The following is a 50,386-nucleotide window of genomic DNA, read 5'->3' on the forward strand; positions in this document are numbered from 1 at the left end:
GGTCTCGATGGTTTCCGGCCCCACGAAACGGTGGTTGGCCTCCATGCCGGTACACGCGTCCGGCGACAACGCCGTGCGGCCCTCGACGACGATGCGGATCTCGTCGTCCCAGTCGATGTCGTCGAGCACATCGGTGACGAGACCGAGCTCCTTCGCCTCGGCCGGCCCGAGCACCCGGTCGAGTTCCTTGTCCCGCAACCATTCCAGGTGTTCGGTCGCCCCGTAAAAGCGGGACTCCAGGCGGGACAGACCGTTGCCCATGGGGAACGAACCGAAGTTGGCCTCGGTCAGCATGACCGTGCCCGCCTCACCGGCCTCCTGGTCGTCGAGCAGGTACTGCCGGTCACACGCGAACGCCAACTCGGCCAGCATCCCGGCGAAGCACGAACCCGGCTCGATGAGCGCGATCAGACTGCGGCTGGTCACGTCCAGCCGCTTCAGTGTGCGCTTGTAGTAGTGCGTGATCTCGTTGGCCAACCAGTGGTCCTCGCGCAGCAGGCGCTCGTAGGCGACCACGGCCTCGGGGCTGCCTTCGGTCCGGATGAGCCACGTGCCCAGCTCGGTCTCGTTGGTACGCAGGCGGAGGATCAGGTCGTCCAGCTCACGGGTCATGGCCAGCGGCCAGAACTCCGCGCCCTCGTCAAGGCTCCCCACCGTGTCGGGCACGTGGACCGTGATGGTGACCGTGCCGGCGTCCCGGTCGATGGCCGTGGTGACGTACCGGTCGCGACGCAGCGGGGTCAGCTCGACCCCCTCGACGTTCCCCGGCCGGTGCGACCGCTTCGCCAGCTCGTTCGCGCGCTCGGTGACCGTTTCCTCGAACCGCCGCGGGGGCGCCAGCTCGTCGACCAGCCGCCACTCGACCGCGGTGCGACCCTTCACCCCGTCGGACCGCGTGGCGAAGACGTCCGCCAGATCCTTGCGCACGCGCCGCTTGTCGACCACACGGGTGAGCCCACCGGTGCCGGGCAGCACCCCGAGCAGCGGCACCTCGGGCAGCGACACGGCCGACGAGTTGTCGTCCACCAGGACGATGTGGTCACAGGCCAGCGCCAGCTCGTACCCACCACCCGCGCAGGAGCCGTTCACCGCCGCGAGGTAGGTCTGGCCGGAGTGGACGGTGGCGTCCTCCATGCCGTTGCGGGTCTCGTTGGTGAACTTGCAGAAGTTCACCTTCCACTCGTGCGCCGAGGCGGCCAGCATGCGAATGTTCGCGCCAGCGCAGAACACCCGCTCCTTGCCGCTGGTCACGACCACCGCGCGAACGCCGGGGTGCTCGAAGCGCAGCCGCTGCGTGGCGTCGTACAGCTCGATGTCGACACCGAGGTCGTACGAGTTCAGCTTCAGCTCGTACCCCGGGACCAGCCCACCGTCCTCGGCGACATCCAGCACGAGCCACGCGATCTCGCCGTCGACCCGCAACCGCCAGTGCCGATAGGTGTCCGGATGCGCGTCGAAGGACACCGCCGCGCTCACCTCAGGCCCGACGTCCATCGTGACGGCCATGAGTCCTCCTCGGTGGTGGGTGAGCCGTGCTCCTCCAATTGTCTACACGAAAGAGGAGGATCGTCAATATGTTGTGGAGTGTCAGATGAGCCGAACAGACGACCGCGGGCCGGGCGTGCTGCGCCCGGCCCGCGGAAGTTCAACCATCAGAAGGGGAACGCGTGTGCCTGCTCCCGGTAGGTGACCCACTGCCACTGGGTGAACTCGTCCCAGCTGCTCTGTGAGCCGAAGCGGCTGCCGTTGCCGGAGGCGCCCGTGCCGCCGAACGGCGCGTACGCGTCGTTGTTCAGCGTCTGGTCGTTCACGTGCACGATGCCCGTGCGTAGCCGGCGTGCGAGGTCGCGGCCCCGCTCCACCGAACCCGTCTGCACGGCGGCGACCAGGCCGTACTCCGTCTCGTTGGCGACGGCGACCGCCTCGTCCGCGTCCCGGACGACGACCACGGGGGCGACCGGGCCGAAGATCTCCTCCCGGAACGCGGGCATCGAGGAGGTGACGCCGGCGAGCACGGTCGGCTGGTAGAACAGCCGCTCGTAGGTCCCACCGGCGCGTACCTCGGCACCGGCCGCGACGGTCTCGGTCACAATGCGGTCCACGTTGGACAGCTGGCGTTCGTTGATCAGCGGCCCGAGCGCGACCTGCTCGGTGTTCGGGTCGCCGACCGGGAGCATGGACGCCCGTTTGGCGAGCCGGTCGAGGTACTCGTCGGCGACGCTCTCGAGCACGATGTGCCGCCCGGCGGTCATGCACACCTGCCCCTGGTGCAGGAACGCGCCCCACGCGCCTGCCGAGCTGGCGACCTCCAGGTCGGCGTCGTCAAGGACGATCAGCGCGTTGTTGCCGCCCAGTTCCAGCGACACACGCTTGAGCGTGCGACCGGCCGTGGCCCCGACCTCGCGGCCCACCGCGGTCGAACCGGTGAACGAGATCATGGACACGTGAGGATCCCGAACCAGGGCCTCGCCGGGCGAGGCGTCGCCGGGCAGCACGTGCAGCAGCCCCTCTGGCAGGCCGGCCTCCTCGAACAGCCGGGCAACCAGCACGCCGCCGGACACCGCGGTCTGCACGTCCGGCTTGAGCACGACCGCGTTGCCGAGCGCGAGCGCCGGAGCGACGGCTCGCATCGAGAGGATCAGCGGGAAGTTCCACGGGCTGATCACGCCGACCACCCCGAGCGGAACCCGCCTGGCCACGCTCTCCCGGCCGGGCTCGCTCACCGGCAGCAGGTGCCCGTACGGCTGCGTGGGCAACGCCGCCGCCTCCCACAGCTCGCCGAGCGCGAGGTCGACCTCGAACGCGGCCTTGCCGGGCACCGCGCCGCCCTCCCGGATGAGCCACCGCTCGAACTCCGCGCGGTTGTCGGACAGCACGGCCGCCGCCTTGCGGATCACCGCGGCACGGGTCGGGCCGATCGTCTCGGCCCACACCGGCTGTGCCGCGGCGGCGCGTGCGGTCGCGGCGGCGACGTCCTCTGCGTCGGCCAGGCCGACCTGGGCGAGCACCGCGCCGGTCGCCGGCTCGACGCTGTCGATCACCCCGCCGCGCGCGCCGATCCAGCCTCCACTGTAGACGCGGCCGGTCCACTCGCCGCCGGCCAGAAGCTCTGCCATGTTCCTCCCTTTCCTTCGTCGACTACTGGCGGATCAGGTCGGCGGCCTTCTCGCCGATCATGATGGTGGCGGCGTTGGTGTTGACGCACACGATCCTGGGCATGACCGAGGCGTCCGCCACGCGTAGGCCGGTCAGGCCGTGCACCTTCAGGTCGGGGTCGACGACCGCGTCCGGACCGGTGCCCATCGCGCAGCTGCCGACCGGGTGGTAGTAGGTGCCGGTGCCCCGGGCCAGGAACGCCCGCAGTGCGGCCTCGTCGGTGGCGTCCGGCCCTGGCAGCACCTCGCGGGCGAGCCACGGCGCGAACGGCTCGGTCCCCGCGATGTCCCTGGCGACCTCGATGCCGTGCACCATCCGCCGGATGTCGGACTCCGTGCCGAGGTAGTTCGGGTCGATCAGCGGCGGGGCGCTCGGGTCGGCGCTGGCGAGGCGGATCGAGCCGCGTGCCTGCGGCACCGTGGCCACGCCGATCGTGAAGCTGTTCTCCGGCGCCACGAGGTGCGGCGGGTGGAACGGCACGTGGATGAACATCAGCTGCATGTCCGGCCCGGCCAACGCGCTGTCGCTGCGCCACAGCATCGACGTCTCGGCCAGGTTGTTGACCCCCGGCGGGATCGGCTGGCTCGCCTCGAACACCACCCCGCACAGCGGGTGGTCGTGCAGGTTGCGCCCAACGCCGGGCAGGTCGTGCACGACTCCGACGCCCACCTGCGCCAGTTCGGCGGCCGGGCCGACGCCGGACAGCAGCAACAGCCGCGGCGAGTCCACGGCACCCGCGCTCACGATCACCTCGGCGTCGGCGTACGCGGTGACGAGCGTGCCGGCCTGATCGAACTCCACACCCGTGCAGCGGTCGCCGTCGAACAGCAGCCGGAGGGCCCGTGAGTTCGTCGCGATCGTCAGGTTCTGCCGGCTGTCACGGACCGGCCGCAGGTAGGCGGCGGCCGTGCTCTGCCGCTGTCCACCGGAGATCGACAGGTCGTGCCAGCCGGCGCCCTCCGCGTCGGCGCCGTTGAAGTCGTCGGTCAGCGGATAGCCCGCCGCCGCGGCCGCGTCGAGGAACACCTGGGACAGCGGGTTCGGCGCGGCGGCCTGCGCGGGGAACATCGGTCCGCCGGTGCCTCTGTAGTGCGGGTCCTTTCCGCTGACCGTCTCCATGCGACGGAAGTACGGCAGGACGGACTCGTACTCCCAGCCGGGGGCACCGGTTTTCGCCCAGTGGTCGAAGTCGTCCCGGTGTCCACGCAGGTACACCATCGCGTTGATGCTGCTCGACCCGCCGAGCGTGTGCCCGCGCGGCCAGTTGTGGACGAGGTCGCCGGTGCCCGCCTGCGGGACCGTGTCGTACGAGTAGTCGACCTCGGTCCCCCACAGTCCCGGCCAGGCTGGCGGCACCGCGATCTCCGGCCGCTCGTCGGGCGGACCGGACTCGAGCAGCAGGACCTGGACATCGGGGTCCTCGGACAGCCGGGCCGCGACCACGCAGCCGGCCGAACCGGCGCCGATGACCACATAGTCGTAGTGAGTGGACATGTCAACCTCCCGTCACGTGCTACATACTCTTGCCTGACCGGCAGAGATGTTGTTGACTTTCCGTGCCACGGTTCTTGCCAGACGGCGCCTGGAGGGGCAATGACGCCTCAACTGTTGGAGCGCACGGAACGCTGGCGCGTCGAGTTGGCCGACGCGTTCAGCCAGCTCATCCCGGAACCACTCGACGAGCACCAGCCCGACGGGGCCCTCTCCGGCCTACGACTCGGCCAGCTCGTGACGTTCCAAGTGGACGGTACGCCGCAGGTCGTGCGGCGCACCAGAGCCGCGGTGCGCGCCGCGCCGGGCGACCCGTACAAGATCTGCGTGCAGGTCCGCGGCCGGGCGACGGTCCACCAGGACGGCCGCGAGGTCGTGCTGGAACCCGGACAGATGGCCATCTACGACACGGGTCGCCCGTACGACCTACGCCTGGAGCGGCAGTGGAGCTGCGCGGTCCTGGCCTTCCCACGCAACGCGCTCGGGCTGCCCGAACACCTCATCACCGCGTCGATGGCGCACGCCTACCAACTGGCGGACGGACCGGGCGCGGTACTGGCCGACTTCGTCCGGTCGGCGGTGCGCCGGCAGGGATCGATACCCGCCACCGCCGCGAGCCGACTCGGCGAGGCGGGACTGCACCTGATCGCCGGCACGCTGAGCGAGACCTCGGCGACTTCCTGTGCCGACGAGGCCGCCGACGCACTCAGGCTGCAGATCCTCGCCTATGTCCGCACACACCTGGCCGACCCGGACCTGTCCCACGCGCGGGTCGCCGCCGCACATCACATGGCGGGCCGAACGCTGCACCGGCTCTTCGAGCACGAGCCGTGCACCGTCACCGACTACATCCGCACCCAGCGGCTCGAGGCGGTCCACCGCGACCTGACCGACCCTCTACTGAGGAACCGAAGCATCGCCACTCTGGCGTCGCGTTGGGGATTCACCGACCAGGCACACTTCACCAGAGCCTTCCGCGCCCGCTACGGCACGGCCCCGTCACACGCCCGCCGCGGCTACTGAGCCCGGCGCGACCGTGACGGTGACGAACATCGGGCGACTGCCCGCCGAGCGGGTCGTGGTGACCTGCGGGCCGGACCCCTTCGGCAACGACAACATGATCACCACCGCCCTCGCCGGACTCGACGACCAACGTCGGCGTCGCGGCGGTGCTCTGCGAGGCACGCACCCCCAGCGCGAAGTACGCGGTGGTGGCCCCGACATCACCACCGTGACCGGCGCGACCAACGTGGCGAGCGAACGGTTCACGGTCTGTGGGAACGGCAGGTTCGATCGCCCCGCGACAGCACTCACCCTCGAGCCGGGCCCGAAACCACTCCGGTCAGGTTCCACTGTTGACGGTCACCGACGCTGACGGACGCTTCTCGTTCCCCGCCGTGCCCGCCGGTCTGTGCGACCCGTCCTACTCGCCAACGGCCGGCCACACCAAACGTCCTGCCCGGCGCGGAAATGTCGCCCTGCTCGTGACCGGCGACGAGGTCGTCTGCCAGGACCACCAACTGACGGTGACGACCAAGGATCCGGCGACCGCGTGCGCCTGGAGGTCGGCCTCGATTGTCACGGGCGCAGGCTGTCCTCGGCGCGCACGGCCGCGGCGATCACGGCTCGGCGTTCGTCTCGGGTGAAGCGGCCGGCTTCATGCCAATCCCCCGCCACATCCCGGACGCGGCGGACGAAACGGGCGTGGTTGGCGAACGGGGCCGCCTCCCAGACGCGGTCGAGGAACGAGAGCCCCTCGTCGTCCGCCGTCTCGTTCGACACACCGGAGTCGACCGCGCCGAACACCACGGTGGGCTCCACCCGCTTGAAGTACACGTGGTGCGCGTCGTTGATGCCGATGTAGAGCGGCCGCAGCGTGTGGTCGTGTGTGCTGAAGAAGTTCGGCTCTGCCAAGGGGGTGACCGCCGCGCCGAGATCGCCGTCGAGCTTGAGGTGTTGGTAGAACGAGAAGGTGCGCCAGGTCCGGGATGGGTTCAACGCCGGGAGCACCAGTGGGCCGTAGAACAGGCTCTGGGCCGCCGGATCGTCGGGCGCGCGTTCGACCCGCAGGCTGAACGGCATCGCGATCTCGATACGGTCGCCCGGCTGCCACTTCCTGCGCAGGCTGAAGTACGTGCCCGGCACTGCCTGCCCGGCCACCGGGAGGCCGTTGACCTTGATCTGGAAGGCTTCCCCGGCCCAGGACGGCACGCGGATCCTGATCTCTCGCCGGCCGTGCCCGTCGACCGTCAGCGTGCTCTTCTGCTCGCGCGGGAAGTCCGTCTCCTGCGTGACCGTGAAACCGTCCCAGCGCAGCGTCGAGGCGATGTAGAGGTTGACGTACAGCGCCGTGCCGTCCGAGGAACGGAAGTAGATCGAGTCCTGGTACTTGGTGTGGTTCTCCAGACCCGTGCCACCGCAACAGGTGCCGAGGTTGCCGAACCCTCTCGTGGCGCCCGGGTGCGCCGGCAGGAAGTAGGTCACCATCGGCTCGGTCGCGCTGTCCGCGTCACGCCGGGAACCGAGGATGTGGTTCAGGAGACCGCGTTCGTAGTAGTCCATGTACGCCGGGTCGGGGTCATGGAAGAACAGGTTCCTGGTCAGCTTGAGGAGGTTGTAGGTGGAGCAGGTCTCGCCGCCGCCGCTGCCGGAGTCGGTCTCCGGCCGCATCTGGTAGGTCAGCGAGCCTGCGATGTCGTCGCGCGGCTGGAACAGCTCGGCGTTGGTGTTCTGGGGGTAGCCGTCGCCCGCCGCGTACTGGCCGCCGGCCGAGCCGTGGCTGAACATGCGGTGCGGCACGACCATGTGCCAGAAGTTCTCCGCGGCGGTGAAATGCTCGCGGCTGGCCGGGTTCTGCTCGTAGACACGCAGGTAGCCGAGGAACTGCGGCACGTGCTGGTTGACGTGTATCCCGCGCAGCACGTCGCGGTTCTCCACGGCGGCCGGGAACACGGTGCGGCGGTTGTCGAAGCACAGGGCGGTCGCGAGGTAGTTCGCCTTGCGGGCCGGATCGTCCTCGATGGCCGCGAGGTGGGCCATGACCTCGTTCATCCCGCCGTACTCGCCGGCGATGTGCAGCGACCACATCCGGTTCAACCGGTCCCGCTCCACTGTGGACAAACGGCTGTGCACCCAGTCACCGATCCTGCGCGCGATCTCCAGTGCGCGTGCGCTGCCGGCCAGGTGGTACGCGTCGAGCAGTCCGCGCGTGATCTTGTGCAGGGTGTAGTACGGCGCCCAGATACCGGCGGCGCTGTAGTTCGTGAACTCCTCCAGCCTGATGAACTGGGCCTCGGTGTACGCCGAGAGAAACCCCGGGTGTCGCCGACCGTCGGTGGCGCCGAAGAACTCGGCGTCGTTGCCACGACCTGACGAGTCCACGATGGACTTCCCGGGTGCTTCGTCGAACCGGTACCACGCGACGAGATCCGCGGTGCCCGCGGCGTCGGGGCTCTGTGCGACGGCCGCCACCTCGGCGCCGGTGAGTGCGCGGTCGAAGACCTGGAACTCGTCGATCGTCGCGTTCAGGAACTTGATGTTGGTCTGCGGGAACTGGGCCCGGCCGATCCAGTTGGCGGTGGCGCCGAGGTCCGCCGGGCCGAGATCGATCGTGCCGGTGCCGGCGGCCACCCCGTCGATGTAGAGAGTGCCGGCGTTGCCTGCCTTGGTGATGGCGACGTGCGCCCATGTGCCGGCGACCAACTGGGTAGCGGCGTCGATCCGCTGTTCGCCACCGCCGTTGTTGATCGCGAACCGTGGGCCGCCGGTCGATGTGTGCGCGGACAGGTACATCCGGACCTGCGGGTCGGCGGCGCTGTCACCCGGCAGGGCGAAGTCGAAGATTCGCGCGTCCGCGTCCCGGACCGCCAGGTTGACCCACGTGGCGACGGTGAAGTCGGTCAACCCGTCCGTCACGCCAGCGGGCACGGCGATGCGGTCCGCGTCGCCGGTGATGTGTCCGTTCGGGGTGCCGGTCAGTCGTATCGCGGTACCCGACCTGCCGGGCACCCGGGGTGTCGGCCGGCTCGCCGCGGCGGCCAGCGCGTCCTGGCATTCACCAAGGGCGGTGACCATGTAGTCCAGTTTGTCCTTGAAGATCTGCTCGCCGGTCGACGCGTAGGACTGTGCCAGCAGCGTCAGGAAGTGGCCGGTGTAGTGGCCACGCAGGTTCCCGTCCGGCGTCTCCCAGCTGCCGATCGGGCTGACGCCCTTGTGGTCGAGCCCTGCGTTGACCCGGAAGCTGCGCAGCATTCGGTCTGGGCCACGCCGGTCGTCACGAACGCCGCCCACGACGCTCGGCCCGTACTCGCGGGCGAAGTGGAGCAGGCGGTCCCGCTTCTCCCGGAACACGCTGTCGCCGAGCGTCACCTGAGTCAGGTCGAACGGCCGCACACGCCAACTACGCGGGCTGGGGAGGCCGTTCGACACAGCCGGACCCGGCTGCGTGACCGCGTGAGCCCGGCCGGGCATCAACGGCAGAGCTGCCGGAGCCGCGGCGGCCAGCGCACCCATCTGCAGGACTTGGCGCCGGGAGAGATCCTTGTTCATCCAGTGCTCCCCCATCGTGGGTGCCAGATGACATGTAAGGTGTGCAATATTACTGATCCCCGAAATCAGGCGTCAAGGATCGTGCTCGGAGTGGATCACTCCGTGGGGCGGCCCGCCCACTCGCGGCGCGTGTGGCCGAGATGGGTGCTCATCAGCTTCTTCAGCTTCTTCGCGTCGCCCGAGGCGATCAGGTCGCACATCTCGACGTGTTCCTGGGCGCTGTCGGCGAGACGGCCGGAGGCGACGAGGGCGGACAGTCCGTAGAGGCGGGTCTGCGCACGGAGATCGTCGACGATCCGCACCAGACGGGTGTTCCCGGCCGCCGAGAGCAACCGGAGGTGGAACTCGTGGTCGGCGCCGATGTAGCTGACGAGGTCTCCCTCGGCGGCGGCGTCGACGATGGCCGCGGCCAACTCGCGCAGGGTGGCCAGCTCGTCGGCGGCGATGCGGGGTAGCGCGTCGGCGGCGGCGGTCGGCTCGAGCAGCTGGCGGATCTGGGTGATCTGGTCGAGGTCGGCCTCGGAGATCTCGGTGACCTTGAAGCCCCTGTTGCGGACCGCCTCGACCAGCCCTTGCTTGGCCAGGTCGAGCATCGCCTCGCGCACGGGGGTGGCGGAGACACCGAACCGCTCGGCCAGGCTCGATGCCGAGTACAGCTCGCCGGGCCTCATCTCGCCGGAGATGATGGCGCCACGCAACGCGTTGGCGACCTCTTCCCGCACGCTCGTCCAACGAGCGAACGACGGTAGCGCCAAATGCCGCGGTTCAGCCATCGAGGGGTCCTACGTCTTTCGTGGCAAGTCCAACGTGGACCATCCTAGCCGTTCCGCTGCCCATGGACCGAAACAGTGCCATGTCGTATTTTACATGTGACCGACCATCGGCGAGCCCCGAAGGAGCGTGCGTGCGATGAGGCTGACCGGGAAGGGTGCTCCGAGGCGGTTACCAGGCGTTCTCGCCGTGGTCGCCGTGTCCGCGCTCGTCGTCGGACCGACGGCCCATGCGAGCCCGAATGCCTTCGAGGTCAGTCCGATCGATCCCCAGCGCTGGCAGAACCAGTACGACATGACGTGGGCGGACTGGACCGACATCCCGGGTACGAGGTGGAACGACCCGAACGCCGCGCCGAGCGAGCGGGGACTGCGGATCGCCCTGGTCGCCGTCGACTTCCCCGACCAGCCCTTCGTGATCACGCAGCCGAAGGAAAGTGACCTGTTCGGGAACCCGCAGATCGACCCGATCCCTCGGGCGGGCGTGCCGCGGTTCTACCACGACTACTACATGATCCCGAACGAGTACAACCACGGCCGCACCATCCACGAGTACTGGATGGAGCAGAGCCGCGGCCAGCTCGGCGTCGGGCAGATGGACGTCTTCGGCGCCTACCAGCTTCCCCGCAACCTGTTCGAGTACGGCCTGAACGAATGGGGCCAGACCGCGGTCTGCCCGAAAGGCTTCACCTGCAACGGAAACCTCGACCGCGACGCCGACACGGCGTGGAAGGCCGATCTCGCCGAGCAGGGCGTGCCGTGCCCGGACAGCCGCTGCGGCTACGACGTGATCCTGCGTGTCTACGCGGGTTACGACGAGACCAGCATCTGGCAGGAGTTCGGCGAGATGATGTTCACCAACAAGGAGGACATCCCCGACGAGTGGGGTCCGCCCGCGTCGGTGGACCCGAACAACGAGCTGCCGAACTGGGCACCGACCCGGTACGTCGAGTGGACGTCCTGGCGTGCCGCCGCCCAGCAGTGGGGCCTGTCGTCCATCCGCCAGGCCGAGAGCTCGGGGACCATCACCCACGAGATGGGCCACTACTTCTTCAGTATCGGCGACAACAACAACAATCCGTTCTCCGATCGCCAGAACCCGCCAAGCCCGTTCCACCGGGTGGGCTCCGCGCCGTGGGACATGATGGACCGCGGCTCGTTCAACGGTCCTGGCGGCCACCACATGCGCTGGGTCATCCCACCGAACATGGGTGGCTGGTCACCGGCGGGCCTGATGCTGCGCAACCGGCTCCACGCCGGCATCCTGCCGGCGGACAACGTGCTCGACATCAGCCGCGAAGCCCTTGCCACCACCGGCATCGTCGTCGACACCGTCACCGCACGCGCCGTCGATCCCGGCATGGGCGGGACATCCGGCATCAAGGTCCGCCTCGACGGCCCGGGACGACCGGACCGCACACCGAACTGCGACATCAACACCAACCCGTTCTGCCACGGCACACCGGTTGGGACCACTACACGGTCGAGGTCGTCGACCGGATGGGGTTCGACTCCTTCACCCCGGACAGCGGCGTCATCATCGCCAAGAACAAGACCACCGAGAGCAACACCTGTGGCTACAACTGCTTCAACTGGGTCATCGACGCCAACCCGGGAGACATCGGGCTGGTCGACTTCTACCGGCCGGACGGTACTCCGGTCATGGCCTCCATCGCCGACCACCGCCAGCTCAACGACGCGGCCTTCCACGCCGGCCTGAACTCCGGCTCGGCGTACGAATGGGTCGACGAGGCGAACCGCCTGCACTTCTACGTCATCGGCATCCAGCGTGACGGTGACGGCGTCCTGTCCTACACCGTCGCGGTGCGTTCACTCGACGGCTCCGGCCCGCAGCGACGCGGCGTCCGGTTGGGTCGGCCGGAGGTCAGCGGTCTCCAGCCGGGCCAGGCCGCGAAGTGCTCCTTCCCGCTCACCAACACCGGTCAGGCCAACGCCTCCGAGGAACTGAACAACGACGTCTACCGGCTCTCGGTATCCTCGCGCGGCAGGGGTTGGACCGCCCAACTGGACAACGCACTGACCACGGCCAGGGCCGGGGGCACCGTCGCCGTCCCGGTCTATGTCTCGCGTGCGGCTGGTTCCGCGCGGAGCACCACCGTCACGCTGACCGCCAAGTCCGAAAGCGACCCCCGCGTGACCCGCTCTCTCACGTGCACCGTCGACATCCGTGACACGACCCGCCGATGAGGGCAGCCGGGTTCCTGGCACTCGCGCTCCTTCTCGCCGGCTGCGCGGGTGACGCCTCCGACAGCAGCACGTTGCGGCTGCTCGTACTGGACGGAAACCTGCGCCGACTCGGGGATCCGTGCAACGGCGCGGGTCCGTTCCGGTACGCGCACGCCGACGCCGGTTACGTCGTCCAGGACCGGGACGGTGTCGAGGTGTTCCGTGGCGAACTGCCGAACGGGACCGCGGAGAAGATGATGGACGTGGAGTTCCGGGAGGGTCTGCGCCAGCCGACGATGTGCGTGATGACGTTGCACGTCGACGGGCTCACGAAACCGGACGGCCACGAGCTCGTCATCGACCGCCACGATGGCGTTCCGATCGAGCCCAACGGTGAGGTGACGGTCTCGTGAGGCATGCGCTTCTCGCTCTGTTGCTTGCCCTGGCCGGATGTTCGGCCGACACGACGTACGTCACCCCACCGTCGACCGCTCCACCGGCGCCCGCATTCGAACTGGAACTGCTGGACGGCTCCACACTGGACCTCGCCGAGCAGTGGAAGACCCGTCCCGTGGTGCTCGTGTTCTTCGAGTCATGGTGCGAGCTGTGCGCACGTCAGCAGGACGACATCACGGCCCTGTCGGAGGAGTACCGCGACACGGTGCTGTTCGTCGGTGTCGGCCAGGAGTCCGGCAGCGCGGACGCCGCCGAGTACGGGCGCGAGCACGACATCGACTATCCCGTCGGCCTCGACCCCACGGGTGAGGTCTGGCGGCGTTACCGCGTCGACGAACCCCCGCTCGTCGCGCTGATCAGCAAGGGCGGCCGGCTGGTGCGTGGCTGGCCGGGCGGGACGACCGAACTGGACGAACAGATCCGGCAGTTCCTGGTGGCCTGAAGACAGGAGATCGACGTGAGGAACGTCGTGTGGTGCGCGGCCCTGTCCCTTGTCGCGACCATCGGCATCGGCGGGACCGCCGATGCCGAGGCGCCCGGCATCGTGGTCTCGAACGGTGTGACACAGCCGGTCTTCGGTTACGACGACGCGATCAGGGAGCGCGTCTTCGTCGGCTCGCCGTACGACTCCGATGTGGACGGCACGCTGGACGTCATCGCCGTGGACATCATGCGGCCGGCCGCGAGCGACCACGGCCTCGATGTCCCGGTCATCATGGACCCGAGCCCCTACTTCTCCACCCTGGGCCGCGGCAACGAGGCCGAGCTCAAGACCGATGTGGACGGTGACGGCCTGCTGGACCGGTGGCCGCTGTTCTACGACAACTACTTCGTCCCCCGCGGCTACGCGGTTCTGCTCATGGACATGATTGGGACGAACAGGTCGTCCGGCTGCCCCACGATCCACGAGGAGTCGGACAACCTGTCCCCCAAGGTCGTGATCGACTGGCTCAACGGCCGCGCCACCGCACGGGACGCGACCGGCGCCGAGGTGGTGGCCGACTGGCACAACGGCAGGACCGGGCTGATCGGCAAGTCCTACGACGGCACCCTCGCCAACGGCACCGCGGTGTCCGGTGTGGACGGGCTGACGACCATCGTCCCGATCACCGCGATCTCCAGCTACTACGACTACACCAGAAGCAACGGGGTGGTCCAGCGCGGCAACAACTATCTCGCCTCGCTGGCCAACACCGTCACCGACCCTGACCGCAGGGACCACTGCGCGCCGGTCCGCGACCGATTGTCGGCCAACGACGGCGACGAGTCCGGGGACTACACCGAGTTCTGGCACGTCCGCGACTACAACCGCGACGTGGACCGGGTCAGGGCGAGCGTCTTCGTCGTCCACGGCCTGAACGACGAGAACGTCCGCCCGGACCACTTCAGTAAGTGGTGGTCCGGGCTGGCCGAGAACGACGTGCCGCGCAAGCTGTGGCTGGCCCAGACCGGCCACGTGGACCCGTTCGACTTCCGGCGCGGGGCGTGGGTCGAGGAGATTCACAGGTGGTTCGACTTCTGGCTCCACGGCGTCGCCAACGGCATCATGCGCGAGCCGCTGGTCGACGTCGAGCGGGCGCCGGACGTCTGGGAAACCGCCACGAACTGGCCGGTTCGCGGCTCGCGCCCGGTGGACGTGTGGCTCGCCCCCTCGGGAACACTGTCGGTGAAGCCCAACCCGCCCGCCCCCGCACTGAGTTTCCAGGACGACCCGCTTCAGCGGGAAACCACGATGATCGGCAACGAGCTGGTGGTCCAGCCGAACCGGTTGGCCTACGTCTCCGCGCCACTGACCGCTCCCCTGCACATTTCCGGCACCCCGACCGTCCACCTGCGGGCGTCGGTCAACGACGTCGACACGAACTTCGGTGCGATCCTCGTCGACTACGGGCAGGCGGAACGGATCCAGCGCACCGGTGACGGCGTGGGCACCGGCACGCAGGAAACCTGTTGGGGCTCAACGGCCGTGTGGGGCGGCTTCGCCGAGGACGCCTGCTACCGCGAGGTGTTCAAGCGCGTCGCCGTCACCGACCGCGAAGTGGTGACGAAGGGCATCGTCGACGGCCTGAACATCAGCGACTACAACCGCCCGACTCCCCTGGTGCCGGGGAGGCAGTACCAGGTCGGTTTCCCGTTGCTGCCCGAGGACTACGTCTTTCCCGCCGGTCACCGCATCGGCGTGATCATCGTCGGCAGCTACCGCGACTACGGCAGCCAGGCCGACCAGAACCGCGCCACGATCACCGTCGCACCCCGGCGGTCCCTGATCGAACTACCCATCGTGGGCGGCCACGCGGCGGCGGTGCGAGCCGGCCTGACGTAGGTCAGGCGACCTGGAACGAGTGGTAGTTCGACTCACTCTGCGAGCCGTCCGGTCCCACCGCGAAGACCTGGAGATAGGTGCCGCCACTCACGTCGGGTGCCCAGGAGATCGTGGCGCGGCCGTCAGGACCCGGCGCGACGAACGTCGGTTCGCCGAAGAAGTCGAAGGAGTACTGGTAGCCGCTCACCTCGGTCCAGCCGGCCGGCGGGGAGAAGGTGAAGGTGCCGGTCACGCCGACGCCGCCGACCGGCTGGCCGTTGTCCACATAGATGTCAGACTGCACGCCGGGCCCCCGGTCGAAGTGCACCGACCAGGACGCCTCGGGCGAAACCCAGCCGTTGGCCGACAGGCTGCGGACCCTGACGCTGGCCCCGTCGACGTCGCTCGCCACGAACGTGATGGTCGCGGTGCCGTCCGCTTCGGCGAGGATGGTCCGCTGCTCGTCACCGAACCAGTAGGTGTAGTCCACCGTGCCGGTGATGCCCGGATAGGGGGCGAAGCGCAGAGTGACCGGCTGGTTCCACTCCGGCGCCGGGCCGACCACGGTCACGGACGGGTGGCCGCCGAACGCCGGGGCGATCTCGTAGGTGGTCGTGGCCGAGCGCAGGCCCGCCTGGTCGATCGACCGGACCAGCAAACGGTTCCGCCACTCCCGAGGCGCGTTCAGGGTCACCGTGGCCGTGCCACCCGGAGCGTCGGCGCGCACCGTGTTCGGCTTGGTGAACGGGTCAGCACAGATCAGCTGCCCACCCGAGCCGTAGTCACAGGTCGGCGAAGGGAGCGACTCCCACGCGTACTCGAAGCCGATCGTGTCCAGGTCGGTGGCGGTGAAGGTGAACACGCCGGGTTCGCCGAGCGGTCCCTGGCCCACATTGGCCGGCGGGTAGTTCGTCGACGACACCAGGGCAGCCTGCGGGTCGGTCTGGTCGACGACGAATGAGCAGGCACCGGACCACGACGAGGCGCCCACCCCGTCGCTCACGCGGACCTGCCAGGAGAGAGTGCGCCCGTCCACCAGCACGCCGGCCGGCACCCGCACCCTGCTGAACGATTCCGTGTTGCCGTTGGTCGTCAGCACAGTCCGGGTCGCCGGGTCCTCCGCCGGCCACACGGCGAACTCGTACCGCATGCGCCATCTGTCGTCCGGGTCGGCGTCAGTGGCTCGCGCCTGCAGCAGGTCGACAAAGGAACCGAGGGCCGGGTAGGGCGCGGACTCCGCGCACGGAAAGCCGCCGTTGGTCCGGCTGGCCGGGTCGATCGCCGGCGGTGAGTTGTCCGGCGCGGCCAGCGCGGACGGGGAGACGGTCACACCGAACGCGACCGACACCAGGGCCAACCCGACAAGGACGCGTGCTCTCCACACTGAACCCACAGTGGCCCCCAGCCAACGTGCCAGCACCGATGCGTGGAACTCTACCCAACATCACCCGTTTCCCGACATGAATCTTTATGGCACCAATGGTGGTGCCATACCGACACACGCGTGGTTTCCGCACTTCACAGCGTTGAGCGGCGCCGCTCAAGCGCCTGTTGACGCCATCCACGCTTGCCATGGCACCACTCTTGTGCCAACATGGCGTCATGGATTTGACACCATTCGTGGACAACGTTCGCCGGGAGCTGGCTGTCGCGGCTGAGGCTGGTGGCGAGGAGGCGCGGGCGCTCGCCGAACGCCTGACCGCTCCCCTGGTGTCGGCCATTCGCCTCACGTTGTTGGACGCCCTGGCGGCCGCGACGGAGGAGATCACGCGAGACCTCGCGCCCGGGTCGGTCGAGGTTCGCCTGCGCACTGGCGAGGCGACCTTCGCCGTCACGCCGCCCGTCGTCGAGGCGCCGGCCGTGATCGAGTCCAGGCCCAGCACGCCGGAGCCCGAGCCGGTGCAGGACGACGACGGCACCATGGTCCGCATCAACCTCCGGCTGTCCGAGCACCTCAAGGCACGCATCGAGGAAGCCGCCACCGAGGAGGGACGGTCGGTCAACGCCTGGCTCGTGCGTGCCGCGTCCACCGCGCTGCGGCCCGCGGCGCGGTCTGGCCCGTCCTCGGCGGCGGGTGACGGGCGCAGGGCCTCGCAGCGCTACACCGGCTGGGTCAGCTAACCAGCGCAAACCCGAAACACACCACATTCGAGGGGACAGCCATGCCTTCTTTCGACACGCCCGAACCGATCGTGGCGAACATCGAACCCGTCGTCGGCAACGTCCGCGTCATCGCGAGCGAACGCACCGACACGGTCGTGGACGTCCGGCCGACCGACGAGTCCGACGCCTCCGACGTCAAGGCCGCGCGGCAGACCGTCGTCGAGTACTCCGCCGGCACCCTGACGGTCAAGGCGCCGAGGGCCAACCCGTTCGACATCACCAACAAGTCGCGGTCGATCGACGTGACCGTCGAGTTGCCCTCGGGCTCGCGGGTGCACGGCAGCACCCACATGGGTGACCTCCGCAGTGACGGCAGGCTCGGTGAATGCCGGTACAAGTGCGGCGTCGGGCACGTCCAGCTCGACCACACCGGCGAGCTTCACCTGACCACCGGAGCGGGCAACATCGCCGTCGACCGGGTCGAGGGCAACGTCGAGATCACCACCGGCTCGGGGCGGATACAGGTCGGCGAGATCGCGGGCACGGGGGTCGTCAAGAACTCCAACGGCTCCACCACGATCGGCTCGGTGGGCGGCTCACTGCGTACCCGCGCGGCCAACGGCGACATCACCGTCGAGCACGCCGAGGACGAGGTCGACGCCAAGACCGCGAACGGTTCGGTTCGCGTCCTCGACGCCGTCCGCGGCGCGCTCACCCTCGAGACCGCCATGGGCGACCTCGAGATCGGCATCCGCCAGGGCACCGCGGCCTGGCTCGACGTGAACACGAAGTTCGGCCGGGTCCGCAACGACATGGACGAAGCCGTGGCGCCCGATGCCGCGACGAACACGATCAAGGCCCGCGCCCACACCTCCTTCGGCGACATCGCCATCCACCGTTCCTGACAACCACAAGGAAAAACCACATGATCCTCCCGGCCATCTCGGCGAGGGGCCTGCGCAAGTCCTACGGCGACAAGGTGGTGCTCGACGGCATCGACCTGGACGTCGCACCGGGCACCGTCTTCTCGCTGCTCGGACCCAACGGCGCCGGCAAGACCACCGCCGTCAACATTCTGTCCACTTTGGTCACCCCGGACGGCGGCACAGTGGCCGTCGCCGGGCACGACCTGGCCACCGACCCGGACGGGATCCGCACCGCCATCGGTCTCACCGGCCAGTTCTCCGCCGTCGACAACCTGCTCACCGGCGAGGAGAACCTGTTCCTCATGGCGGACCTGCACCACCTGCCGCGCCGCGTGGGGCGGCGGCGGGCCGCGACGTTGCTCGACCGGTTCGACCTCGTCGAGGCCGCGAAGAAGACGCCGACGACCTACTCCGGGGGCATGCGCCGCAAGCTCGACCTGGCGATGACCCTGGTCGGCGACCCGAAGGTCATCTTCCTCGACGAACCGACCACCGGGCTCGACCCGCGTAGCCGGCGCACTATGTGGGACATCATCCGCGACCTGGTAGCGAACGGGGTCACGATCTTTCTCACCACGCAGTACCTGGACGAGGCCGACCAGCTCGCCGACCGGATCGCGGTGCTCGACGGCGGCCGCCTCGTCGCGCAGGGCACGGCGGACGAACTGAAGCGCCGGGTGCCCGGCGCGCACCTGCGGCTGCGTTTCGTCGACACCGGGGTACTGCGGCGGGCGGCGACCATCCTGCCGGTGTCCACACCGGACGACGAGGCGCTCACACTCCGGGTGCCGACCGACGGCTCCGTCACGGAGCTGCACACCGTGCTCAACAGGCTGGCCGCCGAGGCCGTCCCGGTCGACGACCTCACCGTGCACACCCCCGACCTCGACGACGTGTTCCTCAGTCTCACCGGTCACCGGACCGAGCCGGAGAAGGAGCTGGTCCGATGACCACCCTGTCCTACGCGATGCGCGACTCGACCACCATGCTGCGCCGCAACATGCGGCACATGCAGCGGTATCCGTCCTTGACGGTCATGCTGGTCGGGCAGCCGATCGTGTTGCTGCTGCTGTTCGTCTACGTCTTCGGCGGCACCCTCGGCAACGGGCTCGGCGGCGCGGCCGTCAGCGGCGTCGGCGGCCGCGCGGCGTACGTCGGCTACGTCACGCCGGCCATCCTGCTGATCACCGTCACCAGCGCCGTGCTCGGCACCGCCATCTCCGTCGCCATGGACATGACCGAGGGCATCATCGCCCGGTTCCGCACGATGGCGATCAGCAAGGCGTCCGTCCTCACCGGACACGTGATCGGCACGGTCATCCAGACGGCGATCGGGCTGGCGGTCGTCATCGGTGTCGCGCTGCTCGTCGGTTTCTCGCCAACGGCGGGTGTGGGCGAATGGTTCGCGGTCGCCGGTGTGCTGTTGCTGCTGACCATCGCACTCACCTGGCTGGCGGTGGCGATGGGCCTGGCCGCGAAGAGCGTCGAGACGGCCAGCAACACACCGATGATCTTCACGCTGCTTCCCTTCATGGGCAGCGGTTTCGTACCCACCGACTCACTGCCGGCCTGGCTGCGCTGGTTCGCCGAGTACCAACCGTTCACCCCTGTCATCGAAACGATCCGAGGACTGCTGCTCGGCACCCCGATCGGCAACAGCGCGCTGCTCACGGTCGGCTGGTGCGTGTTGCTCACGGTGCTCGGCTACGCGTGGTCCAAGTCGCTGTTCGCAAAGGAGCGCACCCGATGAACGACCCGATCCCGGCGCTGCCGACGACCCGGCCGGCCGGCTGTCCGTTCGACCCACCGAGCGAACTCGCCGAACTGCGTGGCCGACGCCCGCTCACGCGGATGACCTATCCGGACGGACACGTCGGATGGCTCGCGACGAGCCACGAGGTGGTCCGCGCGATACTCGCCGACAACCGGTTCAGCGCACGGTACGAGATCATGCACATGCCGATCCCGGGTTACCCGGACGAGATGCCATCCGCGCCGCCTGGTGACATGACCGGGATGGACGCACCGGAACACACCCGTTTCCGCCAGCTGCTCGCCGGGCACTTCACCGTCCGCCGGATGCGTCTGCTCACCGAACGCGTCGAGCAGGTGTGCGCGGAACGGCTGGACGACATGGCCGCGCAGGGCTCACCGGCCGACCTGGTCACGGCGTTCGCCCAGCCGGTGCCGGCGTTGGTGATCTGCGAGCTGCTCGGCGTGCCCTTCGCCGACCACGAGTTCTTCCAACGACAGGCACAACTGCTGACCTCGATCAGCGCGTCGATGGAGGACCGCGCCGCCGCGATGACCGCGCTGTACGAGTACCTGCATGATCTCGTGCTGGCCAAAAGGAAGGAGCCGACCGACGATCTGCTGAGCGATCTCACGACCAGCGATCTCGACGATGTCGAACTGTCCGGGCTCGGCTCCTTCCTACTCGGCGCCGGGCTCGACACGACCGCGAACATGATCGCCCTCGGCACGTTCGCGTTGCTGACCAACCCCGACCAACTCGCCGACCTGCGCAACGGATGGTCCACCGTGGACGACGCCGTCGAGGAACTGTTGCGGTACCTGACGATCGCGCACACCGGAATCCGCACGGCGTTGGCCGACGTCGAGTTGGGCGGTGAGGTGGTGCGGGCCGGCGAGTCGGTCACCATCTCGTTGCAGGCGGCCAACCGCGACCCGGCGCGCTTCCCGAACCCGGACATGCTCGACCTGTCCCGGCGGGCGGCAGGTCACGTCGCGCTGGGCTACGGCATTCACCAGTGCCTGGGCCAGCAGCTCGCCAGGGTGGAGATGCGGGTCGCGTTCCCCGCGCTGTTCACCCGGTTCCCCACGCTGCGCCTCGCCGTCGACCCGGCGGAGGTGCCGATGCGCACGGACTCGAACCTCTACGGCGTGCACGAGCTACAAGTCTCCTGGGACTAGCGGGTTGTTCTCGAAGCGGTAGCCCAGGCCCGCTTCGGTGACGAGGTAGCGGGGGCGAGCCGGTTCTGGCTCGAGCTTACGTCGCAACTGGGCGAAGTAGACACGCAGGTAGTGGGTGTGGACCTCGTACTCCGGTCCCACACCTCGCGGAGAAGTTGTTTCCGCGCAACGCATTTGCCGGGGTTGCGGACGAGGATCTCCAGCAGACGCCATTCGGTCGGGGTGAGATGGACCTCGGTGCCGTCGCGGTGGACCTTCTTGGCGGCCAGGTCGACGGTGAACTGTTCCGCCTCCCCGGAATTCGATGTGTTGGTCGCGGCGGGGGACAGATGGTGCTGTTTGGTCACGTACTTGTGGCTGGCTTGCATCACGTTCCCCTGAGGTGCCGGTTGCGAGCCGCGAGGTCGACGCAGGAGTGTCATGGGGCCTCATAGAGGTTCGTACTGCTCACGGCGGTGCTGAAGGAGATCACGACGGTGAGACCGCCGCCCGGGGTGTCCTCGGCGCGGATGGTGCCGCCCATCGCCTCGGTGAAGCCCTTGGCGACGGACAGCCCGAGACCGAGACCGTTGGTCGTGTCCCGGTCACCGCGCCGCTGGAAAGGAGTGAAGATCGAGTCGGCGGCATGCTTGGGCAGGCCAGCGCCGTGGTCGACGACGCGAAGTTCGACGCGGTCGGCGTAGGTGCTGGCACGGATGGCGATGGCGGGTTCGTCAGGTGTGATCTCGCCATCGCCGTCCACGTCCACCTGTCGTGGGATGGCCAGGACTCCGTGCCGCAGGGCGTTGTCCACGACGTTCGCGACCACGCGTTCGAGCAGGCCGGCGTCGGCGGTCACGGCGGGCAGGTGCTCGGCCACGTCGACCGTGACGGTCGCGGTCGGCCGGGTCCGGGTGTCGAGGTTGGCCAGCGCACGGCCCACGATCTCGTCATAGGTGACGGGCCGCAGCTGGGGTTCGACGGCTCCGGTGGCGAGGCGGGAGGAGTCCAGCAGGTTGTCGACCAGGTCCGTGAGCCGGTCGGCGGACTCCTCCACTGTGGCCAGCAGCTCCTGCTCGTCCTCTGTGGACAGGGCGAGGTCCGGCGACCGGAGGCTGCCGATCGCGGCCTTGATGGACGTCAGGGGCGTGCGTAGGTCGTGGCCTACGGCGGAGAGCAACGCGGTGCGCAGCTGGGTGGTCTCTGCCCGCCGCCGCGCCTCGACGGCCTCGGCGGCCGTGCGTTGCTGACGCAGGGCGAGCAGAGCCTGCCGGGCAGCCGCTTCCAGGACCGTGCGGTCGGCGGCGGGCAGGGTGCGGCCGCGCAGCGCGAGGTGAACGTCGGGCGTGACCGGCACGTCCACATCGGCCTCGTCGGGTTCCGTGCAGCCGCCCCCGCCTGCGCATGCGATCTGCCGCCACGCGCCGTCCTGTTTCTCCAGCAGCGCCACCGAGGTCAGGCTGAAGTTCTCCCTCACCTTCGCCAGCAGGCGGTTCAGCGGGTCGTCGTGGGTGAGGACGGTGCGGGCGTAGGAGGCGAGCAGCGCCGCCTCGGTCCTCGCGTGCGCGGCCTGCTCGGCGCGGCTCGCGGCCCGGCCGACCACGACGGCCACGATCACCGCGACGGTCACCATGGCCACCAACGTGATGATGTTCTCGGGATCGGCGACGAGCAGCGTGTAGTACGGCTCGGTGAAGAAGTAGTTGAGCAGCCCGGCGCTCAGGAACGCGGTGAGCAGGGCCGGGCCGAGACCGAACAGCCCGACGAGCACGGTGACCAGGAAGTAGCCGACCACATCGGTGGACAGGCTGAGCCTGTCCCGCAGCACCATCCCCAGCACGGTCATCGCGGCGGGCAGGAGAGCCGCGAACATCCATCCCCGCAGAGGGGTCGTCACGGCGGACGGCACGAACCGGCGTCGCCAGCCGGGGTTGGCCTCGTCATGGGTGACCATGTGCACGTCGATGGCACCGGACGCCTGCACGACCGCCGCGCCGATGCCCTCGTCGAACAGCCGGGCGAGGCGGGTCCGGCGAGACGTGCCGACCACGAGCTGGGTGGCGTTGGCGCCGCGGGCGAAGTCGAGCAACGCGGTGGGCACGTCGTCGCCGACGACGGTGTGGAAGGTGGCGCCGACGTCGTCGGCGAGTGTGCGTAGGCGCCCGATGCCCTGCGGCGCTATGCCTTCCAGGCCGTCGCCGCGGAGCACGGTGAGCACCATCAGCTCGGCGGCCGCGCGGGTGGCGATCCTGGTGGCGCGGCGGATCAGGGCCTCGCTCTCGGGGCCGCCGGTGATCGCGACGACGACACGTTCGCGGGCCTCCCACGTGTCGGTGATGTCCTGTTCCGAGCGGTATCGCCGCAGCGCGACGTCGACCTGGTCGGCCACCCACAGCAGGGCCAGCTCCCGCAGCGCGGTGAGGTTGCCTGGGCGGAAGTAGTTGGCGAGCGCGGCGTCGACGCGGTGCGCGGGGTAGACGTTGCCGTGCGCCAACCGTCTGCGCAGGGCTTCCGGGGTGATGTCGACGATCTCCAGCTGCTCGGCGCGGCGCACGATGTCGTCGGGCACGGTCTCGTGCTGGTGGGCGCCGGTGATGCGCTCGACGACGTCGTTGAGGCTCTCCAGGTGCTGGATGTTCACGGTGGACAGCACGTCGATGCCGGCGTCGAGCAGTTCCTCGATGTCCGCCCAGCGTTTGGTGTTGCGGGAGCCGGGGATGTTGGTGTGGGCGAGCTCGTCGACGACGGCGACCTCGGGTCGCCTGGCCAGCAGCGCGTCGAGGTCCATCTCGGCGAACTCGTGCCCACGGTGGGTGATCCGCTTGCGCGGCACGACTTCGAGGCCCGCGACCAGACGTGCTGTCTTCTCCCGGCCGTGGGTTTCGACGAGGCCGATCACGACGTCGGTGCCCCGTTCGGCACGCCGGTGCGCCTCGCCGAGCATGGCGTAGGTCTTGCCGACGCCCGGCGCGGCGCCGAGGTAGATCCGCAGCTCGCCCCGCTTCCTCGGAGCGCCCGGCGAGGTCACCCTTTGGTGGCCTGGACGGCCAGGTTGAGCTTCAGGACGTTGACGCCCGGCTCGCCAAGGAAGCCAAGGCCGCGCCCGTCGGTGTTCTGCGCGACGAGCGCCCGTACCTCCTCTTCGGACAGTCCGTTCTCACGGGCGACCCTGGGCACCTGCAGCTCGGCGTAGGCCGGGCTGATCTGCGGGTCGAGGCCGGACGCGGACGCGGTGACGGCGTCGGCCGGGATCTGCGACTCCGCGACGCCTTCACGTTCGGCGATGGCAACCTTGCGCTCCTTGATGGCCGCGACCAGGTCCTCGTCGAAACCACCCTTGTTCGAGCCGCCGGACGTCGACGGGTCCGTGACCGCGGAGGGTCGGGTGTGGAACCACGGGTCGTGGTTCGGGTCCTTCGCCACCGGGTCGACACCGATGAGGTCGGAGCCGACGGCGTGCCCGTCGACCTCGACCACCGAGCCCTCGGCGTTGGCCCGCAGACCGGGAACCCGGCTGACGACCCACACGCCGAGCGGGTACAGGACGCCGGTCAGCACGGTCAGCACGAGCAGGACCCGCAAGCCGGCGAGGCTCTGCCTGACGAGTGTGTTCATTGGTTATCCGATTCCAGGAATGAGACGGACAAGCAGGTCGATCAACCAGATGCCGACAAACGGGGTGACGATCCCGCCGACGCCGTAGATGAGCAGGTTGCGCCGCAGGAGCGAGGACGCCGTGGACGGCCGGTACCGGACCCCGCGCAGTGCCAGCGGGATCAGCCCGATGATGACCAGCGCGTTGAAGATCACCGCCGACAGGATGGCCGACTCCGGGGTGGCCAGGTGCATGATGTTCAGCTTGTCCAGCTGCGGGAAGATGCCCGCGAACATGGCCGGCAGGATCGCGAAGTACTTCGCGAGGTCGTTCGCCACGCTGAACGTGGTGAGCGCCCCACGGGTGATCAGCAGCTGCTTGCCGATCTCGACGATCTCGATCAGCTTGGTCGGGTCCGAGTCGAGGTCGACCATGTTGCCGGCCTCCTTGGCCGCCATGGTCCCCGAGTTCATCGCAACGCCGACGTCCGACTGCGCGAGCGCGGGCGCGTCGTTGGTGCCGTCACCGGTCATCGCGACGAGACGGCCGCCCTCCTGTTCCTTGCGGATCAGCGCCATCTTGTCTTCCGGCTTGGCCTCGGCGAGGTAGTCGTCCACACCGGACTCCTCGGCGATCGCCCTGGCCGTCAACGGGTTGTCGCCCGTGATCATGACCGTTCGGATGCCCATCTGGCGCAGCTCGGCGAACCGCTCCTTCATCGCGGGCTTGACCACGTCGGCCAGCCGGATCACGCCGAGCACCTTGTCGTTCTCGGCCACCACCAAGGGAGTGCCGCCGCCGGCACTGATCTCGTCGACGATCCGGCGGGTCTCCTCGGTGCGGGGGAAGGCACTCGCGGCGCCCTTGCGGATGTGGCGGTCGCCGATGTCGACGCCGCTCATCCTGGTCTGCGCGGTGAACGGCACGAACTCGTGTGCATCGGTCACCTCGACCGGTCCGCCGCACAGCGCAAGCACGCTGCGGCCCTCCGGCGTGGTGTCCGCGACACTGGCCAACCGCGCCGTCTGCATGAGGAGGTCCATCGACGTGCCGGCGACCGGGATCAGCTCGGTGGCCTGCCGGTTGCCGAAGGTGATGGTGCCGGTCTTGTCCAGCAGCAGCGTGGACACGTCCCCGGCGGCCTCGACTGCCCGACCGGACGTGGCGAGCACGTTGCGCTGTACGAGGCGGTCCATGCCGGCGATGCCGATCGCGGACAGCAACGCGCCGATCGTGGTGGGAATCAGGCACACCAGCAGAGCCGTCAGCACGATCACCGACTGCTGGCTGCCGGAGTAGTCGGCGACCGGCTGCAGCGAGACCACGGCGAGCAGGAAGATGATCGTCAGTGTGGACAGCAGGATCGTCAGTGCGATCTCGTTCGGTGTCTTCTGCCGTGCCGCGCCCTCGACGAGCGCGATCATCCGGTCCACGAAGGACTCGCCAGGCTTCGTCGTGATCCGCACGACGATCCGGTCCGACAGAACGGTGGTGCCGCCGGTGACGGAGGAGAAGTCGCCGCCGGACTCGCGGATCACCGGCGCGGACTCACCGGTGATGGCCGACTCGTCCACGGTGGCGATGCCCTCGACGACCTCGCCGTCCCCGGGAATGACCTCGCCCGCCTCGACGACCACGAGGTCACCGACCCGCAGCTCGACGCCCGGCACGCTCTCTTCCGAGCCGTGCGCGGTGAGCCGGCGGGCGACGGTCTCCTTCTTGGTGCGCCGCAAGGTCTCCGCCTGCGCCTTGCCCCGGCCCTCGGCGACCGCCTCGGCCAGGTTCGCGAACAGCACGGTGAACCACAGCCACAACGCGATGGCGACGGCGAACACGCTCGGGTCGGCGATCGCGAACACCGTGGTCAGCACCGACCCGACCCACACCACGAACATGACCGGGTTGCGCAGCTGGTGTTTCGGGTTCAGCTTGCGCAGCGCGTCCGGAAAGGACGTGACCAGCTGGCGCGGGTTGAACACGCCGGCACTGAGCCGGCCGGCCGCCTCCGCGTGGTGATGCTGTGCCTCCAACGGCGTGCGCGGTTTCTCGGTGGTAGTAGTCATGATTTCCCTCGTGTCAGTCTCGCGGCACGCAACCGCACCTCAGGGGAACGTGACGCAAGCCAGTCACCAGTACGTGACCAAACAGAACCATCCATCCACCAACGCAACCAAAACATTGAATTCCGGAGAGGCGGAACAGTCATGCGAGTGCCTCCGCGATAGGCCCGAGGGCGAGAGCTGGGATGAACGTCAACGCGGCGACCAGCACGACCGTGCCGGTGAGCATGGCCGGGAACAGCGCGCCGGTGGTCGGCAGCGTGCCGGCGGTCTCGGGCACCTTCCTCTGCCGCGCCAGCGATCCGGCCAGGCACAGCACCGCCAGGATCGGGACCATTCGGCCGAACAGCATGCAGATGCCCAGCGAGGACTGGAACCACGGGCTGGTGACCGTGATCCCGGCGAACGCGCTGCCGTTGTTGTTCGACGCGGACGCGTAGGCGTAGAACACCTCGGACCAGCCGTGCGAACCGGAGTTCGCCAGGTAGCCCGGGGTACCGGGCAGCATGATCGCGAGACCGGCGCCGAGCAGCAGCACCGTCGGCATCGCCAGGATCGCGATCGCCGACGCGGTCACCTCACGCCGGCCGAGCTTCTTGCCAAGGTACTCCGGCGTCCGGCCGACCATCAGCCCGGCAAGGAACATCGCGATGATCGCCATCACCAGGATGCTGTACAACCCGGTGCCGACCCCGCCCGGCGACAGCTCACCGAACAACATGTTCAGGATCGCTCCCCCGCCGCCGAGACCAGAGAAGCTGTCGTGCATGGCGTTCACCGCGCCCGTGGACGTGCCGGTCGTGGAGTCCGCGAACAACGCCGAGCCGGCGATGCCGAACCGGACCTCCTTGCCCTCCACGTTCGCACCGGCCAGCAACGCGGCAGGGCCGTTCGGGTGCGCCTCCGCCCACCAGATCACGGCCAGCATGGCGCCCCACAGCACGGCCATCACCGACAGCAGCGAGTAGCCCTGCTTGCGGTTGCCGACCACGACGCCGAACGTCCTCGTGAGACTCACCGGGATGACCAGCAGCAGGAAGATCTCGATCAGGTTGGTCCAGTCGTTCGGGTTCTCGAACGGATGGGCCGAGTTGGCGTTGAAGATGCCGCCGCCGTTGGTGCCCAGCTCCTTGATCGCCTCCTGGGACGCGGCCGGCGCGAGCGCGAGCGTGCTCGACGAACCGTCCGGGTTCGTGACGTCCACACCGGACTTCAAGCTCATCACGACACCGAGGCCGATGAGCACGATCGCGAAGACGAACGCCATCGGTAGCAGGATCCGCACGGTGCCGCGGACGAGGTCGACCCAGAAGTTGCCGAGCCGATCGGTCCTGGACCGGACGAACCCGCGCACCAAAGCGATCGCCACGGCCAGACCGACCGCCGCGGACAGGAAGTTCTGCACCGTCAACCCGAGCATCTGGACCGAGTGGCCCATGACCTTTTCGGGGACGTAGGACTGCCAGTTCGTGTTGGTGACGAAGCTGATCGCGTTGTTGAACGCCATGCCCGGCTCGACCGCGCCCCGACCGAAACTGAACGGCAGCAACGGTTGCAGCCGCTGAACCAGGTACAGCAGCACGATCGACACGAACGAGAACCCGAGCACGCCCGCGGCGTAGACCTTCCAGTTCTGCTCGGAGTCCGGGTTCACCCGGACCGTCCGGTAGATCACGCGCTCGACGGCCAGGTGCTTCGTGCTGGTGAACACGCGGGCCATGTAGTCGCCCAACGGCTTGTACACGACGGCCAACGCCAGCACGAGAAGGGCGATCTGGAGAAGGCCGGCCATCAGAACTTCTCCGGCCGGGTGAGAGCCACGAACAGGTAGATGATCAGCAGCAGCGCGAGCACGCCACCAACCACGTTCGCGATACCGCTCATAGCTTCTCCAACCCCCGCAAGGTCAACGCGAACACGACGAAGCCGGCGATCAGCAGCACGGCGAAGGCCAGGTCGGCCATCTACTCATGCCCCTTCCAGCTGGGCCGCCCCGACGGCGGCCAACCGAGAAAAGTGTGTACCGGCCAGCACCTGTGGCGAGCGACCCTGACGAAACCTTGACACCAGGCCCGGACTCCTTGATGAAATCCTCACGCGTCCCGGTGGGGCCGGGACCACTGGGCGTAAAGATGGCGTCAAGGTGCTTCCGTGCGGACGTGGTTCGGGAGTCAACTGGAAGGATGCGGAGAACTCGACGGGCCGACGAGCCGCTTCTCCCCGGCTCGGCCGGCTACCCTCTCGGCTTCGTCGCGGCGGTCGCCGTCACGCTCATGACCGTGACCACGCACGCGACGGACCATCCACTGTGGAGCCTGACCGCCCTGGCCGCGACCACCGCCACGGTCGCCGTCGTCACCACGTTACCCGCCGCGCTCGCGACCGCGGCCGTGTGCTGGGCGCTGCACGCCGGGTTCGTACTGGGCCGGCGCGGCGATCTCCAACTCTCCGCCGCGGCTGCCGACGCCGCACTGGTGCTGTGCGTCGTCGTTGTGCTCGCCTACCTCGCCGGCGTCGCGTTACGCCGGATCTCGCCGGGTGCGTGCTCGGCCCGTGGCCGGGCACGGCGGGTGGAGGAGGCGAGCTGCCAGGGCACACTGGTGACCATCACCCCCGGCACGAACAGCAACCGGCCCTTGAGCCGCAGCGCGCTCTGATTGTGCAGCAGGTTCTCCCACCAGCGACCGACCACGTACTCCGGGATGTACACGCACACCACGTCGCGGGGACTCTCGCGGCGGACGTTCTTCACGTAGGCGACCACGGGTCGGGTGATCTCGCGGTACGGGGACTCGACCACGCGCAGCGACACCGGGATGTCCCGCGCCTCCCACTCCCGTCGCAGCGCCCGGGTTTCCTCGTCGTCGATGTTGACGGTGAGCGCGGTGAGCGTGTCAGGACGGGTGGCACGGGCGAAGGAGAGCGCACGCAGGGTCGGTTTGTGCACAGTGGACACGAGCACCAGGGCATGCACGCGGCTGGGCAGTGTTTCGGTCTCGTCGTCGATGACCAGCTCGGTACGGACGCGGTCGTAGTGGCGGCGGATGGCCCGCATCATCACGTACAGGACCGGGATGGCGATCACGACGAGGTAGGCGCCGTGGGTGAACTTGGTGATCAGCACGACCACGAGCACGATCCCGGTGAAGCAGGCGCCGAACGCGTTGATCGCGCGACCCCACCGGATCCGCCGGCGCTCCGCGGGCGCGGCACTGGCGAGCTTGCGGTTCCAGTGCCGCACCATGCCCGCCTGGCACAGTGTGAACGAAGTGAACACGCCGATGATGTAGAGCTGGATGAGCCGGGTGGCCGAGCCGTCGAAGGCGTAGATCAGCCCGCCGGCCACGGCCGCGAGCAACACGATGCCGTTGGAGAACGTCAGCCGGTCGCCGCGGGTGTGCAGTTGGCGGGGCAGGTAGCGGTCCTGGGCCAGGATCGAGCCAAGCAGGGGGAAGCCGTTGTAGGCGGTGTTCGCGGCCAGGACCAGGATCAGCGCGGCGGCGGCCTGCATGAAGTAGAACGCCACGGTGTTGTCGCCGCCGAACACGGCAGCGGCGATCTGGGCGATGACCGTGCGTTGCGCGTCGGTCTCGCAGTTGCCGGGGAACCCCTGCAGGGCGCAGGTGTTCTCGGTGTAGTGGACGTTCGCGATGAGCGCGAGCGCGGTGATGCCGGCGAACATCAGGATGGACAGCACACCCATGGCGGTCATCGTGGCGGCGGCGTTGCGGCCCTTGGGTTTACGGAACGCCGGCACGCCGTTCGAGATCGCCTCCGCACCCGTCAACGCCGTGCACCCGGAGGAGAACGCCCGCAGCACCAGGAAGATCACGGCCAGACCGGACAAACCGGAATGCTCGGCATGCACCGCCCAGCCCGCGCTCTCCGCCACCGGCGCATCACCGAAGACCGCGCGACCCAGCCCGACCACGATCATGACCAGCGTCCCGACGACGAACGCGTAGGTCGGGACGGCGAACGCCCGCCCGGACTCGCGCACCCCACGCAGGTTCATCGCGGTCAGGAACGCCACGAACGCGAGGTTGATCAGCACCCGGTGCGGGTTCAGCTCGGGTATTGCCGAGATGATGTTGTCCACCCCGGCGGCCACCGACACCGCCACGGTCAGGATGTAGTCCACCAACAACGCCGCCGCCACGACGAGCCCCGCCGACCGACCAAGGTTCCGCGAGGCGACCTCGTACGAGCCGCCCCCGCTCGGGTAGGCCTGCACCACCTGCCGATAGGACAGCACCACCACGGCCAGCAGCACCACGACCGCGAGGCCGACCCAGGGCGCCAGGCTCAGGAACGCCAGCCCACCCAGGGTGAGGATCAGCAGGATCTCCTGCGTCGCGTACGTGACCGACGACAGTGGATCACTGGCGAAGATCGGCAACGCGATCCTCTTCGGCAGCAACGTGTGCCCCAGCCGGTCACTCCGAAATGGACGACCGACGACGAGCCGCTTCACCACGGTGGCAGGTGAGAACACGTCCGCAGCGTAAGTTCCGCACCTCGCCGGAAACGGCGCCGCGGCGTATAGATCCCACCGAAACGCGTATAGATCCCATCAAGATCGCGTTGGTGGAGAGCTGATCGCGTCAGGGGTCACAGCGCGCGGCCGGCCGCTACCTCGGCGGCGCGAGGCAGAGCCGGGCGTACTGGACCAGAGCCCGACTGGCGGGGCTTCCGAAGACCACCAGCGTCTCGTCACCGTCGGCCGTGACCGCCGCCGCTTTCTCGTAGAGATCATTGGCGTACAGCAACCAGTCGACGACCTCGGGATCAACGAACACCGTGAGATACCGCGACCTCAACAGGCCTGCGATCGCCGCCACCAGCGAATCCGTGGTCAGTCCCACGAGCTCGGCGGCCGTGCCACCGATGCCGTACCCACTCTGCTCCGCGAGGGCGTGCTCGTCCGGCGTCATGAGCTCCCATGCCAGGCCGCACACCGTCTCCCTGCCGATCTCCCGGCCCGCCTCCGCCAACAGGTCGATGGCATCCGCTTTCAACTCGGTTCGCGCGGACCTGACCACGATCGAGGGCGCCGCCTCGTCCATCGCCAGCACGCGGGCCCACACATCGTCCGCGTAGGCATAGACGATGCGCAGGTCGCGAGCCTGCTGGGCCGAGCGTTCGAGCGCCACCCGGACGCTGGGACTGACATTGGCCGGCGCTGGCATGGCCTGGAGATGATCATCAAGTTGTCCCCGCAGGGAGCCCGGCAGCTTGGGCACTCTGGGGATCGACGTCTGCACCTTGCTGACACGGAGAATGTCATCGGTACCGGACATCCACGCTCGGGCGACGTCGTCGGCCGAACCACAGGCGGATGCGGCCGACACCGTCACCAACAGAACCGCGGCCAGTCGCCACCGTCGCATCGCGATCCCCTCCATCAAGCCGTCGTCAGCACAGGGTCGGCGGTAACGAAGGAGGTGTTACGCCCCAAGCACAAACGTTGCGCCGTCCATTCACGACAGTCGATAACGGACAGTCGCTGACGTCGACCACGCCCCCGGTGGACACACCGACAATCCTGACGGATTGTCGAACCAGATGATCCGCTACTGGGGCCGGTTCGCGCGGCCGGCGACCCGAACGGCGCCCGCGCCCCACAGTGGCCGAGGGATCGCACGAGCACCGACGCGATCATGTCACTGTCCGCATGCGACACCTCACCCGCGACGGGCGCCTCACCGGCCGCGTGCTCGGCGGTGTCGACCGAGTTCGGCGCCGAACACAACACGGCGTTCTGGAAGAGCCTCGCCGTGTGAGCAAACCGAGCCGCGGCATGGTCACCCGTGTCGCGGCTCGGCCATCGCGGTGAGGCGGCTGGCCAGTTGGGTGGCGGCCTCGCGTAGCTCCGGCGGCTCCAGGATCTCGGCCTCGAAGCCCAGGCGGGCCACGTGCACGGCGAGCCAGTCCAGGTTCTCCCCGCCCGCGACGAGGACGCACCACCCGTCGCGGTCGTCCTCGACGCGGCCCACCTGCGGTGGCACCAGGTCCCGCACCTGTTCGGGCCGGGCACGCAGTCGTACCCGGGCGAGATGCCGGTACGGCGCTTCGGCCACCGAGCGCTGCACGTAGGCGACCGGATCCGGATGTTCCCGTGCCCGGAAGCGCCAGGTCGTCGCCACCACGTCGTGCATTCGGTCCAGCCGGAACGTGCGCCAGTCGGCACGGTCGACGTCCCAGGCCATCAGGTACCAGCGGCGGCCGGTGGCGACCATCCGCACCGGCTCCACCGTGCGCTCGTGCTCGCCGCGGTCCCGCGCGGCATACCGGAACCGCACCCGCACGGCGTCGCGGCAGGCTCGGGCCAGCGTCACCAGTAGTTCCGCGTCGATCTCGACGCCCGGGCCGACCAGCGTCTCGGTGGCGCCGTGCACCGCCCGCACCTCGCCACGCAGACGGGGCGGCATCACCTGGTCGAGTTTCGCGAGCGCCCGCAGTGCCGCCTCGCCCGCCCCCGCGACCGTGCCCCCGGTCGCCAGCCGCAGCGAAACCGCCGTCGCGATCGCCTCCTCGTCGTCGAGGAGCAGCGGCGGCAGCTGGGTTCCCGCGCCGAGCTGGTAACCGCCGCCGACGCCCGCCGTCGCGTGGACCGGGTAGCCGAGCGTGCGCAGCCGTTCAACGTCGCGGCGCACCGAACGGTCGGTGACGCGCAGCTCGGCGGCCAGTTCGGCGGCGGTCCAGGACGGCCGGCGCTGCAGCAGCGCCAGCAGCCGCAGCACCCGTTCGGTCGTCGCCTCGACAGTCACGCGATCATCGTTTCACAGATCACGGACCGATCCTGTCCGCTATTCGTGCGAGGCTGACGCCATGACCAACCTGACCTGGAACCCTCTGCTCCGCGAGCAGACCTCCTGGCACTGGACCCACCAGCTGCGTGATCGTCTCGACGGGCTCACCGACGACGAGTACTTCTGGGAGCCAGTGCCCGGCTGCTGGAGCGTGCGCCCGCGCGGCACGGGCGACGCACCGGTACGGGCCGGGTCCGGCGCGATGACCATCGACTTCGCGTTCCCGCAGCCCGACCCGGCGCCGTTCACGACGATCGCCTGGCGACTCGGGCACGTGATCGTCGGCGTGCTCGCGATGCGCAACGCGGCCCACTTCGGCCGCGCGGCACTCGACTACGAGTCGTTCGAGTACGCGTCGACCGCCGCCGAGGCACTGGCGCAGCTCGACACGGAGTACGCCACCTGGCTGGCCGGGGTCGAGTCACTCGGCGAGACCGGCCTCGCCCGCCCGTGCGGAGAGGCCGAAGGACCCTACGCCGACTACCCGCTGGCCGCGCTCGTGCTGCACATCAACCGTGAGCTGATCCATCATCTGTCCGAGGTCTGCGTGCTTCGCGACCTCTATCTGCACACCCGGAAGGCACACTGACATGGCACGCGACGTTCAGATCACCTTCGACTGCGCCGACCCGGCCGCACTGGCCGCGTTCTGGGCCGACGTGCTCGGCTACCGGTTGCAGGACCCGCCCAAGGGCTTCGAGTCGTGGGACCAGGCACTCGACGCGTTCGGTGTGCCGCCCGAGAGGCGCAACGACGCGTCCGCGGTGCTCGACCCCGAGGGCAACGGGCCGCGGCTGTTCTTCCAGCGGGTGCCGGAGGGCAAGCAGGCCAAGAACCGCGTGCACCTCGATGTGCGAGCCGCGCCAGGGCTCACGGGGGACGAGCGGATGGCGGCCCTGGAAGCGGAGGCGGAACGGCTCGTCGGCCATGGCGCCACCCGGCTCCAGCGCTTCGAGCCCGCTCCCCCGCTCGGAGCCGGTCACATCATCATGGCCGACCCCGAAGGCAACGAGTTCTGCCTCGACTGAGCAGAACCGAGTCCGTCGCTGGGTCCGATGCTCGGGTCGAATACGACGTGGATCGCTTCACTCCCCAGTTGACAGAAACTGACTCCACGCGGTGGTGGGGACCGTGAGCACCGGGCCGGCGGGGTCCTTGGAGTCGCGGACCAGCACCGCGTCAAGCCTCGTAGATGGGGGTTGGCGGCTCGACCACGCCACCTCCACGCAACTCGAACCCGCGCCGCCGCTGTGACTGCTCTTCCGCCATGCCACCTCCACGCAACTCGTTCCCGATCCGCCGCTGTAGCTGCTCTTCCTCCAGATGGTCTGCGACACCCCGTTGACTCCCTCGGTCGTACTGATCGGCCAGATCAGCCGTGAGCTTCCGAGATTGTCCCTCACTCATGGCCGCGGCAGCGAGCATGGGCGCCATTTTTTGGTAACTTCGCACGAATTCGGGATCTTCGAGAACCAAGCCACCATCGCGGAGGTTTTCGAGGTACACGATTGGGCGATCTGCGTGAAACTCCATCAAGTGGAACGCTGCGCCGAAGGCGGACCGCTCTCCGCCGGCGCTCGGCAAGATCCGCACTGTGATGTGGTCAAGGCCTGCGGTGAGCAGGAGATGCAGTAGCTGCTCGTGCATGATCCTCTCGGACCCGACTCGTAGCCGCAGGGCGTTCTCGTGGATGTAAAAGGTGAACCGCGCATGATCCGATAGATTCAGAATTCGCCGCCGCTCCATTCGGGTTCGAACTGAACCTTCCACCCAGTCTTCGGTGAAGTCGGCGTTCACGGCGGTGATGAGTGCTCGGGCATAGTTGGGTGTCTGCAACAACCCGTGGATCACCTGTGGTTCGTAGATGATCGAGTGCTTGGCCGAGGACTCGTGGAAGATCAGCGACTGGAGTGAGCCGTCTATCCGCTCGTCCGACAGGTAATAGCCATGCTTGTGTTCGGCCTGCCGGGTGAACTCGACGATCGGCTGGATCTCGGGCAGTCGCAAGCCGCACATGACCACGTACTGGATGACGTCCGTCGTGGTCGAGGTGCGCCGGCCGTGTTCCATCCGCGAGATCATGGCCGGCGACCAGTCCAGCATGTGTGCGAGTTCCGTAGCAGTGAGACCCGCCTTCTCCCGCGCCTGGCGCAGGATCGCGCCCAGCTCCCGGTAAGCGGCCGACACGTAACGATTGCCCATACCGGCCACGCTAGGTCCGACACCACCGAAACCCCGGGCGCGCCGCGCCAGATCCACCCCATCGAAGCACGCCGGCGCCCGTCTTTCACCGGTAGAAAGTATCGGTGGACGAATCAAAGGCACGACAGTCGATCTACGCAATGGCCGATCTGGTCACCCCGATGTCCATCCGAGTAGCGGCGACGCTCAACCTGGTGGAGCGTGCCGGGAACGCGGGCGCGACCGCAGAACAACTGGCCGCCGAAACCGGAACCTCCGCGCCGGCACTCCGAAGCCTGCTCGATCACCTGGTCTCGGTCGGCGTCTTCGACCTCGGCGACGGACGCTATCGACCCACGAACCTCGGCGCCCAGATGCGCGAGGACGCGCCACTGGGAATCAAGCCGCTGCTCGACATCAACTGCGCCGGCGGACGCGCCGACCTCGCCTTCGTCGAACTGCTCGAAACCGTCACCACCGGCGCTCCCGGATACGTGCGGCGCTACGGGCGTGATTTCTGGACGGACCTCGACGCCAATCCAGAACTGCGGCGCTCGTTCGACACCCAGATGAACTGGCGATACCAGGTGCAGGCGCCGCAGATCGCGGAACGCTTCGACTGGAGCCGGTTTCCCGACATCCTCGACGTCGGCGGGGGCGAGGGCACCCTGCTCGAAGCGATCCTGCAAGCCCATCCCACCGTGCGGGGACGAGTCCTGGACCTGTCTCCCGCGACCACCGCCGCCGCCGAGAGGTTCACGGCAGCCGGACTCGACGATCGGGCCGGCACCATTCCCGGCAGCTTCTTCCACCCCCTGCCGACGGGCGCCGACGCCTACGTCCTGTCCGACATCCTGCACAACTGGGACGACGACCACGTCCGCGAGATCCTGTCCGGCTGCCGCGAAGCCGCCGCCCCGAACGGCACCGTGGTGGTGATCGAGGCGATTCGGGACCGGGGAACCAGCACCGCGATGGACCTGTTCATGTTGATGTGTTTCGGCGGCAGGGAACGGACCGTCGACGAGTTGACGAGCCAGGCCGGGGAATGCGGGCTCATGCTGCGCGGCTCAGGCCAGGTGTCAGACGAGCGAACAGCACTGGAGTTCGCACCCACACGTCACTCTCCCGTGTGAAGCCCCTTCTCACGAAATGAGAAGCCGCGCCAACCGTAACCGGTGTCGGCATGATGAGGCGCGGAAGCGGCGAGAGGGGACACGCTGATGGACCTCACCGACGAAGCCACCTACGACCGGGCACGGATGTGGGACAGGCGGACGTTCCTGCGGCTGACCGGTCTCACGGCGACCGTAGCTCCACTGTGGACGTCCACGGCGGCCGCGGACACGGGTCCCATCGTGAAACCCCTGCCAGCGGAGACGTTCGACGTGCACGGCACGAACGCCGAGACGCGCTGGGGAGCCTTGGCCGGCACCGGAAACCTGGTGCCGATCGATCGGTTCTTCGTGCGTAACCACACGCGGACACCGTTGCTGTCGGCCGACACCTGGCGACTACAACTGTTCGGCACCGGCCTACGTGGCGCCCCCACGGCCGACAACCCGGTCGAGTTCAGCTATCAGGACCTGCTGTACCTCCCAGCCGAAACGGTCACCGCACGTATCGAGTGTGCCGGCAACGGCCGGAGTTTCTACACCACACAACAGAACCAGACCGTGTCGGGCACGCCGTGGCGGCTCGGCGCCGTCGGTGTCGCGCGCTGGCGCGGCGTGCGACTGGCCACTGTGCTCGAACGTGCCGGATTGCGTGCCTCCGCGGTCGACGTGTTGCCGCAAGGCCTTGATCCCGACTTCGTCGCCGGTGGGGTCAACCTCGGACCGGTCCGCCGACCGCTGCCCGTTCGCAAGGCGCTCGAGGATGTCCTGATCGCCTACGAGATGAACGGCGAACCGCTGCCGCCCGACCACGGTTTCCCGGCCCGGCTGGTGGTGCCGGACTGGATCGGCATCGCGTCGATCAAATGGCTCGGCCGGATCGAGGTGTCCGACTCGCCGCTCGTGTCACCGTGGAACACCCAGTTCTACCGGTTCGTCGGGCCGGACTACCCGCCAGAGGGCGAGCTGGTCAGCAAGCAGAACACCAAGAGCGCCTTCGAGTTGCCGTGGAACAGCACTCTCGCCGCCGGCCGCACCCACCACCTGACCGGGCGGTCGTGGTCGGGCACCGGCGGTGTTCGCAAGGTCGAGGTCAGCACGGACGGCGGGCGTTCCTGGCGGTGCGCGACCCCACACGGGCAGGGCCGCGGCTGGCTTCGCTGGACAGTGCCATGGCGCCCAACGGATCCCGGCTCCTACACCCTGCGCGCCCGCGCCACCGACCGCACCGGCGCCGTCCAGCCCGACATCGCGTCCTACAACACCCAGGGCTACCTGTTCGGCGCCGTGGTCCACCACCCGGTCACGGTCACCTGACCAGTGCGCGAGTTCGCTGGTCTGGCACCATATGCCGGTGCGGAACGAGGACGACCAGCCCACCGCGAGACCGCTCGGGGCCGACGATCCCACTGAGATAGGCGACTACCAGGTACACGGCGTGCTTGGCGACGGTGGGATGGGCCGGGTGTACCTGTGCCGCCGCACCGGTGACGGCGCCTTCGTCGCGGTCAAGGTCGTACGGCCGGAGTATGCCGGCGACCTCGCCTTCCGGCGCCGGTTCGAGCAGGAGGTGGACACCGCGCGTCGGGTGCAGGGCCAGTACACGGTCCCGGTCCTGGACGCCGATCCGCGGGCCGAGCAGCCGTGGTTGGCCACCTCCTACATTCCCGGCCCGTCGCTCGCGCACGCGGTGGAGCGCGACGGTCCGCAGCGGCAGGCGGCGGTGCTGTTCCTGGTCGCGGAGGTGGCCGAGGCGCTTCGGTCGATCCACGCCGCGGGCGTGGTGCACCGCGATCTCAAGCCCGCCAACGTGATCCTGTCTCCGGACGGACCGAAGGTGATCGACTTCGGCATCGCCAGGGCCGTGGACGTCACCTCGGTCACGGCGACCGGCGTGCTCGTCGGCACGCCCGCATACATGGCGCCGGAGTACCTGCGTGGTGAGCCGGTCAGCCCGGCGGGGGACGTCTTCGCACTCGGCGTGCTCGCCAACTACGCGGCCACCGGGCGGCTGGCCTACGGCGGCGGCGCGGACGCGGGTGTGCCGTACCGGATCATGGAACGACCGCCCGACCTGACCGGCTGCCCGGAACCGTTGCGCGGCATCGTGTCCCGTTGCCTGGAAAAGGATCCGCGGCGGCGGCCGACGCCGGACGAGGTGATCCGGCTGTGCGCCGCCGCGTTGCCGCAGGCGTGGTCCGTACCGGACGGCACCGCGATCGTCCACCCCGCAGGGCCCGTCCGACGCCGCGTCCGGTCCACCCGCGGCGCGCTGGCGGCCGGCGGGATCCTGCTGGTCGTCGCGCTCATCGCGGCGTTCGTGGTGTGGAACCCATGGGGACCGGACTCCCCCGGCGCGAGCGAGGGCGCGGGCAGCGGGCCGACGACCACGACCTCCTCCACGCCGGAGGTACCGATCCAGTGCGAGGGAGTGAAGCAGCACCTCGAGACCAGCGGGCCCGGCATCGAGTACAACATCATCGGCGTGTACGCCGAGGCCTACGGCAAACGCTGTCCCGGCGTGAACGTGTCGTTCGACGGCACGTTCCCCGGTCCCTGGACCGAGTTCTTCGCCGCCGGGGACCTCGACTTCGCCGGGACGAACGGCCCGCTCAGCGCCGAGGAAGTCGGTCCGGTGACCGCGCGCTGCCAGGGCAACGCGCCATGGCAGCTGCCGATGGTGTTCCGCCCGATCGTCATCATGTACCGACTGGACGGCGTCGACGACCTCACCCTCAACGGCGAGGTCACGGCCAAGATCTTCAACGGCACCATCACGAACTGGAACGACCCGGCGATCAAGGCGTTGAACCGCTCGGCGAACCTGCCCGACCAGGCCATCGAGGTGTTCTACCGCGACAAGAGCGAGGACAACGCGCCCTTCCAGTCCTGGCTCAGGGTGTCCTCGAACGGCGCGTGGACCACGGACACCGGTGAGACGTACACCGGCGGGATCGGCACGGACGTCGAGCACAGCAGCATGAAGGACGAGATCGGGGTGCGGTCGGGCGCGATCGGCTACAGCACGTGGCGGGAGGCGTTCGACCACGGCATCGCGACCGCCCGTGTCGACAGCGGCCACGGCCCGGTGGCGGTGTCGATGAAGTCGACGGCCAACGCGATCCCCGCCGACAAGATCATCGGCCCGGGCAACGACCTGGTGCTGAACATGGAACAGGTCTACGCCGCCCCGCCACCGGACACCTACCCGGTCCTGATGGTCACCTACTACATCGTCTGCTCGAAGGGATACGACCCGCCGACCGCGGCGGCGATCAGGGCGTTCCTGACCGCCGCCGCCACCGACGGCCAGCCGATGCTCCAAGGCAGTGGCGGCGTCCCGATATCCGCCGGGCTGAAGGCCCGGCTGCTCCAGGCGGCCGCCGCCGTCAGCTGACCCTCCACTGTGGATTTCTATGCGGTGCCAAGGGAAGCGCGCAGGCTGGCGATGGCCTGGTTGATGGCACCCTCGGCGGCGTGGGTGCCGCGCAGGGCGTTGAGCATCACGAAGTCGTGGATGATGCCCTGGTAGCGCACGGCGGTGACGGGGACGCCTGCGGCGCGCAGCTTGTTGGCGTAGGCCTCGCCCTCGTCGCGCAGGACGTCGGCCTCGGCGGTGATGACCAGTGCCGGGGGCAGGTCGGCGAGTTGTCCTGTGGTGGCGCGCAGCGGTGAGGCGGTGATCTCGGCGCGCTGGGTCTCGTCGGTGGTGTACTGGTCCCAGAACCACTGCATGGCGTCGCGACGCAGGAAGTAGCCCTCCGCGAACTGGTGGTAGGAGCCGGTGTCGAAGCTCGCGTCGGTGACCGGGTAGAACAGCACCTGCGCCACCAGCGGCACGTCGCCGCGTTCCTTGGCCATCAGGGTCAGCGCGGCGGACATGTTGCCGCCAACGGAGTCACCTGCCACGGCGATCCGGGTGGCGTCCAGGTTGTTCGCCGCGCCTTCGGTGACGACCCAGCGGGCCACCGCGTAGTTCTGCTCGATCGCGACCGGGAAGCGGGCCTCGGGCGACAGGTCGTACTCGGGGAACACGACCGCGGCCCGGGCGCCGACGGCCAGCTCACGCACGAGACGGTCATGGGTGTGGGCGTTGCCGAACACCCAGCCGGCGCCGTGGATGTAGATGATCACCGGCAGCGTCCCGTCGGCGTCGACCGGGCGCACGATCCGCGCGCGGACCGAACCGGTCGGCCCACCCTGGACGGTCACCCACTCCTCGGCGACCTCGGGCTTTTCGATCTCACCGGACTGCACCTCGTCCACGGTCTTGCGACCGTCGACCGGGCCGAGGTCGAACAGGTACGGCGGGTTCGCGGTGGCTTGCGCGAACTCGGCGGCGGCGGGTTCCAGCACCGGGGTGACGTTCTCGGACATGACGGGCTCCTCACGGGGTCTGCGGTGGTGCCGACTCCCAGAACAGTAGCGCGAGACTTAGTCGTGCACAACTTAATCGGACTCGATATGATGGTGAGCGTCAGCACAAGGCAGTAGACGGGAAGACGGCATGACAACCGCAGCACGCACCTCAGGGTTATCGAGTTCACTCCTGCTCCAGGACCAGCTCTGCTTCGCCCTCTACGCCGCCTCCCGTGCGGTCATCGCCCGCTACCGGCCCCTGCTGGACGTGCTCGGTCTGACCTATCCCCAGTACCTGGTCATGCTCGTACTGTGGGAACGCGACCAGGTCTCCGTCCGTGAGCTGGGCACCGCGCTGCAACTGGAGTCCAGCACCCTGTCCCCACTGCTCAAACGGCTGGAGGCAAACGGCCTCATCCGCCGCGAACGACGCGTCGACGACGAACGTTCCGTCGCCATCCACCTCACCGAAGAGGGCACCGCGCTCCGGGACAAGGCCAACACCGTCCCCCTGGCCATCGCCGAGGCCATGGGCTTGACCCCCGAACAGCACACCGCCGCGAAGGACCTGCTCCGCCTGCTGACCGCGAACCTCACGACCAGCTGACAAGCCCTCGCTGGCCCGCACCCGCCCACGCCGGCAGGTGGAGCGGACTTCGCCCGCGACGCGGGCCGGGCGCTGCGCGCCCGTGGCACGGGATCGCTAGCCCGCGCCGGGTGCGCGGCCCAGCGATCTGAGCGTGCGGTGAAGGACTCTTGGCGGTGGTGAAGGACGCAGTGATTCCTCGCATCACGGCCGGCCGAAGTCGCCACCGCCCCGTGACGCGAGGCGGTTCCGGGCGCTGCGCTCCCGCAACCGCGTAGCGGGACCACCGAGCCGCGCCGCAGGTGCGCCACGCGACACACCGCAAGCCCTGACGCAGCCCGGCGGTTTCTTCCTCGGCTTTGTAGGATCTCGGCACCGGCCCGGTTTCCAGGAGGCGCCGTGGCGGTGGTGGTGGGTGTCGACGGCGCCGGGCGGACGTACCGTCTCGGCCGGCTCGCGGCCGCCTCCGGCACGCGGGCGTGGTGGGTCGGCTCCGGTGAGCTGGGAGCCGGACTCGCCGCCGCGCGGGAGGCCGGCGCGCTGGTCGTGGCGGACGACGCGCACCGGCTCGCGCCGGACGCGTTGCGTGCGCTCGCCGCTGCCGCACGGTCCGGCCTGCGGATACTGGTGGCCCGCAGGCCGACGATCGACAACCCGGCCCTGGCCGAACTGGACGAGGCCGCGGCCACCGACGGCGTGGAACTGCTTGGCCCGCTGGACGAGACCGAACTGGGCGCGCTGGTGGCCGCGGTGACCGGGCGCCCCGTGTCGCCCGAGGTCGCGGCCGCCGCGCACGAGGTATCCGCGGGCATGCCGGGCGTGGCGGCGGCGGTGGCCCGTGACGGCGTTCGGCCCGGCGTCCCGGCGCCGGCGTTGCTGGCTCGGGTGCAGCGACGGTTCGCGGTGCTGCCCCAGCAGGTCGGGGCGGTGGCGCGCGTGGTGGCGCTGCGGCTCGACCTGACCGACGACGTGCTGGCGGCCGCGGCGGGAGTGCGCGGCGACGAACTGCCCGGTGTGCTGCGGACGTTGCGGGACGAAGGCATGCTGGTGCCCGGCGGCGAGCGGATGATCCCGGCCATCGCCGACGCCGTGCTCGGCGAACTGTCCGCCGCCGAGCGACGCCGGCTGCACGACACGGCAGCGCGGGCACTCGCCGCCGCAGGAGCGGATCCGCTGGTCATCGCCCCGCAGCTGCGTGCGGCGAAGGTGCGGTCCCCCGCTGTGGCGGACATGTTCCGGCAGGCCGGTGAGCGCACCCGTTTCACCGACCCGGCCGCCGCGCTGGCCTGGTTCGACGACGCGACCGAGGCAGGAGCCGAGCCGTCGGCGGTCGCGGTCGGGCGGGCCGAGGCGAGTGTCCTGCTCGGGCTGGACCCCGACCTCGACGTGCCGGTGCCATCGAAGTCCTCGGCACGCCTCGCTCGGCTCGCCGGCGCCGCCGCGGCACACGACGGCCGCGCGGACCGTTCGGCGGACCTGCTGCTCGGTGCCGGCGATCCGCAGGCGCGCTTGCTGGCCGTGCCCGTCCTGGTGGGCACCGGACGGCTGGCGGACGCGCAAGCGGCCACGGCCGAGCCCGCCGCGGCACCGTCAGCGGCACGTTTCGCCGAGGCCGTGCTCGACGCGGTCCGCGACCCCGAAGCCGCTGTGCCGCAACTGATCGAGGCGGCCGAGATGATCGAGCGGGCCACCCCGGTCGCGGTGCTTCCGGACACGCCGCACGCCATCGGTGCCGTCGTCGCCGTGCTCGCCGGGGACGTGGCGGCCGCCGAGTACCTCCTCGACCGGGCCGCGCGTCTCGAAATGGGCGGGCCGGCGGCGGCCGAACGGCACCGACTATTGCTTGCCTGGGCCCGAATGCGTGCCGGGCGCTACGACACGGCGCTCGCAGAACTCGCACGACCGGCGACAAGTGAACTGCCCGCGCGGGATCGACTGCTGCGCGCGGCACTCTCCGCGGGCATGGCACGCAGGCGCGGGGACATCGCCGGACTGCGGGCCGTCTGGGGCGCGGTCGAACCCGTGCTCGCCCGTCGCGCGGTGGACCTGTGGCAGCTGGAACCCATAGAAGAGCTCCTCGTGGCCGCGGCGCGACTTCGGCACGGGCGTCGGATCGAGCCGATTCTCGCGGTACTCGCACGCACCGTCGACCAACTCGGCCGGCCACCAGCGTGGACGGCGGCACTGCACTGGCTCCGGGTGCAGGTCGCGGTGGCGAGTGACGACCCGGACAGCGCGGCGGCGTGGGCCCGCCAGACCGAGACGGACGGGCAGCCGGTCGGGCACCGGGCAGCGGCCGAACGCGCGGCCGCCACGGTCTGGGCACAGGTGCTCGCCGGCACTCCCCCGCCACCCGACACGGTCCTCGCCGTCACCGACCAGCTCGTGGCCGCACAGCTCCCGTGGGAGGCCTCCCGTCTCGCCGGGCAGGCAGCCATCCACGCCACCGATCCCGTCGTCGCCCGCCGGCTACTCGAGCGGGCCCGCGAACTGTCCGAACCGGACTCCCCGACGACCGATGCTGCGCAGAGTGGCGGGCTTTCCGAGCGTGAGCTGGCCGTGGCCAAGCTCGTCCTCGCCGGCAGCACCCACCGGGAAATCGGCGCCCAGCTCTACATCGCGCCCAAGACCGTCGAGCACCACGTCGCACGCATCCGCGCCAAACTCGGCGCCGGCTCCCGTGCGGAACTGCTCGCGACCCTCCGCGAAATCCTCGCTGACCAAGCGTGACCGGCCGGCGCCGCACGGTTTACCCGACACACACCGCGCCTTCCCGCCGACGTATCCCCTAGCGGCCCCCCATCGTCATGGGGGTCTCCCCGATGCCCGGACCTCCACCAGCGCCGCACTCTGGGAACACGCCCGGCGAAACGGGCCGCACCGATCGAGGAGGAACCATGGCCATCAACGTCGCAGAGGAACTGCGGTCCTTCATCCAGAGCCTCATGACCGACCGAAGCTTCGCCGCACACTACGCCGAGGACCCGCGCGGAATGCTCGCCGCACAAGGGGTCACCGACCACGATCTGTCCGGTGTGGACATGCCGGCCACGGTTCGCGAGGTGTGCGCCGACCCCGCGGTGTCGCAGGAGACGAGATCCGCCCTGCAGAGCTACACGGGTGGCTCCAGCGGCCCGGCCCACACCGCCGCCACGCAGAGCGTGGAGCACGTCGTCCAGCACCTCAACTACGTCACCTACCAGACCTACGAGGGTGACGAGTACATCACCAACCTGATCGACAACAGCGTCGACAACAGTGTCGACGTCGACGTCGACGGCAACGTGTTCGGTGACGTGGACGTCAACGCGGTCACCGGCGAGCAGGGCCAGATCATCGACGGCGACAACTTCGGCCAGGCCAACACCGGCGACGGCGCGGTCCTCGCGGGCGACGACGCCAAGGGCGTCAACACCGGGGTCAACACGGGCATCAACGCGGGCGACGACGTCGAGAACGCGGTGGTCGGCGACAACAACGAGACCGCGCAGATCAGCGGCAGCGCCGACCAGTCCGCGATCGGGTTCGGCGACGGCGACGTGACCAACCTGGGCGGCGCCGACATCGACGACGCCGCGGTCAACTTCGGCGACGGCGACGCCACCAACGTCTCCGACAACACCCTCGACGACGGCTCGGCGATCGCGGTCGGCGGCAACGCCAGCGGCACCAACATCGAGGACAACGACACCACGGTCACCACCACCGTGGAGGACAACGACGTGACGGTCAACGACAACGACACCACCGTGTCCGACAACGACACCACGGTCACCGCCGTGCAGGACAACGACACCATCCAAAGCGGCGACGACACCGCCTTCGCCAACCAGTAGTCACCCCGGAAAGCGACGCGGGTCGGTTCGGTTCGTGGCCGATCGACCCGCTGCCGCATGCCCGGCCCGGTCCGTCCACACGGGAGCAATCATGACGAAGGCAGCCACCGCGCCAGACGCGGCCCGCGCCCACGCGCTGGTTGACCTCGGGTTGCGCGCCTGCGAGGCGTTCGACCGGCCCGACCTCGCCGCCCGGCTGACCGAGGCCAGGCGCAGGCTGGCCGACCCGGTGATCAACGTCGTCGTCGTCGGCGAGTTCAAGCAGGGCAAGAGCACCCTGGTCAACGCGCTGGTCGGGGCGCCGGTCTGCCCGGTGGACGACGACGCGGCCACCGCCGTGCCGACGTTCGTCCGGCACGGCGAGAAGGCCGGCGCCGAACTGTGGCGGGACGGAGACACCCGCGAGGCCATCGAGCTGGCCGACGTGCGCCGGCACGTGGTGGAGAGCAGCGACGGCGAGCCGCGGGTCGGCGGTGTCGAGGTCCGCATCCCGAGGGCACTGCTCGCCACCGGGCTCGTCCTCGTCGACACCCCGGGGATCGGCGGGCTCGGCTCCGCGCACGCCGCGGCGAGCCTGGCCGCGATCTCCCTGGCCGACGCGGTGCTGTTCGTGACCAGCGCCGCGCAGGAGCTGACACGCAGCGAGATGGAGTTCCTGCGGCGCGCCCGCACGATGTGCCCGACAGTCGCGTGTGTACTCACCAAGACCGACTTCTACCCCGCGTGGCGCCGGATCCGCGACCTCGACGCGGCACACCTGGCCGCCGAGGGTGACATCCCGCTGCTGGCCGTCTCCTCCGCCCTTCGTGCCCGCGCGGTCAAGAACAGCGACGCCGAGCTGAACGCAGAGTCCGGCTTCCCCGAGCTGATCACGCTGGTGCGTGAGCAGGTCGGCGGGTCGGCCGAGCAGCGGCTCGCCACCGAGGCGGCAGCCGAGGTCGTCGCGTTGTGCGACCACCTCGAGACGTCGTTCGCCGCGGAGCGGGCAGCGCTGGCCGATCCCGCTGCCGCACAACGGGTCGTCGACGAGCTGACGGCGGTCAAGTCCCATGTGGAGCGGTTGACGACGGCCGCGGCCAAGTGGAACCAGACGCTCAGCGACGGGATCGGCGACCTCACGTCGGACGTCGACTTCGACCTCAAGGCACGGATCAAGGAGGTCACCGCCGAGGCCGACGAGACGATCGAGGCCGGCGACCCCGCGGACACCTGGGCCGAGTTCGGCCCGTGGCTGCAGGCCAGGACCGCCGAGGCGCTGCTGTCGAACTACGAGCTGCTGCGCGAGCGGGCCACCGAGCTGTCCGAACGGGTCGGTGAGCACTTCCGGGAGGCCGCGGGCGCGGCGTTCACCCGGCCATCCGTGCACGACCCGACGCCGCTCGCCGCCGCGGAGGTCGGCGAGGACCTGGACCTGAAGAAGATGCGTGTCGTCAAGCAGGCCATGGTGGCGCTGAAGGGCGCGTACGGCGGCGCGATGATGTTCACGCTCGTCGGCGGCATGGTGGGGATCATCCTCGGTCCGATCGGCATCGGCATCGGGCTGGTGCTCGGCCACCGCGGCCTGCGTGAGGAGAAGAAGCGCCAGATCCAGAAACGGCGCACCGAAGCCAAGAACGCGGCCCGCCGCTACTGCGACAAGATCACGTTCGTCGCCGGTAAGGACTCGCGGGACACGCTGCGCCGGGTGCAGCGCGAGCTGCGGGACCACTACACCGCGCTCGCCGAGGAGCTGAACCGGTCCAACGCCCGGGCGCTGACCGCGGCGACCGAAGCCGCCAAACGGACACAGGCCAGCCGGGAGAAGCGGCTCAAGGACGTCGACGCCGAGCTGGCCCGGCTGGCGCAACTTCGCGCCAAGGCGGTGGTTTTCTCGTGAGCCTTCTTGACCGGACTCGGGCGGTGCTCGACCACGCGATCCAGGTGTACCGGGGCACGCCGCACGGCGCGCGTCTCGTCGCGACCCGCGGCCGGCTGGACCAGCCGCTGCGCGTGGCCGTCGCCGGACGGGTCAAGGCGGGGAAGTCCACGCTGCTCAACGCGCTCGTCGGCGAGCGCCTCGCGCCGACGGACGCGGGCGAGTGCACCCGCATCGTCACCTGGTACCAGGACGGGCACACCTACCAGGTGCGCGCCAGGGTGGGCCGGGAGGAGCGGCAGCTGCGGTTCAACCGCGAGAACGGCCAGCTCGACATCGACCTCGGCGGGCTACATGCGTCCGATGTGGACGAACTGGTGGTGACCTGGCCGACGCGGGCCCTGCGTGCGGCGACTCTTGTGGACACACCGGGGATCGGGTCGCTGTCGGAGTCGGCGGCGAAGCGGACCTGGGACCTGCTCGTTCCGGACGAGGAGGAGACCCCGGCCGACGCGGTGCTGTACCTGATGCGCCACCTGCACGCCGGCGATGTGGAGTTCCTGCGTGCGTTCCACGACTCGGAGGTGTCCCGTCCCAGCCCGGTGAACGCGATCGGGGTGCTGTCACGTGCCGACGAGATCGCGGTGGGCCGGCTGGACTCGATGGCCTCGGCCCGGCGGGTTGCCACGCGGCTCGGTGAGGACCCGAGCGTGCGGCGGCTGGTGCAGTCGGTCGTGCCGGTGGCAGGACTGCTCGCCGAGACGGCGGTGACGCTGACCGAGGAGGAGGTCGGCCAGCTGCGCCGGATCGCCAACCTGTCCCCACGAGACGCCGAGGAGCTGCTGCTGTCGACCGACCGGTTCGTGCGCATGCGGCCGGAGCTGGGCCTGACGTCACCGGAGCGGGAGTCGCTGCTGGCCCGTTTCGGCATGTTCGGGGTGCGGCTGGCGAGCACGATGCTGCGGCGCGGTGTCGCCGGCACGGCCACCGAGCTGGCCCGTGAGCTGGCGGAGCGCAGCGGTCTGACGCAGTTGGAGGACCTGCTGTCGTCGCTTTTCCTGGAGCGCCGCGATGTGCTGAAGTGCCGCTCGACGCTGCTGGCGGTCGCCGACGTGGTCCGCGCCTGGCCGGGGCCGGGTAGTGAGGCGCTGGCCGGCGAGGTCGAGGCCGTCATGTCGTCCGCCCATCCGTTCAACGAACTACGTGTGTTGTCGGGGCTGCGGGCCGGATGGGTGTCCGGCAAGGACGAGGTGGTCGCCGACCTCGAGCGGGTGATCGGCGGCACGGGCGGCGCGGCCCATCAGCGGCTGCGTCTGCCCGAGGACGCGGGCCACCGCGAGCTCACCAACGCGGCGACGGACGCGCTCTCGCGCTGGCAGCGCCGCGCGGAGAACCCACTCACCAGCTACGAGCTGGCGGTCGCCGCGCGGGTGGCCGTCCGGTCGTGCGAAGGCATGCTGGCCGACCTTCTTTCGGAGCACCGTGATGTACGCACTCGGCATTGACCTCGGCACCACCTACACCGCGGCGGCGACCTGGCGCGACGGCCAGGCACAGATCGTCTCGCTCGGCGGGCGCGGGGCCGCGATCCCGTCGGTCGTGCTGCTGCGCGCCGACGAGACGTTCCTGACCGGCGAGGCCGCCAACCGCCGTGGCCTCACCGAACCACAGCGCGTCGCACGCGAGTTCAAGCGCCGCGTCGGCGACCCGACCCCGGTCATGCTCGGCGGTGCCCCGTACTCGGCGGAAGCCCTGATGTCGCAACTACTGCGGGCGGTGGTGTCCGAAGTGGTCACCCGGGAGGGCGCCCCGCCGCTGACGGTGTGCGTGTCACATCCAGCGAACTGGGGACCGTACAAAATCGACCTGCTGCGCCAGGCCGTCCGCATGGCGGACCTGCCATCGGTGTCGTTCGTGACCGAACCCGAGGCGGCCGCGGTCAACTACGCGCAGGAACAACGACTCGGGGTCGGCGCGGTGGTCGCGGTCTACGACCTGGGCGGCGGCACGTTCGACTCGGCCGTGCTGCAACGAACCGCCGGCGGCTTCACGATCCTCGGCGAGCCGGAGGGGATCGAACGACTGGGCGGCATCGACTTCGACGCCGCGGTGTTCAACCACGTACGAACGACCCTGGGGTCCGCACTGGACGACCTGGACGAGGACGACCCAGCGGTGATCACGGCGGTGGCCCGGCTGCGAGAGGAGTGTGTGGAGGCCAAGGAGGCCCTCTCCGCCGACACGGACACGACGATCCCGGTGCTGCTGCCGTCGGTGAACACGGAGGTCCGGCTCACCCGAAGCGAGCTGGAGTCGATGGTCCGCCCCGCCCTCCACGGCTCGATCGAGGCGTTACGGCGAGCCGTCAGGTCGGCCGGGCTCACGCCGGAGCAGTTGCACTCGGTGCTGCTGGTCGGTGGGTCGTCGCGCATGCCGCTCGTGGGGCAACTCGTCACCGCCGAACTGGGCCGCCCGGTCGCCGTGGACACACACCCGAAGCACGCCGTGGCCCTGGGCGCGGCCCGACTGGCCGGCGGCGGGTTCGTCCTGCCAGCCGGCTCCGCCCGGAGACGCTCAGCGGCCGCCAGGTTCAACGGGCCACCTCGCACGGCCGCCGCCGGCGCGGCGGGTGTGGCTGGCGCAGGGGCGGCGGGTGTAGCTGGCGCAGGGGCGGCGGGTGTAGCCGGCGCTGGCGCGGCGGCGAGCGTGGCGGGCGGCGCGGACGCGGGCACGGCTGGCGCTGGAGCGGCGGGCGCGGCACGTGGCGCGCCGGAGATTGGCCGCCGGGGCGGGGCAGCCGCCGGTTCGGCGGCGGGAATGGGCTTCGCCGGCGGGACCGCCGCGGCCGGACTCCGCGGTGGGCCTGGTGGGAGCGCCACTCCGGTCGCTGGCCCGGCAGGACACGGCGGCGCAGGCGGGACAGCTGAAGCTGGGGCTGCCAACAGAACCAGCGGAACAACCGGCCCGGAAGCCAGCCAGCAGCCCGGCGGCCCGACCGCAGCCGCCGGGCTCGGCAACCGCCCTGGCAGAGGCACCACCCCCGACGCTGGCCCGGCAGGACACGGCGGCGCAGGCAGGACAGCTGAAGCCGGGGCCGCCAGCAGAACCAGCGGAACAACCGGCCCGGAAGCCAGC

At 69.5% G+C, this 50,386-nt stretch carries 40 protein-coding genes and 2 pseudogenes; 24 read left to right on the forward strand and 18 right to left on the reverse strand.

What is annotated here, in order from left to right; all coding sequences use genetic code 11:
* The 3 genes from boxC to VF106_RS35995 all read right to left on the reverse strand — a co-directional run.
* A partial coding sequence (boxC, locus tag VF106_RS35985; RefSeq protein ID WP_330844416.1) for a 2,3-epoxybenzoyl-CoA dihydrolase occupies positions 1 to 1,506 on the reverse strand: 1,506 nt, incomplete at its 3' end.
* A 146-nt stretch (positions 1,507 to 1,652) separates the two neighbouring features.
* Complete coding sequence (locus tag VF106_RS35990) at positions 1,653 to 3,116, reverse strand: benzaldehyde dehydrogenase (protein ID WP_330844417.1); 1,464 nt, start codon at positions 3,114 to 3,116, stop codon at positions 1,653 to 1,655.
* A gap of 22 nt (positions 3,117 to 3,138) precedes the next feature.
* The gene (locus VF106_RS35995) at positions 3,139 to 4,650 is read right to left on the reverse strand and encodes a GMC family oxidoreductase (RefSeq protein ID WP_330844418.1); all 1,512 of its coding nucleotides are present in this window, start codon (positions 4,648 to 4,650) and stop codon (positions 3,139 to 3,141) included.
* 99 nt (positions 4,651 to 4,749) lie between these two features.
* Between VF106_RS35995 and VF106_RS36000 the strand changes: the two genes are divergently transcribed.
* Both VF106_RS36000 and VF106_RS36005 read left to right on the forward strand, forming a co-directional pair.
* A complete protein-coding gene (locus VF106_RS36000) occupies positions 4,750 to 5,670 on the forward strand; it encodes an AraC-like ligand-binding domain-containing protein (protein ID WP_330844419.1) in 921 nt (306 codons plus the stop codon).
* Between the two features lie 13 nt (positions 5,671 to 5,683).
* A complete protein-coding gene (locus VF106_RS36005; protein ID WP_330844420.1) occupies positions 5,684 to 6,022 on the forward strand; it encodes a hypothetical protein in 339 nt (112 codons plus the stop codon).
* Positions 6,023 to 6,225: 203 nt separating this feature from the next.
* On the opposite strand, the gene VF106_RS36010 is transcribed toward VF106_RS36005, so the two are convergent.
* Together VF106_RS36010 and VF106_RS36015 are read right to left on the reverse strand one after the other, a co-directional pair.
* Entirely contained in the window at positions 6,226 to 9,195 is a 2,970-nt protein-coding gene (locus VF106_RS36010) for a beta-L-arabinofuranosidase domain-containing protein (protein ID WP_330844421.1), read from the reverse strand.
* 95 nt (positions 9,196 to 9,290) lie between these two features.
* Positions 9,291 to 9,968, reverse strand: a complete 678-nt coding sequence (locus tag VF106_RS36015; RefSeq protein ID WP_330844422.1) for a GntR family transcriptional regulator — start codon at positions 9,966 to 9,968, stop codon at positions 9,291 to 9,293.
* A 1,231-nt stretch (positions 9,969 to 11,199) separates the two neighbouring features.
* On the opposite strand from VF106_RS36015, the pseudogene VF106_RS51215 reads away from it, so the two are divergent.
* From VF106_RS51215 to VF106_RS36040, 5 genes and pseudogenes are all read left to right on the forward strand, one after another.
* Positions 11,200 to 11,406: pseudogene (locus tag VF106_RS51215) on the forward strand (M6 family metalloprotease domain-containing protein); the annotation flags it as partial.
* Between the two features lie 59 nt (positions 11,407 to 11,465).
* Positions 11,466 to 12,173: a hypothetical protein gene (locus VF106_RS36025; protein WP_524535866.1), complete on the forward strand. Its 708-nt coding sequence runs from the start codon at positions 11,466 to 11,468 to the stop codon at positions 12,171 to 12,173.
* A complete protein-coding gene (locus VF106_RS36030) occupies positions 12,170 to 12,565 on the forward strand; it encodes a hypothetical protein (RefSeq protein ID WP_330844425.1) in 396 nt (131 codons plus the stop codon). The genes VF106_RS36025 and VF106_RS36030 overlap by 4 nt, the downstream gene beginning before the upstream one ends.
* Positions 12,562 to 13,050, forward strand: a complete 489-nt coding sequence (locus tag VF106_RS36035) for a TlpA family protein disulfide reductase (protein ID WP_330844426.1) — start codon at positions 12,562 to 12,564, stop codon at positions 13,048 to 13,050. Before VF106_RS36030 ends, VF106_RS36035 begins: the two co-directional genes overlap by 4 nt.
* A 15-nt stretch (positions 13,051 to 13,065) precedes the next feature.
* Positions 13,066 to 14,931, forward strand: a complete 1,866-nt coding sequence (locus tag VF106_RS36040) for a CocE/NonD family hydrolase (protein ID WP_330844427.1) — start codon at positions 13,066 to 13,068, stop codon at positions 14,929 to 14,931.
* Position 14,932: 1 nt separating this feature from the next.
* Here the strand turns inward: VF106_RS36040 and VF106_RS36045 are convergent, their stop codons facing one another.
* Positions 14,933 to 16,294 carry a hypothetical protein gene (locus tag VF106_RS36045; RefSeq protein ID WP_330844428.1) on the reverse strand — a complete coding sequence of 454 codons (1,362 nt, stop codon included), beginning with the start codon at positions 16,292 to 16,294 and terminating at the stop codon, positions 14,933 to 14,935.
* A gap of 218 nt (positions 16,295 to 16,512) precedes the next feature.
* Here VF106_RS36045 and VF106_RS36050 point away from each other — a divergent pair, with 218 nt between their 5' ends.
* From VF106_RS36050 to VF106_RS36070, 5 genes are read left to right on the forward strand one after another with little or no spacing between them, the layout of a single operon-like run.
* A complete protein-coding gene (locus VF106_RS36050) occupies positions 16,513 to 17,031 on the forward strand; it encodes a toxin-antitoxin system HicB family antitoxin (protein ID WP_330844429.1) in 519 nt (172 codons plus the stop codon).
* A 41-nt stretch (positions 17,032 to 17,072) separates the two neighbouring features.
* Positions 17,073 to 17,918 carry a DUF4097 family beta strand repeat-containing protein gene (locus tag VF106_RS36055; protein ID WP_330844430.1) on the forward strand — a complete coding sequence of 282 codons (846 nt, stop codon included), beginning with the start codon at positions 17,073 to 17,075 and terminating at the stop codon, positions 17,916 to 17,918.
* 20 nt (positions 17,919 to 17,938) lie between these two features.
* Positions 17,939 to 18,889 carry an efflux ABC transporter ATPase subunit, DrrA-related gene (locus tag VF106_RS36060; protein WP_330844431.1) on the forward strand — a complete coding sequence of 317 codons (951 nt, stop codon included), beginning with the start codon at positions 17,939 to 17,941 and terminating at the stop codon, positions 18,887 to 18,889.
* Positions 18,886 to 19,689, forward strand: coding sequence for an ABC transporter permease (locus tag VF106_RS36065; protein WP_330844432.1), 804 nt, complete (start codon positions 18,886 to 18,888; stop codon positions 19,687 to 19,689). Before VF106_RS36060 ends, VF106_RS36065 begins: the two co-directional genes overlap by 4 nt.
* Positions 19,686 to 20,873, forward strand: a complete 1,188-nt coding sequence (locus VF106_RS36070; RefSeq protein ID WP_330844433.1) for a cytochrome P450 — start codon at positions 19,686 to 19,688, stop codon at positions 20,871 to 20,873. The genes VF106_RS36065 and VF106_RS36070 overlap by 4 nt, the downstream gene beginning before the upstream one ends.
* On the opposite strand, the pseudogene VF106_RS36075 reads toward VF106_RS36070, so the two are convergent.
* The 8 genes and pseudogenes from VF106_RS36075 to VF106_RS36110 all read right to left on the reverse strand — a co-directional run bounded on the left by VF106_RS36075 (position 20,853) and on the right by VF106_RS36110 (position 31,897).
* A pseudogene (locus VF106_RS36075) lies at positions 20,853 to 21,295 on the reverse strand (winged helix-turn-helix domain-containing protein). The gene VF106_RS36070 and the pseudogene VF106_RS36075 overlap by 21 nt on opposite strands.
* The gene (locus VF106_RS36080) at positions 21,292 to 23,880 is read right to left on the reverse strand and encodes a DUF4118 domain-containing protein (protein WP_330844434.1); all 2,589 of its coding nucleotides are present in this window, start codon (positions 23,878 to 23,880) and stop codon (positions 21,292 to 21,294) included. Before VF106_RS36080 ends, VF106_RS36075 begins: the two are co-directional and overlap by 4 nt.
* Entirely contained in the window at positions 23,877 to 24,467 is a 591-nt protein-coding gene (gene kdpC / locus VF106_RS36085; protein ID WP_330844435.1) for a K(+)-transporting ATPase subunit C, read from the reverse strand. Before kdpC ends, VF106_RS36080 begins: the two co-directional genes overlap by 4 nt.
* A gap of 3 nt (positions 24,468 to 24,470) precedes the next feature.
* A complete protein-coding gene (kdpB, locus tag VF106_RS36090) occupies positions 24,471 to 26,510 on the reverse strand; it encodes a potassium-transporting ATPase subunit KdpB (RefSeq protein WP_330844436.1) in 2,040 nt (679 codons plus the stop codon).
* 139 nt (positions 26,511 to 26,649) lie between these two features.
* The gene (kdpA, locus tag VF106_RS36095) at positions 26,650 to 28,299 is read right to left on the reverse strand and encodes a potassium-transporting ATPase subunit KdpA (RefSeq protein WP_330844437.1); all 1,650 of its coding nucleotides are present in this window, start codon (positions 28,297 to 28,299) and stop codon (positions 26,650 to 26,652) included.
* Positions 28,299 to 28,391 carry a K(+)-transporting ATPase subunit F gene (gene kdpF / locus VF106_RS36100; RefSeq protein WP_330844438.1) on the reverse strand — a complete coding sequence of 31 codons (93 nt, stop codon included), beginning with the start codon at positions 28,389 to 28,391 and terminating at the stop codon, positions 28,299 to 28,301. Before kdpF ends, kdpA begins: the two co-directional genes overlap by 1 nt.
* A 616-nt stretch (positions 28,392 to 29,007) precedes the next feature.
* Positions 29,008 to 31,002: an APC family permease gene (locus tag VF106_RS36105; protein ID WP_330844439.1), complete on the reverse strand. Its 1,995-nt coding sequence runs from the start codon at positions 31,000 to 31,002 to the stop codon at positions 29,008 to 29,010.
* A gap of 136 nt (positions 31,003 to 31,138) precedes the next feature.
* Positions 31,139 to 31,897 (reverse strand): hypothetical protein, encoded by a 759-nt coding sequence (locus VF106_RS36110; protein ID WP_330844440.1) that lies wholly within the window; start codon positions 31,895 to 31,897, stop codon positions 31,139 to 31,141.
* Between the two features lie 270 nt (positions 31,898 to 32,167).
* Between VF106_RS36110 and VF106_RS36115 the strand changes: the two genes are divergently transcribed.
* Positions 32,168 to 32,290, forward strand: coding sequence for a hypothetical protein (locus VF106_RS36115; RefSeq protein WP_330844441.1), 123 nt, complete (start codon positions 32,168 to 32,170; stop codon positions 32,288 to 32,290).
* 21 nt (positions 32,291 to 32,311) lie between these two features.
* On the opposite strand, the gene VF106_RS36120 is transcribed toward VF106_RS36115, so the two are convergent.
* On the reverse strand, positions 32,312 to 33,277 hold the full coding sequence (locus VF106_RS36120; RefSeq protein WP_330844442.1) for a helix-turn-helix transcriptional regulator: 966 nt from the start codon (positions 33,275 to 33,277) through the stop codon (positions 32,312 to 32,314).
* A 61-nt stretch (positions 33,278 to 33,338) separates the two neighbouring features.
* On the opposite strand from VF106_RS36120, the gene VF106_RS36125 reads away from it, so the two are divergent.
* Together VF106_RS36125 and VF106_RS36130 are read left to right on the forward strand one after the other, a co-directional pair.
* A complete protein-coding gene (locus VF106_RS36125; protein ID WP_330844443.1) occupies positions 33,339 to 33,908 on the forward strand; it encodes a DinB family protein in 570 nt (189 codons plus the stop codon).
* A gap of 1 nt (position 33,909) precedes the next feature.
* Positions 33,910 to 34,347, forward strand: coding sequence for a VOC family protein (locus VF106_RS36130; RefSeq protein WP_330844444.1), 438 nt, complete (start codon positions 33,910 to 33,912; stop codon positions 34,345 to 34,347).
* A 57-nt stretch (positions 34,348 to 34,404) separates the two neighbouring features.
* Here the strand turns inward: VF106_RS36130 and VF106_RS50760 are convergent, their stop codons facing one another.
* The gene (locus tag VF106_RS50760; protein WP_349257481.1) at positions 34,405 to 34,545 is read right to left on the reverse strand and encodes a DUF397 domain-containing protein; all 141 of its coding nucleotides are present in this window, start codon (positions 34,543 to 34,545) and stop codon (positions 34,405 to 34,407) included.
* A complete protein-coding gene (locus VF106_RS36140; RefSeq protein ID WP_349257482.1) occupies positions 34,499 to 35,521 on the reverse strand; it encodes a helix-turn-helix domain-containing protein in 1,023 nt (340 codons plus the stop codon). The genes VF106_RS50760 and VF106_RS36140 overlap by 47 nt, the downstream gene beginning before the upstream one ends.
* A gap of 104 nt (positions 35,522 to 35,625) precedes the next feature.
* Between VF106_RS36140 and VF106_RS36145 the strand changes: the two genes are divergently transcribed.
* From VF106_RS36145 to VF106_RS36155, 3 genes are all read left to right on the forward strand, one after another.
* Entirely contained in the window at positions 35,626 to 36,636 is a 1,011-nt protein-coding gene (locus VF106_RS36145) for a methyltransferase (RefSeq protein ID WP_330844446.1), read from the forward strand.
* A gap of 87 nt (positions 36,637 to 36,723) precedes the next feature.
* Complete coding sequence (locus VF106_RS36150; RefSeq protein WP_330844447.1) at positions 36,724 to 37,932, forward strand: sulfite oxidase; 1,209 nt, start codon at positions 36,724 to 36,726, stop codon at positions 37,930 to 37,932.
* 37 nt (positions 37,933 to 37,969) lie between these two features.
* Positions 37,970 to 40,012 carry a serine/threonine-protein kinase gene (locus VF106_RS36155; protein ID WP_330844448.1) on the forward strand — a complete coding sequence of 681 codons (2,043 nt, stop codon included), beginning with the start codon at positions 37,970 to 37,972 and terminating at the stop codon, positions 40,010 to 40,012.
* Positions 40,013 to 40,029: 17 nt separating this feature from the next.
* On the opposite strand, the gene VF106_RS36160 is transcribed toward VF106_RS36155, so the two are convergent.
* Complete coding sequence (locus VF106_RS36160) at positions 40,030 to 40,992, reverse strand: alpha/beta hydrolase (protein WP_330844449.1); 963 nt, start codon at positions 40,990 to 40,992, stop codon at positions 40,030 to 40,032.
* Positions 40,993 to 41,122: 130 nt separating this feature from the next.
* Here VF106_RS36160 and VF106_RS36165 point away from each other — a divergent pair, with 130 nt between their 5' ends.
* From VF106_RS36165 to VF106_RS36190, 6 genes are all read left to right on the forward strand, one after another.
* The gene (locus tag VF106_RS36165) at positions 41,123 to 41,581 is read left to right on the forward strand and encodes a MarR family winged helix-turn-helix transcriptional regulator (RefSeq protein WP_330844450.1); all 459 of its coding nucleotides are present in this window, start codon (positions 41,123 to 41,125) and stop codon (positions 41,579 to 41,581) included.
* A gap of 378 nt (positions 41,582 to 41,959) precedes the next feature.
* The gene (locus tag VF106_RS36170; RefSeq protein ID WP_330844451.1) at positions 41,960 to 44,290 is read left to right on the forward strand and encodes a helix-turn-helix transcriptional regulator; all 2,331 of its coding nucleotides are present in this window, start codon (positions 41,960 to 41,962) and stop codon (positions 44,288 to 44,290) included.
* Between the two features lie 167 nt (positions 44,291 to 44,457).
* Positions 44,458 to 45,396, forward strand: a complete 939-nt coding sequence (locus VF106_RS36175) for a hypothetical protein (protein ID WP_330844452.1) — start codon at positions 44,458 to 44,460, stop codon at positions 45,394 to 45,396.
* A 91-nt stretch (positions 45,397 to 45,487) separates the two neighbouring features.
* Positions 45,488 to 47,272, forward strand: a complete 1,785-nt coding sequence (locus tag VF106_RS36180; protein ID WP_330844453.1) for a dynamin family protein — start codon at positions 45,488 to 45,490, stop codon at positions 47,270 to 47,272.
* The gene (locus VF106_RS36185; protein WP_330844454.1) at positions 47,269 to 48,756 is read left to right on the forward strand and encodes a dynamin family protein; all 1,488 of its coding nucleotides are present in this window, start codon (positions 47,269 to 47,271) and stop codon (positions 48,754 to 48,756) included. The genes VF106_RS36180 and VF106_RS36185 overlap by 4 nt, the downstream gene beginning before the upstream one ends.
* Positions 48,737 to 50,386, forward strand: a 1,650-nt coding sequence (locus VF106_RS36190) for an Hsp70 family protein (protein WP_330844455.1), incomplete at its 3' end; no start/stop codon positions are given. The genes VF106_RS36185 and VF106_RS36190, both read left to right, overlap by 20 nt.

The organism is Actinophytocola sp., assembly GCF_036378875.1.
Classification (GTDB): Bacteria; Actinomycetota; Actinomycetes; order Mycobacteriales; family Pseudonocardiaceae; genus Actinophytocola.

Excerpts from the sequence above, each read along its gene's own strand:
- VF106_RS35990 (WP_330844417.1), bottom strand. The coding sequence starts at position 3,116 with ATGGCAGAGCTTCTGGCCGGCGGCGAGTGGACCGGCCGCGTCTACAGT.
- VF106_RS35995 (WP_330844418.1), bottom strand. The coding sequence starts at position 4,650 with ATGTCCACTCACTACGACTATGTGGTCATCGGCGCCGGTTCGGCCGGC.
- VF106_RS36000 (WP_330844419.1), top strand. The coding sequence starts at position 4,750 with ATGACGCCTCAACTGTTGGAGCGCACGGAACGCTGGCGCGTCGAGTTG.
- VF106_RS36010 (WP_330844421.1), bottom strand. The coding sequence starts at position 9,195 with ATGAACAAGGATCTCTCCCGGCGCCAAGTCCTGCAGATGGGTGCGCTG.
- VF106_RS36015 (WP_330844422.1), bottom strand. The coding sequence starts at position 9,968 with ATGGCTGAACCGCGGCATTTGGCGCTACCGTCGTTCGCTCGTTGGACG.
- VF106_RS36025 (WP_524535866.1), top strand. The coding sequence starts at position 11,466 with ATGGGGTTCGACTCCTTCACCCCGGACAGCGGCGTCATCATCGCCAAG.
- VF106_RS36030 (WP_330844425.1), top strand. The coding sequence starts at position 12,170 with ATGAGGGCAGCCGGGTTCCTGGCACTCGCGCTCCTTCTCGCCGGCTGC.
- VF106_RS36050 (WP_330844429.1), top strand. The coding sequence starts at position 16,513 with ATGGATTTGACACCATTCGTGGACAACGTTCGCCGGGAGCTGGCTGTC.
- VF106_RS36055 (WP_330844430.1), top strand. The coding sequence starts at position 17,073 with ATGCCTTCTTTCGACACGCCCGAACCGATCGTGGCGAACATCGAACCC.
- VF106_RS36060 (WP_330844431.1), top strand. The coding sequence starts at position 17,939 with ATGATCCTCCCGGCCATCTCGGCGAGGGGCCTGCGCAAGTCCTACGGC.
- VF106_RS36065 (WP_330844432.1), top strand. The coding sequence starts at position 18,886 with ATGACCACCCTGTCCTACGCGATGCGCGACTCGACCACCATGCTGCGC.
- VF106_RS36070 (WP_330844433.1), top strand. The coding sequence starts at position 19,686 with ATGAACGACCCGATCCCGGCGCTGCCGACGACCCGGCCGGCCGGCTGT.
- kdpC (WP_330844435.1), bottom strand. The coding sequence starts at position 24,467 with ATGAACACACTCGTCAGGCAGAGCCTCGCCGGCTTGCGGGTCCTGCTC.
- kdpB (WP_330844436.1), bottom strand. The coding sequence starts at position 26,510 with ATGACTACTACCACCGAGAAACCGCGCACGCCGTTGGAGGCACAGCAT.
- kdpA (WP_330844437.1), bottom strand. The coding sequence starts at position 28,299 with ATGGCCGGCCTTCTCCAGATCGCCCTTCTCGTGCTGGCGTTGGCCGTC.
- kdpF (WP_330844438.1), bottom strand. The coding sequence starts at position 28,391 with ATGAGCGGTATCGCGAACGTGGTTGGTGGCGTGCTCGCGCTGCTGCTG.
- VF106_RS36110 (WP_330844440.1), bottom strand. The coding sequence starts at position 31,897 with ATGCGACGGTGGCGACTGGCCGCGGTTCTGTTGGTGACGGTGTCGGCC.
- VF106_RS36115 (WP_330844441.1), top strand. The coding sequence starts at position 32,168 with ATGTCACTGTCCGCATGCGACACCTCACCCGCGACGGGCGCCTCACCG.
- VF106_RS36125 (WP_330844443.1), top strand. The coding sequence starts at position 33,339 with ATGACCAACCTGACCTGGAACCCTCTGCTCCGCGAGCAGACCTCCTGG.
- VF106_RS36130 (WP_330844444.1), top strand. The coding sequence starts at position 33,910 with ATGGCACGCGACGTTCAGATCACCTTCGACTGCGCCGACCCGGCCGCA.
- VF106_RS36140 (WP_349257482.1), bottom strand. The coding sequence starts at position 35,521 with ATGGGCAATCGTTACGTGTCGGCCGCTTACCGGGAGCTGGGCGCGATC.
- VF106_RS36150 (WP_330844447.1), top strand. The coding sequence starts at position 36,724 with ATGGACCTCACCGACGAAGCCACCTACGACCGGGCACGGATGTGGGAC.
- VF106_RS36160 (WP_330844449.1), bottom strand. The coding sequence starts at position 40,992 with ATGTCCGAGAACGTCACCCCGGTGCTGGAACCCGCCGCCGCCGAGTTC.
- VF106_RS36165 (WP_330844450.1), top strand. The coding sequence starts at position 41,123 with ATGACAACCGCAGCACGCACCTCAGGGTTATCGAGTTCACTCCTGCTC.
- VF106_RS36175 (WP_330844452.1), top strand. The coding sequence starts at position 44,458 with ATGGCCATCAACGTCGCAGAGGAACTGCGGTCCTTCATCCAGAGCCTC.
- VF106_RS36180 (WP_330844453.1), top strand. The coding sequence starts at position 45,488 with ATGACGAAGGCAGCCACCGCGCCAGACGCGGCCCGCGCCCACGCGCTG.